54 protein-coding genes and 1 riboswitch (1 of these 55 running past the window's edge) are annotated in these 55582 nt (G+C 73.6%); of the genes, 36 read left to right on the top strand and 18 right to left on the bottom strand.

Translation table 11 applies throughout. The annotated features are described in order from the left end of the window. Positions 1-1463, top strand: partial view of a primosomal protein N' gene (locus ACH4K4_RS14915; RefSeq protein WP_398167517.1) — the 3' portion only. Its footprint begins 661 nt before the window's first position; 1463 of the gene's 2124 nt are visible here — the last part of the coding sequence; the start codon falls outside the window, past its left edge; it ends in the stop codon at positions 1461-1463. A gap of 99 nt (positions 1464-1562) precedes the next feature. Here the strand turns inward: ACH4K4_RS14915 and ACH4K4_RS14910 are convergent, their stop codons facing one another. Next, complete coding sequence (locus ACH4K4_RS14910; protein ID WP_398167516.1) at positions 1563-2105, bottom strand: hypothetical protein; 543 nt, start codon at positions 2103-2105, stop codon at positions 1563-1565. Between the two features lie 246 nt (positions 2106-2351). On the opposite strand from ACH4K4_RS14910, the gene fmt reads away from it, so the two are divergent. The 10 genes from fmt (at position 2352) to ACH4K4_RS14860 (ending at position 11588) form a co-directional block, all read left to right on the top strand. Then, positions 2352-3284, top strand: a complete 933-nt coding sequence (gene fmt, locus ACH4K4_RS14905; protein WP_398167515.1) for a methionyl-tRNA formyltransferase — start codon at positions 2352-2354, stop codon at positions 3282-3284. A gap of 109 nt (positions 3285-3393) precedes the next feature. Next, positions 3394-4824: an RsmB/NOP family class I SAM-dependent RNA methyltransferase gene (locus tag ACH4K4_RS14900; protein WP_398167514.1), complete on the top strand. Its 1431-nt coding sequence runs from the start codon at positions 3394-3396 to the stop codon at positions 4822-4824. A 259-nt stretch (positions 4825-5083) separates the two neighbouring features. Next, a complete protein-coding gene (locus ACH4K4_RS14895; RefSeq protein ID WP_398167513.1) occupies positions 5084-5533 on the top strand; it encodes an RICIN domain-containing protein in 450 nt (149 codons plus the stop codon). A 243-nt stretch (positions 5534-5776) separates the two neighbouring features. After that, complete coding sequence (rpe, locus tag ACH4K4_RS14890) at positions 5777-6460, top strand: ribulose-phosphate 3-epimerase (RefSeq protein ID WP_125048162.1); 684 nt, start codon at positions 5777-5779, stop codon at positions 6458-6460. Positions 6461-6697: 237 nt separating this feature from the next. Continuing rightward, positions 6698-7687 carry a sugar-binding transcriptional regulator gene (locus tag ACH4K4_RS14885; protein ID WP_398168009.1) on the top strand — a complete coding sequence of 330 codons (990 nt, stop codon included), beginning with the start codon at positions 6698-6700 and terminating at the stop codon, positions 7685-7687. Positions 7688-7775: 88 nt separating this feature from the next. Further along, on the top strand, positions 7776-8222 hold the full coding sequence (locus tag ACH4K4_RS14880; protein ID WP_398167511.1) for a ribonuclease domain-containing protein: 447 nt from the start codon (positions 7776-7778) through the stop codon (positions 8220-8222). Next, complete coding sequence (locus ACH4K4_RS14875; RefSeq protein WP_398167510.1) at positions 8219-8674, top strand: barstar family protein; 456 nt, start codon at positions 8219-8221, stop codon at positions 8672-8674. Before ACH4K4_RS14880 ends, ACH4K4_RS14875 begins: the two co-directional genes overlap by 4 nt. Next, the gene (locus ACH4K4_RS14870; RefSeq protein WP_398167509.1) at positions 8671-9096 is read left to right on the top strand and encodes a DUF2809 domain-containing protein; all 426 of its coding nucleotides are present in this window, start codon (positions 8671-8673) and stop codon (positions 9094-9096) included. The genes ACH4K4_RS14875 and ACH4K4_RS14870 overlap by 4 nt, the downstream gene beginning before the upstream one ends. Positions 9097-9183: 87 nt before the next feature. After that, entirely contained in the window at positions 9184-10524 is a 1341-nt protein-coding gene (locus ACH4K4_RS14865) for a hemolysin family protein (protein ID WP_398167508.1), read from the top strand. Next, positions 10521-11588, top strand: coding sequence for a hemolysin family protein (locus tag ACH4K4_RS14860; protein ID WP_398167507.1), 1068 nt, complete (start codon positions 10521-10523; stop codon positions 11586-11588). The genes ACH4K4_RS14865 and ACH4K4_RS14860 overlap by 4 nt, the downstream gene beginning before the upstream one ends. Here the strand turns inward: ACH4K4_RS14860 and ACH4K4_RS14855 are convergent. Both ACH4K4_RS14855 and ACH4K4_RS14850 read right to left on the bottom strand, forming a co-directional pair. Next, positions 11578-13152: an FMN-binding glutamate synthase family protein gene (locus tag ACH4K4_RS14855; protein ID WP_398168007.1), complete on the bottom strand. Its 1575-nt coding sequence runs from the start codon at positions 13150-13152 to the stop codon at positions 11578-11580. The two genes, ACH4K4_RS14860 and ACH4K4_RS14855, sit on opposite strands and share 11 nt — an antisense overlap. Positions 13153-13170: 18 nt before the next feature. Beyond that, positions 13171-14313: a PP2C family protein-serine/threonine phosphatase gene (locus ACH4K4_RS14850; RefSeq protein ID WP_398167506.1), complete on the bottom strand. Its 1143-nt coding sequence runs from the start codon at positions 14311-14313 to the stop codon at positions 13171-13173. A 483-nt stretch (positions 14314-14796) separates the two neighbouring features. Here ACH4K4_RS14850 and ACH4K4_RS14845 point away from each other — a divergent pair, with 483 nt between their 5' ends. The 3 genes from ACH4K4_RS14845 (at position 14797) to ACH4K4_RS14835 (ending at position 18539) form a co-directional block, all read left to right on the top strand. Continuing rightward, positions 14797-16236, top strand: a complete 1440-nt coding sequence (locus ACH4K4_RS14845) for a GuaB1 family IMP dehydrogenase-related protein (protein ID WP_398167505.1) — start codon at positions 14797-14799, stop codon at positions 16234-16236. Positions 16237-16594: 358 nt separating this feature from the next. Next, entirely contained in the window at positions 16595-18070 is a 1476-nt protein-coding gene (locus tag ACH4K4_RS14840; RefSeq protein WP_398167504.1) for an amino acid permease, read from the top strand. A 19-nt stretch (positions 18071-18089) separates the two neighbouring features. Beyond that, positions 18090-18539, top strand: coding sequence for an Lrp/AsnC family transcriptional regulator (locus ACH4K4_RS14835; RefSeq protein WP_398024918.1), 450 nt, complete (start codon positions 18090-18092; stop codon positions 18537-18539). 24 nt (positions 18540-18563) lie between these two features. Here ACH4K4_RS14835 and ACH4K4_RS14830 read toward each other — a convergent pair whose 3' ends face one another. Both ACH4K4_RS14830 and ACH4K4_RS14825 read right to left on the bottom strand, forming a co-directional pair. Then, positions 18564-19568 (bottom strand): YdcF family protein, encoded by a 1005-nt coding sequence (locus tag ACH4K4_RS14830; protein WP_398167502.1) that lies wholly within the window; start codon positions 19566-19568, stop codon positions 18564-18566. 22 nt (positions 19569-19590) lie between these two features. Beyond that, positions 19591-19761, bottom strand: a complete 171-nt coding sequence (locus tag ACH4K4_RS14825; protein ID WP_398167500.1) for a hypothetical protein — start codon at positions 19759-19761, stop codon at positions 19591-19593. 222 nt (positions 19762-19983) lie between these two features. Here ACH4K4_RS14825 and ACH4K4_RS14820 point away from each other — a divergent pair, with 222 nt between their 5' ends. Next, positions 19984-20781, top strand: a complete 798-nt coding sequence (locus tag ACH4K4_RS14820; RefSeq protein WP_398167498.1) for a carbon-nitrogen hydrolase family protein — start codon at positions 19984-19986, stop codon at positions 20779-20781. 111 nt (positions 20782-20892) lie between these two features. Further along, a complete protein-coding gene (locus ACH4K4_RS14815) occupies positions 20893-22578 on the top strand; it encodes a flavin monoamine oxidase family protein (protein ID WP_398167497.1) in 1686 nt (561 codons plus the stop codon). 53 nt (positions 22579-22631) lie between these two features. Here ACH4K4_RS14815 and ACH4K4_RS14810 read toward each other — a convergent pair whose 3' ends face one another. Beyond that, positions 22632-23330 carry a DUF5995 family protein gene (locus tag ACH4K4_RS14810; RefSeq protein ID WP_398167496.1) on the bottom strand — a complete coding sequence of 233 codons (699 nt, stop codon included), beginning with the start codon at positions 23328-23330 and terminating at the stop codon, positions 22632-22634. 218 nt (positions 23331-23548) lie between these two features. Between ACH4K4_RS14810 and ACH4K4_RS14805 the strand changes: the two genes are divergently transcribed. Beyond that, the gene (locus ACH4K4_RS14805) at positions 23549-24001 is read left to right on the top strand and encodes a phospholipase (RefSeq protein WP_398167494.1); all 453 of its coding nucleotides are present in this window, start codon (positions 23549-23551) and stop codon (positions 23999-24001) included. 10 nt (positions 24002-24011) lie between these two features. Here ACH4K4_RS14805 and ACH4K4_RS14800 read toward each other — a convergent pair whose 3' ends face one another. Further along, positions 24012-25430 carry a uracil-xanthine permease family protein gene (locus tag ACH4K4_RS14800; protein ID WP_398167493.1) on the bottom strand — a complete coding sequence of 473 codons (1419 nt, stop codon included), beginning with the start codon at positions 25428-25430 and terminating at the stop codon, positions 24012-24014. Between the two features lie 215 nt (positions 25431-25645). Here ACH4K4_RS14800 and ACH4K4_RS14795 point away from each other — a divergent pair, with 215 nt between their 5' ends. Further along, positions 25646-26116 (top strand): acyl-CoA thioesterase, encoded by a 471-nt coding sequence (locus ACH4K4_RS14795; RefSeq protein ID WP_398167492.1) that lies wholly within the window; start codon positions 25646-25648, stop codon positions 26114-26116. Between the two features lie 25 nt (positions 26117-26141). Here ACH4K4_RS14795 and ACH4K4_RS14790 read toward each other — a convergent pair whose 3' ends face one another. Next, positions 26142-27398, bottom strand: coding sequence for an MFS transporter (locus ACH4K4_RS14790; RefSeq protein WP_398167491.1), 1257 nt, complete (start codon positions 27396-27398; stop codon positions 26142-26144). A gap of 95 nt (positions 27399-27493) precedes the next feature. Here ACH4K4_RS14790 and ACH4K4_RS14785 point away from each other — a divergent pair, with 95 nt between their 5' ends. Then, on the top strand, positions 27494-28759 hold the full coding sequence (locus tag ACH4K4_RS14785; protein WP_398167490.1) for an ROK family transcriptional regulator: 1266 nt from the start codon (positions 27494-27496) through the stop codon (positions 28757-28759). A 4-nt stretch (positions 28760-28763) separates the two neighbouring features. Here ACH4K4_RS14785 and ACH4K4_RS14780 read toward each other — a convergent pair whose 3' ends face one another. After that, a complete protein-coding gene (locus ACH4K4_RS14780; RefSeq protein WP_398167489.1) occupies positions 28764-29546 on the bottom strand; it encodes an SDR family oxidoreductase in 783 nt (260 codons plus the stop codon). Between the two features lie 190 nt (positions 29547-29736). Beyond that, positions 29737-29867: riboswitch (FMN riboswitch) on the top strand. Between the two features lie 185 nt (positions 29868-30052). Between ACH4K4_RS14780 and ribD the strand changes: the two genes are divergently transcribed. The 11 genes from ribD (at position 30053) to ACH4K4_RS14725 (ending at position 39465) form a co-directional block, all read left to right on the top strand. Next, a complete protein-coding gene (gene ribD, locus ACH4K4_RS14775; RefSeq protein WP_398168005.1) occupies positions 30053-31147 on the top strand; it encodes a bifunctional diaminohydroxyphosphoribosylaminopyrimidine deaminase/5-amino-6-(5-phosphoribosylamino)uracil reductase RibD in 1095 nt (364 codons plus the stop codon). A 1-nt stretch (position 31148) separates the two neighbouring features. Beyond that, positions 31149-31784, top strand: a complete 636-nt coding sequence (locus ACH4K4_RS14770; RefSeq protein ID WP_398167488.1) for a riboflavin synthase — start codon at positions 31149-31151, stop codon at positions 31782-31784. After that, positions 31781-32434, top strand: coding sequence for a nicotinamide riboside transporter PnuC (locus ACH4K4_RS14765; protein ID WP_398167487.1), 654 nt, complete (start codon positions 31781-31783; stop codon positions 32432-32434). Before ACH4K4_RS14770 ends, ACH4K4_RS14765 begins: the two co-directional genes overlap by 4 nt. Beyond that, positions 32431-33732, top strand: a complete 1302-nt coding sequence (locus ACH4K4_RS14760; RefSeq protein WP_398167486.1) for a bifunctional 3,4-dihydroxy-2-butanone-4-phosphate synthase/GTP cyclohydrolase II — start codon at positions 32431-32433, stop codon at positions 33730-33732. Before ACH4K4_RS14765 ends, ACH4K4_RS14760 begins: the two co-directional genes overlap by 4 nt. 86 nt (positions 33733-33818) lie before the next feature. After that, positions 33819-34304 (top strand): 6,7-dimethyl-8-ribityllumazine synthase, encoded by a 486-nt coding sequence (gene ribH, locus ACH4K4_RS14755; protein ID WP_398167485.1) that lies wholly within the window; start codon positions 33819-33821, stop codon positions 34302-34304. 35 nt (positions 34305-34339) lie between these two features. Continuing rightward, entirely contained in the window at positions 34340-34612 is a 273-nt protein-coding gene (locus ACH4K4_RS14750) for a phosphoribosyl-ATP diphosphatase (protein WP_365848390.1), read from the top strand. A 77-nt stretch (positions 34613-34689) separates the two neighbouring features. Next, positions 34690-35538 (top strand): ATP phosphoribosyltransferase, encoded by an 849-nt coding sequence (hisG, locus tag ACH4K4_RS14745; protein ID WP_398167484.1) that lies wholly within the window; start codon positions 34690-34692, stop codon positions 35536-35538. Between the two features lie 85 nt (positions 35539-35623). Next, the gene (locus tag ACH4K4_RS14740) at positions 35624-36088 is read left to right on the top strand and encodes a PH domain-containing protein (RefSeq protein WP_398167483.1); all 465 of its coding nucleotides are present in this window, start codon (positions 35624-35626) and stop codon (positions 36086-36088) included. Between the two features lie 229 nt (positions 36089-36317). Next, positions 36318-37664 (top strand): hemolysin family protein, encoded by a 1347-nt coding sequence (locus ACH4K4_RS14735; protein ID WP_398167481.1) that lies wholly within the window; start codon positions 36318-36320, stop codon positions 37662-37664. After that, complete coding sequence (locus ACH4K4_RS14730) at positions 37661-38806, top strand: hemolysin family protein (protein WP_398167480.1); 1146 nt, start codon at positions 37661-37663, stop codon at positions 38804-38806. Before ACH4K4_RS14735 ends, ACH4K4_RS14730 begins: the two co-directional genes overlap by 4 nt. After that, complete coding sequence (locus ACH4K4_RS14725) at positions 38806-39465, top strand: TetR/AcrR family transcriptional regulator C-terminal domain-containing protein (RefSeq protein WP_398167478.1); 660 nt, start codon at positions 38806-38808, stop codon at positions 39463-39465. Before ACH4K4_RS14730 ends, ACH4K4_RS14725 begins: the two co-directional genes overlap by 1 nt. Before the next feature lie 34 nt (positions 39466-39499). On the opposite strand, the gene ACH4K4_RS14720 is transcribed toward ACH4K4_RS14725, so the two are convergent. The 3 genes from ACH4K4_RS14720 to ACH4K4_RS14710 form a co-directional block, all read right to left on the bottom strand. After that, positions 39500-41407, bottom strand: a complete 1908-nt coding sequence (locus tag ACH4K4_RS14720; protein ID WP_398167476.1) for an AAA family ATPase — start codon at positions 41405-41407, stop codon at positions 39500-39502. A 438-nt stretch (positions 41408-41845) separates the two neighbouring features. Beyond that, positions 41846-42454 (bottom strand): uridine kinase, encoded by a 609-nt coding sequence (locus ACH4K4_RS14715; RefSeq protein ID WP_398167475.1) that lies wholly within the window; start codon positions 42452-42454, stop codon positions 41846-41848. 110 nt (positions 42455-42564) lie between these two features. After that, a complete protein-coding gene (locus ACH4K4_RS14710; protein WP_398167473.1) occupies positions 42565-44112 on the bottom strand; it encodes a flavin-containing monooxygenase in 1548 nt (515 codons plus the stop codon). Positions 44113-44280: 168 nt separating this feature from the next. On the opposite strand from ACH4K4_RS14710, the gene ACH4K4_RS14705 reads away from it, so the two are divergent. Both ACH4K4_RS14705 and ACH4K4_RS14700 read left to right on the top strand, forming a co-directional pair. Next, positions 44281-45639 (top strand): peptidase C39 family protein, encoded by a 1359-nt coding sequence (locus ACH4K4_RS14705; protein ID WP_398167471.1) that lies wholly within the window; start codon positions 44281-44283, stop codon positions 45637-45639. Between the two features lie 106 nt (positions 45640-45745). Further along, the gene (locus ACH4K4_RS14700) at positions 45746-46264 is read left to right on the top strand and encodes a hypothetical protein (RefSeq protein ID WP_398167469.1); all 519 of its coding nucleotides are present in this window, start codon (positions 45746-45748) and stop codon (positions 46262-46264) included. 5 nt (positions 46265-46269) lie between these two features. Here ACH4K4_RS14700 and ACH4K4_RS14695 read toward each other — a convergent pair whose 3' ends face one another. The 5 genes from ACH4K4_RS14695 to ACH4K4_RS14675 form a co-directional block, all read right to left on the bottom strand. Further along, positions 46270-46965: an HAD family hydrolase gene (locus ACH4K4_RS14695; RefSeq protein WP_398167468.1), complete on the bottom strand. Its 696-nt coding sequence runs from the start codon at positions 46963-46965 to the stop codon at positions 46270-46272. A gap of 104 nt (positions 46966-47069) precedes the next feature. Next, positions 47070-47780, bottom strand: coding sequence for a phosphatase PAP2 family protein (locus ACH4K4_RS14690; protein ID WP_398167467.1), 711 nt, complete (start codon positions 47778-47780; stop codon positions 47070-47072). Between the two features lie 100 nt (positions 47781-47880). Further along, complete coding sequence (locus ACH4K4_RS14685) at positions 47881-48819, bottom strand: M56 family metallopeptidase (RefSeq protein ID WP_398167465.1); 939 nt, start codon at positions 48817-48819, stop codon at positions 47881-47883. Positions 48820-48948: 129 nt separating this feature from the next. Further along, positions 48949-49506 (bottom strand): DUF5134 domain-containing protein, encoded by a 558-nt coding sequence (locus ACH4K4_RS14680; protein ID WP_398167463.1) that lies wholly within the window; start codon positions 49504-49506, stop codon positions 48949-48951. A 165-nt stretch (positions 49507-49671) separates the two neighbouring features. Further along, positions 49672-50064 carry a VOC family protein gene (locus ACH4K4_RS14675; RefSeq protein ID WP_398167462.1) on the bottom strand — a complete coding sequence of 131 codons (393 nt, stop codon included), beginning with the start codon at positions 50062-50064 and terminating at the stop codon, positions 49672-49674. A gap of 131 nt (positions 50065-50195) precedes the next feature. Here ACH4K4_RS14675 and ACH4K4_RS14670 point away from each other — a divergent pair, with 131 nt between their 5' ends. Beyond that, a complete protein-coding gene (locus tag ACH4K4_RS14670) occupies positions 50196-50729 on the top strand; it encodes a GNAT family N-acetyltransferase (RefSeq protein ID WP_398167460.1) in 534 nt (177 codons plus the stop codon). Between the two features lie 59 nt (positions 50730-50788). Here ACH4K4_RS14670 and ACH4K4_RS14665 read toward each other — a convergent pair whose 3' ends face one another. Then, entirely contained in the window at positions 50789-51472 is a 684-nt protein-coding gene (locus tag ACH4K4_RS14665; RefSeq protein WP_398167459.1) for a glycerophosphodiester phosphodiesterase, read from the bottom strand. 684 nt (positions 51473-52156) lie between these two features. Between ACH4K4_RS14665 and ACH4K4_RS14660 the strand changes: the two genes are divergently transcribed. The 3 genes from ACH4K4_RS14660 to ACH4K4_RS14650 are packed head-to-tail and all read left to right on the top strand — an operon-like array spanning position 52157 to position 55430. Next, positions 52157-53554: a DUF6421 family protein gene (locus ACH4K4_RS14660; protein ID WP_398167457.1), complete on the top strand. Its 1398-nt coding sequence runs from the start codon at positions 52157-52159 to the stop codon at positions 53552-53554. Positions 53555-53601: 47 nt separating this feature from the next. Beyond that, the gene (locus ACH4K4_RS14655) at positions 53602-54363 is read left to right on the top strand and encodes an SDR family NAD(P)-dependent oxidoreductase (protein ID WP_398167456.1); all 762 of its coding nucleotides are present in this window, start codon (positions 53602-53604) and stop codon (positions 54361-54363) included. Next, positions 54360-55430, top strand: coding sequence for a threonine aldolase family protein (locus ACH4K4_RS14650; RefSeq protein WP_398167455.1), 1071 nt, complete (start codon positions 54360-54362; stop codon positions 55428-55430). Before ACH4K4_RS14655 ends, ACH4K4_RS14650 begins: the two co-directional genes overlap by 4 nt. Positions 55431-55582 lie beyond the last annotated feature (152 nt).

The following is a 55582-nucleotide window of genomic DNA, read 5'->3' as shown; positions in this document are numbered from 1 at the left end:
CGGTGGCCGCCGTGCTGGCGTCCGGGCGCGGGGCCCTGGCCGTACTGCCGGACGGGCGGGCCGCGGCGCGGGTGGACGCGGCGCTGCGGGAGATCGTCGGGGAGGGGCGGCATGTGGTGCTGAGTGCCGACGCCGGGCCCGAGGAGCGTTACCGGCGGTGGCTGGCGGTCAGCCGGGGCGCGGTGCGGGCGGTGATCGGGACGCGGGCGGCGATGTTCGCGCCGGTGCGGGATGTCGGGCTGGTTGCTATTTGGGATGACGGGGACGGTAGCCACAGTGATCCGCATGCGCCGCAGCCGCATGCGCGGGAAGTGTTGTTGCAGCGGGCGGTGAACGAGCAGGCCGGTTTTCTGCTGGGCGGGCTGAGCTGCACGGTCGAGGCGGCGCAGCTGGTGGAGACGGGCTGGGCGCGCCCGCTGGCGGCCGAGCGGGAGCAGGTGCGGGCCGCGGCGCCCCTGGTGCGTACGGTCGGCGACGCCGACGAGGCGCGGGACGCGGCCGCACGGGCGGCGCGGCTGCCGACGCTGGCGTGGCAGGTGGTGCGCGAGGGGCTCAAGCACGGGCCGGTGCTGGTGCAGGTGCCCCGGCGGGGGTATGTGCCGCGGCTGGCGTGTGAGCGGTGCCGGGAGCCCGCGCGGTGCCGGGCGTGCGCGGGCCCCCTGGAGGCGCGGGACGCGGGCGAGCTGCGGTGCGGCTGGTGCGGGCGCGAGGAGGGCGACTGGCGCTGCGGGGAGTGCGGGGGCGTACGGCTGCGGGCGCAGATCGTGGGCGCGCGGCGGACGGCGGAGGAGCTGGGGCGGGCGTTTCCGGCCGTGCCGGTGCGTACGTCGGGGCGTGATCATGTGCTGGACACGGTGCCCGGCGTTCCGTCCCTGGTGGTGAGTACGCCGGGGGCGGAGCCGGTCGCCGAGGGCGGTTACGCCGCCGCGTTGCTGCTGGACGGGTGGGCGCTGCTGAGCCGCCCTGACCTGCGGGCCGGGGAGGAGGCGCTGCGGCGCTGGCTGGAGGCCGCGTCGTTGGTACGGGGTCACGCCGAGGGCGGCACGGTCGCGGTCATCGCGGAGGCGACGCTGCGCCCGGTGCAGGCGCTGGTGCGCTGGGATCCGGTCGGGCACGCGGTACGGGAGCTGGCGGAGCGGGCCGAGCTGGGCTTCCCGCCGGTGTCCCGGATGGCGTCGGTGACCGGCCGCCCGGAGGACGTCGCGGAGCTGCTGGCGGCGGCCGAGCTTCCGGAGGGGGCGCAGGTGCTGGGGCCCGTACAGGTGCCGGTGCCCGATGCCGGCCGGCCGCGCCGCCCGGGGGATCCGCCGCCCGGCGAGGCGTGGGACAGGGCGCTGGTACGGGTACGGCCCGGCCAGGGCGCGGCGCTGGCGGCCGCCCTCAGGACGGCCCAGGCGGCGCGGTTGGTGAAGCGGGAGGGGGACGCGGTCCGGGTGCGGATCGACCCGCCCGACCTGGGGTGAGGGGAGCGGCGCAGCGATGGCGCGGGCCTGCCGCCCCGGGGGAAGGGCCGGGGCGGGGCGCGGCGTGCGGCCGCAGGCCAACCGTTGGCCGGCTGCAGGTCAGCCGTTGCGGGGGCCGGGGAAGGCGCCGGGGCGGGCCTCTTCCCTTGCGGGGACGGTGGACTGGCCCGGGAGGGTGCGCGCGGCGGGGACGGCCGGCGCGCTCGGCAGGCCGGGAGGTACGGCCATGCCCCGGGCGGCGGACGGCTCCGGTGTACGGACTGCCTCGCCGGTGTCGGCGCCGGGCTGGGCGGCGGTGCGGCGGGCGCCGTAACGGCGGTGCACGGCCTGCTTGGTGACGCCCAGGGCGGAACCCACCGCGTCCCAGGAGAAGCCCAGCGAACGGTCGAAGTCCACCGCGGCCGTGACGAGGGTCTCGACGCTGTCGCGCAGTTCCTGGGCGAGGCGGACGGTCGGGGCGGGGGCGCGCCCGTAGACGACGAAACCGGCCGACGGGCCGGTGCGCCGCGGCCGGTAGACGTTGCCGAGCTGAGCGGTCAGGGTACGCAGGGCGTCCACCTGTCGGCGGACCCGCTCGATGTCCCGTACCAGTAGGTGCAGGCTGGCGCGCGCCTGGGCGTCGTGGGTTGCGTGGTCGGCCATGAACAAGCCTCTCGAACCGGCGTTGGATGTGCATAGGAACGTGACAAGCAGGTGAAAACGAGCGGGCCGCGAGGGCGGCCCGAGTCGGTCAATGCTGCTTGACCAACGCGACAGCAGCGGCTCTGGTCACGGTATGGGGGCGTACGGGCTTCAACGCGGGGCGCGCGTCTGTTCGCACGCCCCCCGAAGGTGTGGCCCATAGACTGGTGCGCCGTTCCGCAGCGTGTGAGAGGTAGTACGCCACCCATGAGGCTCGTCTTCGCCGGCACCCCCGAGGTCGCCGTACCCGCCCTGGATGCCCTGATCGCCTCGGACCGGCACGAGGTCGTCGCGGTCGTCACCCGGCCGGACGCCCCCGCCGGACGCGGCCGCAGGCTGGTCGCCAGCCCGGTCGCCGAGCGGGCCGAGGAGGCCGGTATCGAGGTGCTCAAGCCCGCCAAGCCGCGCGACGAGGACTTCCTCGCCCGGCTGCGGGAGATCGCGCCGGACTGCTGCCCCGTGGTGGCCTACGGCGCGCTGCTGCCGAAGGCGGCCCTGGAGATCCCCGCACACGGCTGGGTCAACCTGCACTTCTCGCTGCTGCCCGCGTGGCGCGGCGCGGCCCCGGTGCAGCACGCGGTACTGGCGGGCGACGAGGTGACCGGCGCCTCCACCTTCCTCATCGAACAGGGGCTGGACTCCGGGCCCGTCTTCGGCGTGGTCACGGAGGAGGTACGGCCGGCCGACACCAGCGGCGACCTGCTGACCCGGCTGGCCCTCGCCGGCGCGGGGCTGCTGGCCGCCACGATGGACGGCATCGAGGACGGCACGCTCCAGCCGGTGCCGCAGCCGGCCGAGGGCGTCACCCTCGCGCCGAAGATCGAGGTCGAGGACGCCAAGGCGGACTGGGCCGCGCCCGCGCTGCGGGTGGACCGGGTCGTGCGCGGGTGCGCGCCCGCGCCCGGCGCCTGGACCCTCTTCAGGGGCGAACGGCTGAAGCTGATGGCGGTCGGGCTGGTCCCGGACCGTACGGACCTGGCGCCCGGCGAACTCGCCGTCACCAAGAAGGCGGTGTACGCGGGCACGGGCAGCCACGCGGTGGAACTGCTGTGGGTGCAGCCGCAGGGCAAGAAGCCGATGCGCGGCGCGGACTGGGCGCGCGGGGTGCGGATCGCCGACGGGGAGCGGCTGGGGGACTGAGGGCGGGCGGCGGGCCGCGATCGCCGGCCCGGCCCGGCCCGCCGCGCCCCCGCCGCCCCACGTACGCTTGGGGACGAATCCCATCTCGTAACTGCGGAGCACATTTCTCGTGAGTGGTCAGTCGCGTCGTCCCAGCAAGCCCTACCGCCGCCCCCGTAAGGACCCGGTGCGGATACTCGCCTTCGAGGCGCTGCGGGCCGTCGACGAACGGGACGCGTACGCGAACCTGGTGCTGCCGCCGCTGCTGCGCAAGGCGCGGGAGAACGGCGACTTCGACGCGCGGGACGCGGCGCTGGCCACCGAGCTGGTGTACGGCACGCTGCGGCGGCAGGGCACGTACGACGCGATCATCGCGCGGTGCGTGGACCGGCCGCTGCGGGAGGTGGACCCGCCGGTACTGGACGTGCTGACGCTCGGCGCGCACCAGCTGCTCGGCACCCGCATCCCGACGCACGCCGCCGTGAGCGCGAGCGTGGAGCTGGCCCGTGTGGTCCTGGGCGACGGGCGCGCCAAGTTCGTCAACGCGGTGCTGCGGAAGATCGCCGCGGACGACCTGGACGGGTGGCTGGAGCGGGTCGCGCCGGAGTACGACGACGATCCCGAGGAGCACCTGGGGATCGTGCACGCGCACCCGCGGTGGATCGTCTCCTCGCTCTGGGACGCGCTCGGCGGCGGGCGTGCCGGCATAGAGGACCTGTTGGAGGCCGACAACGAGCGGCCCGAGGTGACGCTCGTGGCCCGGCCGGGACGGTCCACCACCGGTGAACTGACCGAGGCCGTGGGGGAGGAGAGCGCCCTGCCGGGCCGCTGGTCCCCGTACGCGGTACGGCTCGCCGAGGGCGGCGAGCCCGGCGCCCTGGACGCGGTGCGCGAGGGCCGGGCCGGTGTCCAGGACGAGGGCAGCCAGCTCGTCGCGATCGCCCTGGCCAACGCGCCCGTCGAGGGCACCGACCGCACCTGGCTGGACGGCTGCGCGGGTCCGGGCGGCAAGGCCGCGCTGCTGGGCGCGCTCGCGGCACAGCGCGGGGCCCGGCTGCTCGCCTCCGAGAAGCAGCCGCACCGCGCGCGCCTGGTGGCCCGGTCGCTGGCGGGCAACCCGGGCCCGTACGAGGTCATCGCCGCCGACGGCACCCGCCCGCCGTGGCGGCCCGGCTCCTTCGACCGCGTGCTGATGGACGTGCCGTGCACCGGACTGGGCGCGCTGCGCCGCCGTCCTGAGGCGCGCTGGCGCCGCCGCCCGGAGGACCTGGGCGGCTTCGCGCCGCTCCAGCGCGAGCTGCTGCGCCAGGCGCTGCTGTCGGTACGCGTCGGCGGCGTCGTCGGCTACGCGACCTGCTCGCCGCACCCGGCCGAGACGCGCGCCGTCGTGGAGGACGTCCTCAAGGGACGGGCCGGCGCGGACGTGACGGCGGAGTGGATCGACGCCCGGCCCCTGATGGAGGGCGTCCCCGCGCTGGGCGACGGCCCGGACGTACAGCTGTGGCCGCACCTGCACGGCACGGACGCGATGTACCTGGCGCTGCTGCGGCGCACGGCGTGATGCCCGGCGTGCGTACCGGTGTCCCGCAAAGGGCGCTTTGCCTGACGTGATCATGCAGGGATAAGGTGCCGGTAACAACGGGGATCACGGCCGCAGAGGTGTCGGACAGGCACGCCACGACGCGTACGGACCAGGCGTCGGCACCGGCCTTGACCACACATGTGCCGACGGGGACCGAGTACCGGTCGTCACCCGACTGCCAGATGGGCAGTCACTGCTGCCGGGGTCGTCATTCGACCCTAAGAACGGGGAAAACACCATGAAGAAGCGCCTGATAGGCACGATCGCGGCCACCGCGGTTCTCGCACCGGCCCTGATGTTCAGCGCCTCGGGGCAGGCGTTCGCCGCCAGCAAGACGGTCACCTGGAAGAACAAGGGCAACGGCAAGTGCCTGGTGGCCAATGGCTTCTGGGTCGGCGTGGGGAGCTGCGGGGCCGCCGCGAAGTGGAAGGAGACCAAGCAGTCCGACGGAACCTTCGTCCTGAAGTCCGCGGACCACGACTTCTGCCTCGACAGCAAGAAGGACGGCACCGTCTACACCAACGTCTGCAACGGCGGCGCGAACCAGAAGTGGCGCGAGATCAAGGACTCCATGGGCTGGCGGCTGCAGAACAAGGCCACCAAGCTGACCCTCGGTTCCAAGACCAGCGCCGGCTCGCCCGTCTACGCGGGCTTCGACGGCGGCATCAAGCACCAGCGCTGGAGCTGATCCCCGAAGGCGCCCGGCGGGGGACATGACCGGTCCCCGGCACGGTGACGCGCCATCGGGATCACCGGCCGCCGGCCCTTCGTCCGCCTTGAGGCGGGCGGAGGGCCGGCGGCTTGTCGTCTCCCCTCGGACCGGGGCGACGGGTTCGTTCCCGTGCGCCCCGGCGGCCCCCGGCACCGCCTGCGACCTGCGGCCCGCCCCACCCGCTTCGGCGCCCGGGGCCGCGCAGGACATACTGGAGGCATGGCCTTGATCAACCCCAGCATCCTGTCCGCAGACTTCGCCCGGCTCGCCGAGGAGGCGAAGGCCGTCGAGGGCGCCGACTGGCTGCACGTCGACGTGATGGACAACCACTTCGTGCCGAACCTGACGCTGGGCGCCCCGGTCGTCGAGGCGCTGAGCAAGGCGACGGACACCCCGCTCGACCTGCACCTGATGATCGAGGACCCGGACCGCTGGGCGCCGCAGTACATCGAGGCCGGCGCCGGCTCCGTCACCTTCCACGCGGAGGCGGCGGCCGCGCCCGTACGCCTGGCGCGGGAGATCCGGGCCAAGGGCGCGCGGGCGTCGATGGCGCTCAAGCCGGCCACCCCGATCGAGCCGTACGAGGACCTGCTGCCCGAGCTGGACATGCTGCTGATCATGACCGTGGAGCCGGGCTTCGGCGGCCAGGCGTTCCTGGACATCATGCTGCCGAAGATCCGCCGGACCCGGGAGCTGATCTCCAAGCACGGCCTGGAGATGTGGCTCCAGGTGGACGGCGGCGTCTCGGCGTCCACGATCGAGCGGTGCGCGGAGGCCGGCGCGGACGTGTTCGTTGCGGGTTCGGCGGTGTACGGCGCGGACGACCCGGCCAAGGCGGTGCGTGAGCTGCGTGCGCAGGCCGAGTCCGCGACGGCCGCGGCGGGCTGGGGCTGCGCCCACTGACGCAGGGGCGCTCGCGGCAAGGGCCCGCGGGCGCCGGGCGCCGCACGGGGCGGGCCGGGACCGCGCGCACGGATCCCCGCCCGCCGGTGTTTCTTGGCGTTGCCGCAACCGAGCGTTCACGACGGCGGGAGCGGTGATGGTCCCCGACCACCTCGGGTTTCTGCAAGGATGAGCAAAGACTCGATCAGGTGCGCACAAGGGGAGAATCTCGTGGTTGCCAGCCGCCCGCAGTCCGCAATGGGCCCCGCCGAGCTGGTGCAGGCCGCGGCCATGGCCCGCCGCTTCTACCTGGAGGGGAAGTCCAAGATCCAGATCGCCGAGGAGTTCGGCGTCAGCCGCTTCAAGGTCGCCCGGGTGCTGGAGACGGCGCTGGAGCGTGACCTGGTCCGGATCGAGATCCGGGTCCCCGCGGAGCTGGACGCCGAACGGTCCGACGCGCTGCGGGCCCGCTACGGCCTGCGGCACGCGGTCGTGGTGGAGTCGCCCGCCGACGCCGCGGACGACGCGCCGGACCCGGAGAACCTCGGCGAGGTCGCAGCCGACCTCCTCGGCGAACTGGTCACCGAGGGCGACGTGCTCGGGCTGGCCTGGGGCCGGTCCACCATCCACATGGCGGCCGCGCTGCACCGCCTCCCGCCGTGCACGGTCGTGCAGCTGACCGGCGTGTACGACGCGGGCACCGCGGACCGCGGCTCGGTCGAGGCGGTGCGCAGGGCGGCCGACGTCTCCGGCGGCGAGGCGCACCCCATCTACGCGCCGATGCTGCTGCCCGACTCGGCGACCGCCGCAGCGCTGCGCGGCCAGACCGGCATCGCCCGCGCCTTCGAGTACTTCGACAAGGTCACCGTCGCCTGCGTCTCCATCGGCTCCTGGGCTCCGGGCATCTCCACCGTCTACGACATGCTCTCGGAGCAGGAGCGGGAGCACTACGCCTCGCTGGGGGCCGCCGCCGAGATGTCCGCGCACCTCTTCGACGCCGACGGCCGCCGCATCGGACGGGACCTGGGCGAGCGGTGCATCACGGTCGAGGCGGACCGGCTGCGGCGCATCCCCGAGGTCGTGGCCATCGCCGGCGGCCGCCAGAAGGCGGCGGCGATCGGCGCGGTGCTGCGCTCCGGGCTGGTGACCAGCCTGGTGACGGACACGGCCGCCGCCGACCACCTGCTGCTGGAGACCGGCCCTGGCCCGCGCCCCGCGCTGGAGCGGGCGGACCCCGACGGCGCCTGAGGCACCGGCAGGCACCGGCCGGACAGATAAGTGATCTTGTACGGGGTGCGGGCGCGCACCCTGTGCGGCGCTGTGACAGCATCGGCGCATGGTGATCCGCTCCGCTCCGCGCGCGGCCGTCGGCGTACTCGCTGCGCTGGTGGCCTGCCTTCTGCTGTCGTTGTCCGGCTGTTCCGGAGGCGGTGGCGGCAAGGGGAGCGCGAAGACCGCGCACGGGACGCCCTCGGCGAGCGCCACTACGCCGGACTGGGCCGAGGGCATGGCGACCGTACCGGTCGGCCGGCTGCCCGAGCAGGTGCGTGACACGCTGCGCCTGATCGACGCGCACGGCCCGTTCCCGTACCCGAAGGACGGCACGGTCTTCGGCAACCACGAGCGGCAGCTGCCCCGGCAGAAGCGGGGCTACTACCACGAGTACACCGTGCGCACCCCGGGCTCGAAGGACCGCGGCGCGCGGCGCATCGTCACCGGCGACCGCCACGAGACGTACTACACCGAAGACCACTACCGGACCTTCAAGGCGGTGCTCCGATGACGGCTCCCGTGCCCCGGCCGCTCGCGGCGGTGCTCGACGGCAGTACGCCCCCGGGGGTGGTGCCCTGGCCGCAGGACCGGCCCGTGGACGAAGCCCTGGACGCGGCACGCGCGGCCGGCTGGCACGGCGCGCTCCTCGACCTGCGGGGGGTCGCGGACAAGGCGGGCTTCATGGACCGCTGCGCACGGGCCCTGCGGCTGCCCGACTGGTTCGGACGCAACTGGGACGCGCTCGCTGACTGCCTGACCGACCTGTCGTGGTGCCCGGCGGACCGCGGCCGGGTGCTGGTGGTGAGCGGCTGGCAGCGGTACGCGGTCGCCGCGCCGGACGACTGGGGCACCGTGGAGGAGATCGTCGCGGACGCGGTGGCGTTCTGGCGCGACACGGACACCGGGCTGGTGGTCGTGCTGGCCAGCGGCCGGTCGCCGGAGGCAGGGAACGCGGCCGGGTGACGAAGGGGGACCGGCCGGGTACGGCGGGAACGCGCCTGGCGGCGTGCGGGGCGGCGGCCCTGGCGGTCGCCGCGGGGCTGGGCATCCGGGCCGGCGCCGCCCGCGCGGGGCTCGGCGGTGACGTCGCCAAGTACGCGGGCGACGCGCTGTACACCGTGCTCGTACAGACGCTGGTGGTGCTGGCCGCGCCCCGGGTCCGCCCGGCGACCGCGGCCGTGAGCGCGCTGGCGATCAGCTGGGTGGTGGAATTCGCGCAGCTCAGCGGCGTACCGGCGGAGCTTTCCCGGCGCAGCGTGGCGGCCCGGCTGGTGCTCGGCTCGACCTTCAACGCGCCGGACCTGTTCTGGTACGCGGTGGGCGCCGCGGGCGCCTGGGCCGTGCACGCGTGGGGGAGGGCGCGGCGCAGCCCGGCCCTGGCGTGAGCCGGGCCGGTGCGTCCGGCCGATCGGACCCGCGGGATGTTTCACCCGCCCGCCGCCGGGCACCGAGGTGCGGCGGGAGGTGAGGCGGTGGCCGAGGTACTGCTCCTGTCGGTGGCGTTGGCGCTCACCCTGGCCTGTGCCGTGTTCGTGGCCGCGGAGTTCTCGCTGACGACGGTCGAGCGCAGCGAGGTGGAGCGCGCGGCGGAGGCGGGGGAGCGCGGTGCCGACAGCGTGCTGGGCGCCGTGCGCGCGCTCGCGTTCCAGCTGTCCGGGGCCCAACTGGGCATCACCGTGACCTCGCTGGTCATCGGCATGCTCGCCGAACCCTCGCTGGCGGCGCTGCTGCGCGGCCCGCTGGCGGCGGCCGGGCTGCCGCGGTCGGTGCTTCCCGGTGTCGCGTCGGCCCTCGGGGTCGGCGTGTCCACGGTGGTGCTGATGGTCGTCGGCGAACTGGTGCCCAAGAACTGGGCGATTTCCCGGCCGCTGGCGGTGGCCCGGGTGGTGGCGGGCCCGCAGCGCGCCTTCAGCGCCGCCTTCGCGCCGTTCATCCGCCACCTGAACCACTCCGCCAACCGGCTGGTGCGGCTCCTCGGCCTGGAGCCGGCCGAGGAACTGGCCTCCTCCCGCGGCCCGGCCGAACTGATGTCGCTGGCCCGTTACTCGGCACAGGAAGGCGCGCTGCCGGCCGATTCGGCGGAGCTGTTCGTACGGACCCTGCACCTGGGCGAGCTGACCGCGCAGAACGTCATGACGCCGCGGGTCGCCGTACGGGCCCTGGAGGCGCGCGCCACGGCCGCCGACGCGGCCACGCTGACCCTGGCCACCGGGCTCTCCCGCTTCCCCGTCTACCGCGGCAGCCTGGACGAGGTCGTCGGCACCGTCCACATCAGGGACGTGCTCGCCCTCACCCCGCGGGAGCGGGCCGCCACCGGCGTCGCCGAGCTGGCGGCCGAGCCCGTGCTCGTACCGGAGACGCTGCCCGTCGACCGGCTGCTGGACCGGTTGCGCACGGTCCGCACGATGGCCGTGGTGGTCGACGAGTACGGCGGTACGGCCGGCATCGTCACCCTGGAGGACATCGTCGAGGAGATCGTCGGCGACGTACGGGACGAGCACGACCCGGAGGAGGGCCCGGACCTGCTGCGGACCGGGGCCCGGTGCTGGGAGGCGGACGGCGCGGTGCGCCTGGACGGGCTGGCCGGGATCGGCCTGGAGGTGCCCGAAGGGCCGTACGAGACGCTCGCCGGGCTGCTCGCGACCCGGCTGGGCCGGATCCCGGAGAACGGTGACGAGGTGCCGGTGGCGGGCTGGACGCTGACCGTGCTGAAGGTGCGGCGGCACCGCGCTGAGCGGGTACGGGTGGCCGCGCCGGACGGACCGCCGGCGACGGGGGCCCGGTCCGGCGGCGGTGGGAGGGAGCGGGCATGACCGCGATCCAGCTGACGGTCGCCGCGCTGACCCTGCTGAGCAACGCCTTCTTCGTCGGCGGCGAATTCGCGATGATCTCCGTGCGGCGCAGCCAGATCGACCCGCGCGCCAAGGCCGGGGACCGCCGGGCCGGCCGGGTGCTGTGGGGCCTGGAACACCTCTCCGACCTGCTCGCCACCGCCCAACTCGGCGTCACCGCCTCTTCACTGCTCCTCGGCGCGATGGCCGAACCCGCCATCGCGCACCTTGCCGAGCCGGTCTTCGACGCGGTGCACGTGCCGCACGGCCTCGTCCACCCGGTCGCGTTCGTGCTCGCGCTGACCCTCGCCACGTACCTGCACATGCTCGTCGGCGAGATGGTGCCCAAGAACATCGCCCTGGCCGCCCCGGAACGCACCGCGCTGCTGCTGGGGCCGCCGCTGGTGGCCCTCACCCGCGCGCTGCGCCCCGTCGTCGTCAGCATCAACGCGCTCGCCAACGCCCTGCTGCGGCTCGCCAGGACCGAGCCCAGGAACGAGGTCGCCGCCGCCTTCACGGACGAGGAACTCGCCCGCATCGTCCAGGAGTCCCGGCACGCCGGGCTGCTCTCCGACACCGGCGGCGAGCGGCTGCGCGACGCGCTGGAGCTGGGGCAGCGGCCCGTCGGCCGGCTCTTCGTACCGCTGCCGAAGATGGTCACCGTCGACCGGGACGTCACGCCCGACCAGCTCGAACGCGCCGCGACCGCCGCCGGGTTCTCCCGGCTGCCGGTCACCGGGCCGAACGGTACGGTGCTGGGCTACCTGCACGTCAAGGACACCCTCGGCGTCACCGACCGCGACCGGCCGTTCCCCCGCGGCGCGCTGCGCCCGGTGCCCCGGGTCCGCCGCGACACGCCGCTGGACGACACGCTGACCACGATGCGGGCGAGCGGCACGCAACTGGCCGCCGTCGCCGACGAGCAGGGCGTGGTGCTCGGCTTCGTCACCATGACCGACGTACTGGGGGAGCTGGTGGGGCCCGCCCCGGCCCGCCGGGACGGGCCCCGGCACGGCACCGGCGCCGGCCCGGACGTCACACCGTGAACCGGTCCGGGTCCGCCGCCGCCCAGTCCGCCGCCCAGTCCTCCGGCGGCTCGTCGAGCAGCTGCCCCGGCTCCAGCCAGCTGTACAGCTCGGCGTACGACCTGACCGTGTCGGGGCCGACGCGGCTGCGCAGCATGTGCGGGCGCAGCTCGCCCGGCTCCCGCACGCCCATCGCCGCCATGATCTGCAGGGCGCTGCGGACCGTCGCCCGCTGGTAGCGGTGCACGCGCTCCGACTTGTCGCCGACGACCAGCGCGCGGGTGCGCCGCGGGTCCTGCGTCGTGACGCCGACCGGGCAGCGGTTGGTGTGGCAGCGCTGCGCCTGGATGCAGCCGACCGCGAACATCATCGCGCGGGCCGCGTTCGTGTAGTCCGCGCCCTGCGCGATGCGCTTGACGATGTCGCTGCCGGTGGCGACCTTCCCGCTCGCGCCGATCTTGACGCGGTCCCGCAGACCGCTGCCGACCAGCGCGTTGTGCACCGTGATCAGACCCTCGGTCAGCGGGCTGCCCAGGTGGTCGGCGAACTCCAGCGGCGCCGCGCCGGTGCCGCCCTCCGCGCCGTCCACGATGACGAAGTCCGGGGTGACGCCCTCGGCCCGCATCGCCTTGCACACGGCCAGGAACTGCTGCCGGGAGCCGACGCACAGCTTGAACCCCACCGGTTTGCCGTCCGCCAGCTCGCGCATCCGGGCCAGGAAGCCGACCAGTTCGCGCGGCGTGCCGAACGCCCGGTGGTACGGCGGCGAGACGACCGTCTCGCCCTCCGGCACCTCGCGCACCCGGGCGATCTCGGCATTGACCTTGCCGCCGGGCAGCACGCCGCCGAGACCTGGCTTGGCGCCCTGCGACAGCTTCAGGGAGACGCACTTGACCTGGTCGTGCGCGGCCTTCTCGGCGAACTCGCGCGCGTCGAAGCCCCCGTCGCGGGTACGGCAGCCGAAGTAGCCGGTGCCGATCTCCCACACGAGGTCGCCGCCGTGCCGCAGGTGGTACTCCGACAGCCCGCCCTCGCCGGTGTCCTGCGCGAAACCGCCCAGCGCCGCGCCGCGGTTGAGGGCCAGGATCGCGTTGCCGGAGAGCGAACCGAAGCTCATCGCCGAGACGTTCAGCAGCGCCATGTCGTACGGCCGGGTGCAGTCGGGGCCGCCGACGCGCACGGACGGCGGCTCGTCCGGCACCGGCTTCGGCGCCATGGACGGGACCAGGAACTCGTACCCGCCGCCGTACATGTCCCGCTCGCTGCCGAACGGCGCCTCGTCCTCGGTTCCCTTGGCGCGCTCGTAGACGATGCTGCGCACGTCGCGGTCGTAGGGGCGGCCGTCGTAGTTGCGCTCGACGAAGTACTGCTGCATCTCGGGCCGCACGCTCTCCAGGAGATAGCGCAACCGGCCGATCAGCGGGTAGTTGCGCAGCACCGAGTGCCGGCGCTGGAAGGCGTCGTGCACTCCCAGGGCGGCGAGCGCCAGCACGGGGACGGCGGCCGCCCACCACCAGGGCGAGACGAGCAGGGCGAGCGCCGCCAGGACGGCGCCGAGCAGGGCGGGGACGAGGACAACCGACAGTCGCAGCACACCCACGAGTCAATCGGATACCGCGGCGGAACGGGAAGGGCGACATGCCTGGTCGTGGCCGCGGCCGGGCTGCTCGGCGCGGGTGCGGGCGGCGGTGGGCGGCGCGTGGCCGCGGTGCTGCCGGGGCAGGCTGGGCTCCAGCTCGACGAGGACCAGGGCCACGTCGTCGTCCTGGGCACCGTGGGTGTGCCGGCACATCGTCGCCAGCACCGTCTCGATCGCGTCGTTCAGATCCGGCATCGAGCAGGCCGGCAGCAGGCCGGCCAGGTCGAGCATCGTGCCGTCGGGGTCGCGGGCCTCGGCGAGGCCGTCGGTGTACAGCAGCAGCCGGTCCCCGGGAGCCAGCTCCACTTCCTGTACGCGCGGCACCGGGTGCAGCCCGATGGGTGTGGTCGGCTCGGCGGGGGTGAGCAGGACGGGCGGGCCAGCGGCGGGCAGGTGCAGCGGCGGGTGGTGGCCGCAGTTGGCCAGCCGGAGGCGGCCGGGGGAGATCTCGGCGATCACGGCGGTGATGAAGTCCTCCGGGCCGAGGTCGTCGATCAGCCGCCGGTCGGTCTCCTCGACCACCTCGGCGAGGTTGGCGCGGGTGTAGGCGCAGTCGCGGAAGTGCCCTATCGCGGCGGCGGACAGGCGGACCGCCTCCAGGCCCTTGCCGCGTACGTCGCCGATCAGCACCCGCAGCCCGCTCGGGGTGTCGGCGAAGGCGTACAGGTCGCCGCCGATCACGGCGCGCGGCGCCGCGGAGCGGTAGCGGGCACAGACCGAGGCACCGCTGACCCGGAAGGAGGTCGGCCGCAGGATGGCGCGCTGGGCGGCGGCCGCGACCCCGGCGAGCTGGCTGTCCAGGACGGCCTGCCGGTCGGAGGCCCAGGTCGCGTAGGCCGCGGCGGCGGCGAGCACGGTCAGGGCCAGCAGCTGGTCGGTCCGGCCGAGCGTCCGCTCGTGCCAGGGGACCGCCAGGCCGAGGAACAGGGCGGTGAACGAGACCGCCGCCGTACAGGCCCCTTCGAGTCTCGTCGCGGCCACCAGCGGACCGATCATCAGCAGCCCGGCCAGGCTGGCGCCGGGCCCCAGGGCCAGGTCGCAGGCGGCGATGGCGGCCGACGCCACGGCCGTGAGCAGCAGCAGGGCACCCTGTCGGACTCCGCGCATGTCCTCCCCTTCCCCCACGGTCGAGGCGGCGGTGCCCGGACGGCCGGGCGCCCCGCGCGACGCGGTTACTGTACGTATTGACCTGCGAAGTGATCGCCCGGACTCCCGGTGGCCCGGCGGCCGCCGCGGATCGACACCCGAGACGGCCTGTACACGGTTCTACCCACCCGTTGGCCAGCGAGAACCTATCGAGCGGTCATATGGTCGGATCGGCGTGGAACCGCAGGTATCCGGCCGTCCGGGCCGTCGAAGACCGGCCAGAACGGCTACGCAGAGTGATGAAACTGCGGACCGTGAGAGATCGTCCGGCGCCGCCCGCCGTCGCCCCGGCGCGGGCGCACGGGCGGGGCGCGGGGAACACCGGTTCGCCCCGGACCGCACTCATCAGGGATGATGTCCTAGGAGCCGCATCCTGACCGGTGCCGGTTCGGAAGCTGACTCCCCACCCGCCCGAGCTGTAAACCCGCAGGTGAGAGAGCCAGTATGAAGTTTCTGAACGATGCCAAGCCGCCGTACGACCTGACGTACGACGATGTGTTCATGGTGCCCGGCCGCTCCGCGGTGGGCTCCCGTCAGGGCGTGGACCTGTCCTCGCCGGACGGCACCGGCACGACCATCCCGCTGGTGGTCGCCAACATGACCGCGATCGCCGGCCGCCGGATGGCCGAGACGGTCGCCCGCCGCGGCGGCCTGGTCGTCATCCCGCAGGACATCCCGATCGAGGTCGTCACCGACGTCGTCACCTGGGTCAAGCGCCGCCACCTGGTGCTGGACACGCCGATCGTGCTGTCCCCGGTCGCCACCGTCGCCGACGCCCTGTCGCTGCTGCCCAAGCGGGCGCACGGCGCCGGGATCGTCGTCGAGGGCGGCCGCCCCGTCGGCATCGTCACCGAGCACGACCTGACCGGCGTGGACCGCTTCACCCAGGTCTCCGAGGTCATGTCCAAGGACCTGCTGGTCCTGGACGCGGACATCGACCCGCGCGAGGCGTTCAACCAGCTCGACGCGGCCAACCGCAAGCTGGCCCCGGCGGTCGACGCGGACGGCATGCTGGTCGGCATCCTGACCCGCAAGGGCGCGCTCCGCGCCACCCTGTACAAGCCCGCCACCGACGCCGAGGGCAAGCTGCGCGTCGCCGCCGCCGTGGGCATCAACGGCGACGTGGCCGGCAAGGCCAAGGCGCTGCTGGCGGCCGGTGTGGACACCCTCGTGGTGGACACCGCGCACGGCCACCAGGAGTCGATGATCAGCGCGGTCAAGGCCGTGCGGGCCCTGGACCCCCAGGTCCCGATCGTGGCCGGCAACATCGTCGCCGCCGCGGGGGTGCGCGACCTGATCGAGGCCGGCGCCGACATCATCAAGGTCGGCGTGGGCCCGGGCGCCATGTGCACCACCCGCATGATGACCGGCGTGGGCCGCCCGCAGTTCTCCGCCGTCCTGGAGTGCGCCGCCGAGGCGAAGAAGTACGGCAAGCACGTCTGGGCGGACGGCGGCGTGCGCCACCCGCGCGACGTGGCGATGGCGCTGGCCGCCGGCGCGTCCAACGTCATGATCGGCTCCTGGTTCGCCGGCACGTACGAGTCGCCCGGCGACCTCCAGCACACCGCCGAGGGCCGCCCGTACAAGGAGAGCTTCGGCATGGCCTCGGCGCGTGCGGTCCGCAACCGTACGAGTGAGGAATCCGCGTACGACCGGGCGCGCAAGGGCCTGTTCGAGGAGGGCATCTCCACCTCGCGGATGTTCGTCGACCCGGCGCGGCCCGGCGTCGAGGACCTGATCGACTCGATCATCGCGGGCGTCCGCAGCTCCTGCACGTACGCGGGCGCGGCCTCCCTGGAGGAGTTCGCCGAGAAGGCCGTCGTCGGCGTGCAGAGCGCCGCGGGCTACGCGGAGGGCAAGCCGCTGCACGCCAGCTGGAGCTGACCCGCCGCCCGTCGGGGCACCGCCCGTACGGCCCCGTACCGAAACGTTTCGGTACGGGGCCGTACACGTTCCCGGGCGCGGTGGGTGAGAACGACCAACCGGTGAGATTTGTCGTTTGTGCGCAATGAACGACTGTGTCCTGACCAGGTGCGCAACAAATGTTCACGGTTGCGCAAGGAACCTGCATTACGACAGCTCACACACGACCCGTACAGTCATGCGCTGTACGTGGAGTGGCGGGGACCGCCTGCTCGGCGGTCCCCCCTTCTTTGTCGCGGGTTGTTTCGGCGTACCCGCGCACGGGGACCGCTGTCGGTCGTCCGCCACCTTGACCGGCAGCGATGAAGGAGCCACCCCTGTGTTGGAGCACGGCGCAGCCCCGCCCTCGGCGGGCAGCGACCCCCGGCCCCCCTCTTCCTCCGGGGGCCTCGGCGCCCGGCTGACGCGGCGCAAGCCGGTCGAGCAGCTGGTGGCCGAGGGCGGCCAGGGCGAGGGCGGTACCCTCCGCCGCTCGCTGGGCATGTGGCAGCTGACCATGATCAGCATCGGGGCGACGCTGGGTACCGGCATCTTCGTGGTCCTCGGCGAGGCGGTGCCCAAGGCCGGCCCTGCCGTCATCATCTCGTTCGTCATCGCCGGCATCACGGCCCTGTTCTCCGCGCTGTCCTACGCGGAGCTGGCCGGCTCCATCCCGGTCTCCGGCTCCTCGTACTCCTACGCCTACGCGACCCTCGGCGAGCTGGTCGCCTGGGTCTGCGGCTGGTGCCTGATCCTGGAGTACGGCGTCTCCGTCGCGGCCGTCGCCGTCGGCTGGGGCGAGTACCTCAACGAGCTGCTGTCCGGCACGATCGGCGTCACCATCCCCGCCGCGCTGTCCGCGCCGCCGGGCGACGGCGGCATCTTCAACCTGCCGGCGCTGATCGTCGTCATGCTCGCCATGGTCTTCCTGCTGGGCGGCGCCAAGGAGAGTGCCCGCGCCAACACGATCATGGTGACCATCAAGATCATCGCGCTGCTGCTGTTCTGCGGCGTCGCCGTGCAGGGCATCTCCTCCGGCAACTACGCCAACTTCATGCCGCTGGGCATCGCCGGCGTCAGCGGCGCCGGCGCCACCCTCTTCTTCTCCTACATCGGCTTCGACGCCGCCTCCACCGCCGGTGAGGAGGCCAAGAACCCGCAGCGCGACCTGCCGCGCGCGATCATGCTCTCGCTGATCATCGTCACCGCGCTGTACTGCCTGGTCGCGGCGGTCGCCGTGGGTGCCAAGTCCTGGAAGGGCTTCGAGGGCTCGGAGGCCGCGCTCGCCGGCATCATGACGGAGGTCACCGGACAGAGTTTCTGGGCCGTGCTGCTGGCCGCGGGTGCCGTCATCGCCATCGCCAGCGTCGTCCTGACGGTGCTGTACGGGCAGACCCGCATCCTGTTCGCGATGTCCCGCGACGGCCTGGTGCCGAAGGTGTTCTCCAAGGTCCACGCGAAGTCCGGGGTCCCGCGCGCCAACACCGTGATCGTCTCGCTGTTCTGCGGCATCCTGGCCGCGGCCATTCCGCTCGCCCAGCTCGCCGACGCCACCAGCATCGGCACCCTCTTCGCCTTCGCGCTGGTCAACATCGCGGTGATCGTGCTCCGCTTCACCAAGCCGGACATGCCGCGCACCTTCCGTACGCCGCTGGCGCCGGTCTTCCCGGCGATCGGCTTCCTGCTGTGCCTGTACATGATGGGCAGCCTCGGCCCGGTCACCTGGGTGGTCTTCGGAATCTGGATGGCCGTCGGGCTCGTGGTCTACTTCGTCTACGGCATGCGCCGTTCCCGATTGGCCACCGCAGAGAAGTGATCCACCCGCAGTGCGACAGATGAACGAACTCGACCAACGCATCGTCCACGCCCTGGCAGCGGACGCCCGGCGCTCCTACGCCGACATCGGGGCGGAGGTCGGACTCTCCGCCCCGGCGGTCAAACGCCGGGTGGACCGGCTGCGCGCCGAGGGCGCCATCACCGGCTTCACCGTACGGGTGGACCCGGCGGCGCTCGGCTGGGAGACCGAGGGGTTCATCGAGTTGTTCTGCCGCCGCAACACCTCCCCCGAATCCATCCACCGCGGCCTGTCGCGCTACCCGGAAGTGGCGTCCGCCTCCACCGTCACCGGTGAGGCGGACGCCATCGTCCAGGTCTTCGCCTCCGACATGCGCCACTTCGAACGGGTGCTGGAACGCATCGCGGGGGAGCCGTTCGTGGAACGGACGAAGTCGGTGCTGGTCCTCTCGCCGCTGCTGCGGCGCTTCAGCTCGGGGTCACCGGGCTGAGCCCCTGCGGCCCGGCCGCGTCCGTCAGACGCTCCACCAGGCCAGCCCTCCGCACAGGAGGAGCAGGGCGCAGATGCCGAGGTTGACCGCCTTGTAGGAGAGGAAGACCGCGGCGAACTCGCGGATGGTGGCGCTGGGCCAGAAGTAGGCGGCGGTGGGGGCGCCGACCACCTGGCCGTTGACACCGGCCCGGCGGGCCAGGAGGGCGGCGCGCAGGACGTGGTAGTTGTTGGTCACGATGACGCAGCGGTAGCCCGGTACCGACGCCTCCATGATCTGCTTGCTGAACGCCAGGTTCTCCTCCGTCGTCCGGGACTTCTCCTCGCACAGGACGTGCTCCGCGGGGAAACCGCGCTCGACGAGGTAGGCGGCCATCGCCCGGGACTCGGGGAGCTGCTCGTCGGGGCCCTGGCCGCCGGAGGCGAGCAGCACCGGCGGGCGGCCGCGCCGCGCCTGGCGCTCGTACACCGCGCGTCCCCGCTCCAGCCGGCCGGCGAGCAGCGGCGGTACGCGCGTACCGCCGATCAGCCCGGAGCCGAGCACCACCACGAAGTCCGCGTTGCGGCGCACCCGCAGCCGCCCGTACAGGAACGCGTAGCCGACGAAGCACAGGAAGAGGAAGGCGACGTAGCTGACGACGAGCAGCGTCGTGCCGGCGACGACGAGCAGGCCGCGCGACCCGGCGCTCACGGCGGTGATCAGCAGCGCGACGACGCCGAAGATCCCCAGCCCGGCCAGCAGCGACAGCAGGTTCGCCAGGCTCCGGCCCTCCTTGCGGAGCATCGTGACGCCGTTGAGGATCAGGAAGACCCCCAGGACGAGGGTGCCCAGCGCGGGCAGCAGGAGGACCAGCACGGTCACCACGTCCGCCGCCACCGACGGGGACCGCTGGAGCTGTAGCAGCATGGCCGGCACGAGGAAGAAGACGGTGAGGCCCAGGTATACGGCGTTGCTGAAGCGGCGCCGGTCGCGCAGCACACCGAGGAGGAAGAGGGCGAAGAAGAGAGCCGGTAGGGCATACGCGAGCATGCGCACATCGTAGGCGGGCCGATCATATGCCCGGCGCCGCCTGCCTTTTGGCCCCACCGGCCACGTCGTCCGGCCGCTCCCACGGGACGACCGTGCAGCCGTAGCCGAGCCGGTCGTTGCGGCCCCGGTCGTGCACCCCGGTCAGCCGCGGGTCCTCGGCGCCCCGGCCGGCGGCGCTCGTCCCGTCGGCCATCGCTTTTCAAGGGCCCGCGCCACGTGCCGGAACGCGCGGCGCAACGAATCGCCGTACCGGCCGTACAACACGCAACGAATGTTCCATCGGCGCGCAATGGTGGTGCCTTGTACGGGGGGATCGGCGAACCGTACCGTCTAGGCGTCCGACTGATCCGGGCCGCCGCGGCGCCGAAGCGCCCGCCCGTCCGCCCGGCCGTCCGCACGTCTCCCGAGGGGTTCCATGTCGTCGTTGCGCACCGCCCTGCTCCAAAGTTCGGGACGGCCCGGCGACGTCGCGTACAACCTGAAGGCCGTCGAGGACTCGGCGCGCGAGGCGGCGGCGGGCGGTGCCGGGCTGCTGGTCTGCCCGGAGCTGTTCCTGACCGGCTACGCCATCGGCGAGGACCTGCACCGGCTCGCCGAGCCCGCCGACGGCCCGGCCGCCCGGACGATCGCCCGAATAGCCGCCGAGCACGGCATCGCGGTGCTCTACGGCTACCCCGAGCGCGACGGCGCGGAGGTCTACAACGCGGCCCAGCTGATCGGCCCCGGGGGGCGTAGACTGGTGAATTACCGCAAAACGCACCTTTTTGGCTGCTTCGAACGCGACTGGTTCACCCCGGGGGACGTCCCGGTCGTCCAGGCCGAGCTGGATGGTCTGCGGATCGGCCTGATGATCTGCTACGACGTGGAGTTCCCCGAGAACGTCCGCGCCCACGCGCTCGCCGGGACCGACCTGCTGCTGGTGCCCACCGCCCAGCTGCACCCCTTCCAGTTCGTCGCCGAGTCGCTCGTACCGGTACGGGCCTTCGAGAGCCAGCTCTACATCGCCTACGTCAACCGGGTCGGCCCGGAAGGCGAGTTCGAGTTCGTCGGCCTGAGCTGTCTGGCGGGTCCCGACGGCACCGTACGCGCCCGCGCCGGACGCGGCGAGGAGCTGGTGTTCGCCGACGTCGACGCGGGCCTGCTCCAGCGGTCGCGCGAGGACAACCCGTACCTCGCCGACCGGCGCCGCGGACTCTACGGCTCGCTCACCTGACCCCGGCACCGGCCTGAACCACCCCCACAGCGGCGCCACCGCGCCGCTCGCACGCCTGCCCGCGCGCCCCCACACCCCCCTCATGTACCTGCCTGCAAGGAGCCCGAACCGATGACCGTGCCCACCGCCGCCCACCACGCGGACGCCCAGCCGCCCATCACCATGTTCGGACCGGACTTCCCGTACGCGTACGACGACTTCCTCGCCCACCCGGCGGGCCTCGGCCAGGTGCCGGCGACCGAGCACGGCAAGGAGGTCGCCGTCATCGGCGGCGGCCTGTCCGGCATCGTCACCGCCTACGAGCTGATGAAGATGGGCCTCAAGCCCGTCGTCTACGAGGCGGACCAGATAGGCGGCCGGCTGCGCACCGTCGGCTTCGAGGGCTGCGACCCGGGGCTGACCGCGGAGATGGGCGCCATGCGCTTCCCGCCGTCCTCCACCGCCCTCCAGCACTACATCGACCTGGTGGGCCTGAAGACGAAGCCCTTCCCCAACCCGCTCGCGCCGGACACCCCCTCGACCGTCGTCGACCTCAAGGGCGAGTCGCACTACGCGCGCACCGTCGAGGACCTGCCCGAGGTCTACACCCAGGTCATGGAGGCCTGGAACGCCTGCCTGGAGGAGGGCGCGGACTTCTCCGACATGAACCGCGCCATCCGCGAGCGCGACGTGCCGCGCATCCGCGAGATCTGGGCGCGGCTGGTGGAGAAGCTGGACAACCAGACCTTCTACGGCTACCTCTGCGACTCCACCGCCTTCAAGTCCTTCCGGCACCGGGAGATCTTCGGCCAGGTCGGCTTCGGCACCGGCGGCTGGGACACCGACTTCCCCAACTCCATCCTGGAGATCCTGCGCGTCGTCTACACCGAGGCCGACGACCACCACCGCGGCATCGTCGGCGGCAGCCAGCAGCTGCCGCTGCGCCTGTGGGAGCGCGAGCCGGAGAAGATCGTCCACTGGGCGCCGGGCACCTCGCTGTCCTCGCTGCACGACGGCACGCCGCGCCCGGCGGTCACCCGGATGGACCGCACGGCGGGCAACCGCGTCACCGTCACCGACGCGAGCGGCGACATCCGCACGTACGAGGCGGCCGTGTTCACCGCGCAGTCCTGGATGCTGCTCTCCAAGATCGCCTGTGACGACGCGCTGTTCCCCATCGACCACTGGACGGCGATGGAGCGCACCCACTACATGGAGTCCTCCAAGCTGTTCGTCCCGGTCGACCGGCCGTTCTGGCTGGACAAGGACGAGGAGACCGGCCGGGACGTGATGAGCATGACGCTCACCGACCGGATGACCCGCGGCACCTACCTGCTGGACGACGGCCCCGACAAGCCGGCCGTCATCTGCCTCTCCTACACCTGGTGCGACGACAGCCTCAAGTGGCTGCCGCTGAACGCCAACGACCGCATGGAGGTCATGCTCAAGTCGCTCTCGGAGATCTATCCGAAGGTCGACATCAGGAAGCACATCATCGGCAACCCGGTGACCGTCTCCTGGGAGAACGAGCCGTACTTCATGGGCGCGTTCAAGGCCAACCTGCCGGGCCACTACCGCTACCAGCGGCGGCTGTTCACCCACTTCATGCAGGACCGGCTGCCCGAGGACAAGCGCGGCGTCTTCCTGGCCGGCGACGACATCTCCTGGACGGCCGGCTGGGCCGAGGGCGCCGTGCAGACCGCGCTGAACGCGGTGTGGGGCGTGATGACGCACTTCGGCGGCAGCACCGACGGGACCAACCCCGGCCCCGGCGACGTGTACGACGAGATCGCGCCGGTCGAGCTGCCGGAGGACTGAGAGCGGCGGCGGACGCGGAGGGGCCGCGTACGGCAGTCGTACGCGGCCCTTCGTCAGCCCAGCGGCGTCAGCAGGCAGCGGCCCACCAGGCCCACGCCCGAACCGAGCCGCTCGGCGAACTCCTGCGCCGTCTCGGGCAGGCCGCGCAGGCCCCACAGCCCCCGCGCCGCCGCCCACGCGCCGTCCCTGGCCATCTCCAGGCTCCAGGAACCGGCGAGGTGGGTGAGCGGATCGGCGATGTCCAGCAGGTCGGGCCCCGGCATCAGGCTCTCCCGGATGCGCTCCTCCATCCCGGCCAGGAGGTCGCCGACGCGCTCGAAGTCCGCTGCCAGGGCGGCCGGTTCGCACTCCAGGGCCCGGCAGGTGTCCACGACGGCCAGCGCCAGGTCGTGCCCGATGTGGGCGTTGATCCCCGCCAGCGCGAACTGCAGCGGCCGGACGCCCGGGTGGCGGCGCAGCTGGAACAGCGGGCGCCAGCAGGCCGGTACGGTCAGGCCGGCGCCGGCGGCGTCCACCGCGGCGAGGTAGCGCCGGGCGAACACCGCGTCCAGCTCGCCCGCGGCCGCCGGGTCCTGGAAGCCGCCCGCGCCGAGCCGCCGTACGACCTCCTCGGTGACCGAGAGGTACACCCGGTTGAACACCGCGATGCCGTCGGAGGGCGGGAGCGTGGCCTCCAGCGCGCGCAGCCGCGCCAGGACCGCGGCCACGGGAGCCGGCACCGCGGCGGCCGTGACGTGCCGAGTCGTCGTCATGGGCACAGCGTGACAGCCGGGCGCCCGCCGCAGCGCCGTCCGGCGGGCGGATGACCGGATCGGGGTAATTCCCGGCGCGCCCCTTGTCCGGGCGTACTCCCACCGGCGATCACTGTTCAACCGGAACTCCGCCGCCGGTCGCCCGGAGTGGCTATTTTCAGCCTTCGACGAAACGGCCCGTCCTGCCGAAGAGGCCGCTCCGCACCGGAGGTTGACGCATGCCCCGAAGACTTGCCGCCGCCCTGTCCGCCTCGGCCGTGGCCGTGACCGCGCTGTCGGCGGGCGCCGCTCCGGCGCAGGCCGCGCCCGCCGACAGGTCCCGGGTGCTGGCCGGCTGGACGCAGACCTCCGCGAGCAGCTACGGCAGCTGGCTCGCGGCCCGTGCCGACCAGGCGAAATGGGCGGCGTACGGATTCGACTGGACCACCGACCACTGCTCCAAGTCGCCCGACAACCCGTTCGGCTTTCCCTTCGGGACCTCCTGCGCGCGCCACGACTTCGGCTACCGCAACTACAAGAAGGCCGGGACGTTCGACACGAACAAGCCGCGGCTGGACAGCGCACTGTACGAGGACCTCAAGCGGGTCTGCGGGAAGTACACCGGCGCGAAGAAGACCTCGTGCGCCGCGCTCGCGTGGACCTACTACGAGGCGGTCAGGAAGCTGGGCTGAGGCGCGCGGGTCACGCCTTCGGCTCCTGCCCGCCCGGCCGTTCCGGGTGCTCCGGCGCGTCCGCGTCGTACGCGCTGGTGCCCTCGTCCAGCAGCGGTCCCTGCTGCTTCAGGTGCGCGGGCGCCAGCGCGCGCAGCACGTGGTAGCCGGAGAGCACCACGATCGTGCCGAGCGCGATGCCGCCCAGCTCGAAGTTCTCGCTGATCTTCAGGCTGACGCCGCCGATGCCGATGATGACGCCCGCGGCCACCGGCACCAGGTTCAGCGGATTGCGCAGGTCCACCTTGTTGTGCACCCAGATCTGCGCGCCGAGCAGGCCGATCATGCCGTACAGGATGACGGTGATGCCGCCCAGCACGCCGCCGGGGATCGCGGCCACCACCGCGCCGAACTTCGGGCACAGGCCGAAGAGCAGCGCGAAACCGGCCGCCGCCCAGTAGGCCGCGGTGGAGTAGACGCGGGTCGCCGCCATCACGCCGATGTTCTCGGAGTACGTGGTGTTGGGCGGGCCGCCGAGCGCGGTGGAGAGCACCGAGCCGACGCCGTCGGCGGAGATCGCGGTGCCCAGCTTGTCGTCGAGCGGGTCGCCGGTCATCTCGCCGACCGCCTTGACGTGCCCGGCGTTCTCGGCGACCAGCGCGATCACCACGGGCAGCGCGACCAGGATCGCGGACCACTGGAAGGCGGGCGCGTGGAAGGACGGCAGGCCGATCCACTCGGCCTTGCCGACGGCCGACAGGTCCAGGCGCCAGTGGTCGGTGACCTGCCCGGCGCCGTTGGCCGAGTGGATCTTGCCGAAGACCAGGTCGAGGACCCAGGAGATGCCGTACCCGAAGACCAGCCCGAGGAAGATCGCGATCCGGGACCAGAAACCGCGCAGGCAGACCACGGCCAGCCCGGTGAAGAGCATGGTCAGCAGCGCCACCCACTGGTCCTGCGGCCAGTACGTGCTCGCCGTCACCGGCGCCAGGTTGAAGCCGATGAGCATGACGACCGCGCCGGTGACCACCGGCGGCATCGCCGCGTGGATGATCCGCGCGCCGAACCGCTGGACGGCGACGCCGACCAGGAAGAGCGCGACGCCGACGACGAGGACCGCGCCGGTCACGGTGGCGCTGGTGCCGCCCTGCGCGCGGATCACGGCGGCGACACCGACGAAGGAGAGCGAGCAGCCGAGGTAGGACGGCACCCGGCCGCGGGTCGCCAGCAGGAAGATGACGGTCGAGACGCCCGACATCATGATGGCGAGGTTCGGGTCCAGGCCCATGAGGACCGGGGCGACGAAACTCGCGCCGAACATGGCCACCACGTGCTGCGCGCCGAGGCCGGCGGTGCGCGGCCAGGACAGCCGTTCGTCCGGTCTGACGACGGCTCCGGGGGCGGGGGTGCGCCCGTCGCCGTGCACGGTCCAGCGCACACCGAGGCCCATGAGTGCTCCACTTCTTCGCGTACGTCGCAGGGGGTCGGCCGGACTGAGGATTCCGGCCGGGACATGTTAAGTCGGCATAAGGCCGTCCGCGGCGCGCGGACGGCCTGTGGCACGGTGCCGCGCGCCCCCGCGGCCGGAGCATTCTAAGCAGCCGCTTACGATGGCTGGATTCATTCCTTGAACAGTCAACAGCACAGAACCAGGAGCACCAACCCGTGAGCGTCGAAGCCCTTGAGGCCGCCCCCGCCGTCCCCTACGGACAGCTGGTCCCCGTCACCGTGCACTTCGACGACCTCGACGCACTCGGCATGCTGCACAACTCGCGCTACCCGCTGCTGGCCGAGCGCGCCTGGGCCGAGTTCTGGCACGGCCGCGGCTTCGGCTTCGACGGCGACTGGGCGGCGGCCGGCGACATGTGCAACGTCATCAAGGAGATGAAGGTCTCCTACGAGCAGCCGGTCACCCGGCCCGGGTACTACGCCGCCCACCTGTGGGTCGAGAAGCTGGGCCGCACCTCCCTGACGTACGGCTTCCGGATCTGCTCCGCCGACGGCGAGCAGACCTACGCGCGCGGCCACCGCGTGCTGGTGCGCGTCGACCCGCGGGCGCTGCGGCCCGCGCCCTGGTCCGACCAGGCCCGTGAGATAGCGGCCGAGCTGCTGCGCCCGGAGGCGCGGTCCGCCTGAGCGGTCCGCTCGCGGGCGCCCGGGTTCAGGAGCGCTCCAGGCCGGCGGCCGGTACGCAGTCGCGCCCGGTGGCGCCGCGGCCCGGCACCCGCAGCACCCCGGCGCCCAGGACCAGTCCGCAGGCCAGCACCGTCACCAGGACGAACGAGCCGGTCAGCGAGGTGGCCTGGGCGATCGAGCCGATGGCGGACGGGGCGATCAGCCCCGAGGTGTACGTGATGGTGGCGACGCCCGCGATGGCCTGGCTGGGCGCCGGGCCGCTGCGCCCCGCCGCCGCGAACGCCAGCGGCACCACCACGGCGATGCCCAGCCCGATCAGCGCGAACCCCGCCAGCGCCATGGCCGGATGCCGGGCCGACACGATCAGGACGCCGCCGGCCGTCGCCAGCAGCCCGCTCGCCCGCACGGTGCGCACCGGCCCGAAGCGGGCCACCACCCGGTCGCCCGCCAGCCGGGCGACCGCCATGGTGCACGAGAAGGCCGTGGTCGAGGCGGCCGCCAGGCCCGCGTCGGTGCCCAGCGCGTCGCGCAGGTAGACCGCCGACCAGTCCAGGCTGGCGCCCTCCGCGAAGACCGCGCAGAACCCGACCGCGCCGATGACCAGCGCGGACTTCGGGGGCAGCGCGAAGCGCGGCGGCGGGTGTTCGCCGGGTGTGCTGCGCAGGTCCAGCACGCCCTGGCAGGCGATGGCGCCCAGGACGGTCGACACCACGGCGGCGACGGCCAGGTGGATCCTGGCGTCGGTGGCGGCGTGCGCGGCCGCGGTGCCGGCCGCCGAGCCGAGCAGGGCGCCCACGCTCCACATGCCGTGCAGGCCCGACATGATCGGCTTGCCGAGCCGGTCCTCGGTCTCCACGCCGAGCGCGTTCATCGCCACGTCCGCCATGCCCGAGGTGGCGCCGTACGCCAGCAGGGCGCCGCACAGCCCGTACAGGTTGGGGGAGAGGGCGGGCAGAGCGAGCGAGAGGGTCCACAGGGCGAGCAGCAGGCGCAGGGCGGTGCGGGCGCCGAGGCGGTGGCTGATCCGGCCGGCCAGCGGCATGGCGAGCGAGGCGCCGATCGCGGGGAAGGCGAGGGCGAGGCCGAGCTGTCCGGCGCCGAGGTGCGCGTGGTCCTGGATCCAGGGGACGCGGGTGGCGAAGCCGCCGGTCACCGAGCCGTGGACGAGGAAGACCGCGGCGACGGACCAGCGGGCGCGGCGCAGCCGGGCCGGGGTGAAGCGGGGTGCGGGAGGTGGTTGCGACGGTGGGGGAGCCGCGTCGGGGACGCCTGTGCCAGCCATGGCGTCAAATTATCAGGAAGCCTGCCTGATAATAAGAGGAGTTGCCGAGCCGTACCGTCGCGACCCCCGGACCAGGGGGCTGGAAGGATCCGGTCATGGAAGAGACGCGCGGAGCCGCCCCCGGCCGTACCGCCGCACCGACCACCGCGCGCGCCACCCCGCGCACCGCCTCACCGAGCACCGCGCGGGCCATCAACGACCGCCTGGCCCTGCAACTCCTCCTGACCCAGGGGCCGCTGACGGCGGGTGAGCTGAAGGCAGGCACGGGGCTGTCCCGGCCGACCGTCGCCGACCTCGTCGAACGCCTGAGGGCCGCCGGGCTGATCGCGGTGGTCGGCGAGTCCGGCGCCCGGCGGCGCGGGCCCAACGCCCGGCTGTACGCGATCGTCGCCGACCGGGCCCACCTCGCCGCGGTGGACCTGCGTACCCACGGCGCCACCGTCGCGGTCGCCGACCTGCTCGGCCGCGTGCTCGCCGAGGCCACCGTCCCGGTGGGCCCCGGCACGGCCCCCGACCGGGCGGCCGCCAACAACGTCGCCGTCCTGGAGAAGCTGCTCGGCGAGGCCGGCGCCGGACGGCCGCACGTCGTCGCCGTCGGCGCCCCGGGCCTGGTCGACCCGGCCACCGGCCGGTTCGGCGGCACCGAATGGGTGCCCGCCTGGCACGCCGCGCTGGTGACGGCGCTCGGCGACCGGCCCGCCGCGCCGGTCCTGCTGGAGAACGAGGTCAACCTCGCCGCCATCGCGGAACAGCGCGACGGCGCGGCGCGGGACCGCGGCACCTACGTCCTGCTCTGGCTCGGCCACGGCACCGGCGCCGCCGTCGTCCTGGACGGCCGGCTGCGCCGCGGCGCCTCGGGCGGCACCGGCGAGATCGGCTTCCTGCCCGTACCGGGCACCGGCGCGCTGCCCACGGCCGCGGGCTGCGACGGCGGCTTCCACTCGCTGGCGGGCTCCGCCGCGGTCTGCGCGCTCGCCGCCGAGCACGGCATCCGCGCGGACACGCCCGGCGCCGCCGGGCCGGACGGCGGCGCCGCGCCCGCCGCCGAGGCGCTGGTGCGCGCCGCCGTCCGCGCGGGCGGTGCCGGCGCCCCCTTCCTCGACGCGCTGGCCGCCCGTGTCGCGATCGGCGCGGCGGCCGTGTGCGCCGTACTGGACCCCGGCTGCGTCGTCCTCGGCGGCGAGACGGGCCGCGCGGGCGGCGACGCGCTGGCCGGGCGGGTCGCCGGGCATCTCGCGCGGATGTCGCCGCTGCGCACCGAGGTACGCGCGGGCGCGGTCGGCGGCCGGGCCGTCCTGCGCGGCGCGGTGCTCGCCGCCATGGACGCCGCGCAGCACGACCTGTTCGGGCCCGCCGCCTGAGCGCCTACCGCGCGGCCGCCGCCTTGCCGCCGCTCCGCTTCGCGAGGAAGTCGGCGTAGCGCGCCGTGCCGTCCGCGTGCCGCGGTGTCACGTTCTCGCCCCGCCGCAGCGCGCCGAACGTCTTGCCCGGCAGCCACAGCGGTACGAGCAACCGCCGCCGCCCGCCGGCGCGCAGCGTCTCCCGTACGAGGTCGCGGGCGGCGAGCACCTCGGGGCCGCCCATGTCCGCCACCCGGCCCGCCGGTTCGCCGGACGCCAGCTCGGCCAGCCGGTCGGCGACCTCGCGCACGTCGACCGGCTGGAGCCGGATTCCGGAGGGCACCGGCACCACGGGCAACCGTGCCCCGGCCTTGACCAGCCGCAGTACCAGGTCGTGGAACTGGGTGGTGCGCAGCACGGTCCAGCCGAGCCCGGACTCCGCGACCAGCCGCTCCACCTCGTGCTTCGTCCGGTAGTAGCCCAGCGGGACGCGGTCCACGCCGACGATGGAGATGTAGACCAGGTGCCGTACCCCGGCCGCCCGCGCCGCCTCGACGAGCTGCCCGGCCGCCTCGGTGTCGCCCTTCGGCGCCGAGGCGCAGTGCACGACCGTGTCGACGCCCGCCACCGCTTCGGCCAGCCCGGTGCCGTCGCGCAGGTCGACCGCGTACGAGGTCAGCCGCGGCCGTTCGGTGCCGGTGTGCGGGCGGCGGCTGAGGGTGCGTACGTCGTGGCCCGCTTCGAGCAGCCGGGGGACCAGGGCCCGGCCGAGCGTGCCCGTGCCGCCGGTCACCAGAATCGTCGTCATCGAGATCAGTCCTCGGGAGTAGGGGATGGAGGCCGTGCGCGCGTGTCCGGCGCGGTGGGTCACCGCCGGGACGGGGCGGCGGCCCGGAGTGTGACAGCGCGGGCGCGTTCTGTGAGGCAGCCCACAGCCCGCCGCCCGCCCGGCCGACGATCAGACGTGGCAGACTGAAGCCGTACTGAAATGACATACGCAGCGCACTCCGGGGTCGGTGAAAGTCCGAACCGGCGGTAATAGTCCGCGACCCGTCCGCCGCCAGCGGCCGGTTGAGCAGGTGGAATTCCTGCACCGACGGTTAAAGTCCGGATGGGAGGCAGTGCGCGGCGGGCGAGCATCGGTACGCCGCCGCCGGCGGTCGTCCTCGCGTTCATGGGGGCGGTCTCTCTTTCCGGCCTCGGTGTGTCGTCGTCCCGTTCCCGTTTTTCCTGTCGTCGTGACAGCCCCGGAGTCCGTGCCCTGAGAGGCAGGAGGACCCGGTGGCCACCCCAGACCCCGCGCGGACCGCGGCGATGCGCCGAGCCATCGAGCTTGCCGCCCGCGGCCTCGGGCACACCAGTCCCAATCCCGTCGTCGGCTGCGTCGTCACGGACGCCCGCGGAAACGTCGTGGGGGAGGGCTGGCACGAGCGGGCCGGCGGCCCGCACGCCGAGGTCAACGCGCTGCGCGCGGCCGGGGACCGGGCCCGCGGCGGCACCGCGTACATCACCCTGGAGCCCTGCAACCACACCGGCCGCACCGGCCCCTGTGCCCAGGCCCTCATCGACGCCGGAATCGCCCGCGTCCACTACGCCGTACCCGACCCGAACCCCGCCGCCACCGGCGGCTCCGCCACCCTGGCCGAGGCCGGGATCGAGGTGGAGGGCGGCCTGCTCGCCGACGAGGCCGCCGCGGGCAACGAGGCATGGCTGACCGCCGTACTGCGCCGCCGCCCCTTCGTCCTGTGGAAGTACGCCGCCACGCTCGACGGCCGGATCGCCGCCGCCGACGGCACCAGCCGCTGGATCACCTCCGCCGAGTCCCGCGCCGACGTCCACCGGCTGCGCGCCCGGGCCGACGCCGTCATCGTCGGCTCCGGCACCGCCCGCGCGGACGACCCGCACCTGGGCGCCCGGCTCGCGGGCCTGGCCGACGCCGAGGTCAGCCAGCCGCTGCGGGTCGTGATCGACACCGGCGCCGCCGTCGTCAAGCCCGGCGCCCGCGTCCTGGACGGCACCGCGCCCACCCTGATCGCGGTCGCCGACGACGCGGACGCCGGCCACCTCGAAGGGCTCGCCCCGATCGTCCGGCTGCCGCGCAGCACCACCGGCACCGGGCTGCACATCCCCGCCCTGCTCAAGGCCCTGTACGAGCGCGATGTGCGCTCCGTGCTCCTGGAAGGCGGCCCGACCCTGGCCGGGTCCTTCCTCGCCGCGCACGCCGTCGACAAGGTCGTCGGCTACCTCGCGCCCGTCCTGCTCGGCGCCGGCCCGGCCGCCCTCGGCGACGCCGGAATCGGCACGATCGCCGAAGCGTTGCGCCTCGATGTGACCGACACCGTCCGGCTCGGCCCCGACCTGCGTATCACCGCCACCCCGACCCGTCACGCCCCGAACGAGGAGAACTGACGTGTTCACCGGAATCGTCGAAGAACTGGGCGAGGTCGCCGCCGTCGAGAACCTCGGCGACAGCTCCCGGTTCACCCTGCGCGGCCCCCTGGTGACCGAGGGCGCCAAGCACGGCGACTCGATCGCCGTCAACGGTGTCTGCCTGACCGTCGTGGACACCCGGGACGGCACGTTCACCGCCGACGTGATGGCCGAAACGCTGCACCGCTCCAGCCTGGGCGCCCTGGCCGCCGGCTCGCGCGTCAACCTGGAACGCCCGATGGCCCTCGGCGGACGCCTCGGCGGCCACCTCGTCCAGGGCCACGTGGACGGCACCGGCACCATCGCCGCGCGCACCCCCGGCGAGAACTGGGAGATCGTCGAGATCACCCTGCCCGCCGGGCTCGCCCGCTACGTCGTGGAGAAGGGCTCCATCACCGTCGACGGCGTCAGCCTCACCGTCGTCGAGGCGGCGGACGACCACTTCACCGTCAGCCTGATCCCCACCACCCTCGGCCTGACCACCCTCGGGATCAAACAGCCCGGCGATCCGGTCAACCTGGAGGTCGACGTGCTCGCGAAGTACGTCGAACGGCTCCTCGGCCAGGGGCAGGGCACGACGACGGCCGCCGCGGCCGTGGAAGAGAGCCTGCGGTGAACGTCCTCGGCTGGCTGAACGGCGAGGCGTTCGCCGTCCTCGGCCAGCACGTCATCTGGTCCGACATGATCGGCAACACCGTCGGCCTGGCCGCCCTGGCCTTCGGCTGGCGCCGCTCCATCTGGACCTGGCCCGCCCAGTTCCTCTCCGGCCTCGTCCTGGTCTCCGCGTACGCCTACGCCCACCTCAGCGGCGGCGTCGGCAAGCAGCTCCTGGTCATCGGCGTGGCGCTGTGGGGCTGGCGGCAGTGGCAGCGCGGCCGGCAGCAGGCGCAGGACGGCTCCATCGCCGTCCGCTTCGCCACCTGGCGCGAGCGCGGCCTGCTCGCCGCCGGCACCGCCGCGGGCACCGTCGCCGTCGGCTCGCTGTTCGCCCTCGTGCCGCAGCTGTCCTGGAACCCCTGGCCCGACGCGTACATCTTCGTCGGCACCCTGGCGGCGATGGTCGCCCAGGCCCGCGGCCTGGTCGAGTTCTGGTTCGCCTGGCTGCTCGTCGACCTCGTCGGCGTCCCCCTCGCCTTCAGCAGCGGCCTGGCCTTCTCCGGCCTGGTCTACGTCGTCTACCTCGGCCTCGTCCTGTGGGGCCTGCGCGACTGGTGGCTGCGCTCCCGCACGAATCCGCAGCCCGTCCTGGAAGGAGCGGCGGCATGACCGCACTGCAGAGCTGGTACGACCCTGAGGAGACCGGGGGCCGCGAGCCCGTCCTGGTCCTGGACCCCGTCGAGCAGGCCATCGCCGACATCGCCGCCGGGCGCCCGGTCGTGGTCGTCGACGACGAGAACCGGGAGAACGAGGGCGACCTCGTCGTCGCCGCCGAACGGGCCACGCCGGAAATCCTCGCCTTCATGATGAGCGAGTGCCGCGGCCTGATCTGCGCCCCCATGGAGGGCGCCGAGCTGGACCGCCTCGCCCTGCCGCAGATGGTCGAGCACAACACCGAGTCGATGCGCACCGCGTTCACCGTCTCCGTCGACGCCACCGCGGCGCACGGCGTCAGCACCGGCATCTCGGCCGCCGACCGCGCCACCACCCTGCGCCTGCTCGCCTCCGGCGAGGCCGCCCCCGGCGACTTCGTGCGCCCGGGGCACGTCTTCCCGCTGCGCGCCCGCGAGGGCGGCGTGCTGGTGCGCAACGGCCACACCGAGGCGGGCGTCGACCTGGCCAGGCTGGCCGGGCTGCGCCCCGCCGCCGCCATCGTCGAGATCGCCGGCGAGGACGGCACGATGCTGCGGCTGCCCGAGCTGGTCCCGTTCGCCCGCAAGCACGGCCTGTCGATCATCTCCATCGAGGACCTGATCGCCTACCGCCTGAGCTCCGAGCCCACCGTGCGGCGCGAGGCGGAGACCCGGCTGCCGACCCGGCACGGCGAGTTCACCGCGTACGGCTACCGCTCCACCGTCGACGGCGTCGAGCACATCGCGCTGGTGGCGGGCGAGATCGGCGACGGCGAGGACGTCCTCGTGCGGGTCCACTCCGAGTGCCTGACCGGCGACATCTTCCACTCGCTGCGCTGCGACTGCGGCCCCCAGCTGGAGGAGTCGCTGCGGCGGGTCTCGGAGGCGGGCCGCGGCGTGGTGATCTACCTGCGCGGCCACGAGGGGCGCGGTATCGGCCTGATGTCCAAGCTGCGCGCCTACGAGCTCCAGGAGCGCGGCCGCGACACCCTGGACGCCAACCTGGAACTGGGCCTGCCCGCCGACGCCCGCGACTACGGCGCCGGCGCCCAGGTGCTGGCCGATCTCGGCGTACGGTCGCTGCGCCTGATGACCAACAACCCGGAGAAGACCGAGGCGCTGGTCCGGCACGGCCTCAAGGTCATCGGCCGGGAGCCGATGCCCGTACAGGCGGGCGAGCACAACCTGCGGTACCTGCGCACCAAGCGGGACCGGATGGGGCACGACCTGCCCTGGCTCGACGCGGAGCGCGCGTCGGCCTGCGGCAACCAGTAAGGACCGGTCGGTACCGGTAGGGCCACGGCCGGCTCCCCGGCCGCCCCACCCCGTACGTACACGAGCACGAGACCCCGAGGAGAACCGTGAGCGGCAAGGGCGCACCCGAACTGACCGTGAAGAACTGTGGCGACCTGCGGGTGGCCGTCATCGCGGCCCAGTGGCACGAGAAGGTGATGGACGGCCTCGTGGACGGCGCCCTGCGCGCCCTGTCCGAACTGGGCATCGACGAGCCGACGCTGCTGCGCGTGCCGGGCAGCTTCGAGCTGCCGGTGGTCGCCAAGGTCCTGGCGGGCCGCGGCTACGACGCGATCGTGGCGCTCGGCGTCGTTATCCGCGGCGGCACCCCGCACTTCGACTACGTGTGCCAGGGCGTCACCCAGGGCCTGACGCAGGTCAGCGTGGACACCGGGGTACCCATCGGGTTCGGCGTGCTGACCTGCGACACCGAGGAGCAGGCCCTGGACCGGGCCGGGATCTTCGGCTCCACCGAGGACAAGGGCCACGAGGCGGTGACCGCGGCCGTCGCCACCGCCGCGACGCTGCGCACCGTCGCCGAGCCCTGGCGCTGAGCGGAGCCGGGCGACCGCGTAGGGTGGGGCACATCATGTCCAAGAAGACGTTCGAGGAGCTCTTCGCCGAGCTCCAGCAGAAGGCCGCCACCGGCGACCCCGCCACCTCCCGCACCGCCGAACTGGTCCAGTCCGGCGTCCATGCGATCGGCAAGAAGGTCGTCGAAGAGGCCGCCGAGGTCTGGATGGCCGCGGAGTACGAGTCCGACGAGGCCGCCGCGGAGGAGATCTCCCAGCTCCTGTACCACCTTCAGGTGATGATGGTCGCCAAGGGCATCTCCCTGGACGACGTGTACGCCCATCTCTGAGCCGTCGCCCGGCCCCCCGTACGACCGCACCACCCCATTTCCCCTCCCCCCTCTCTCGCACAAAGGAAGTCGCTCTCATGCTGCGCATCGCCGTCCCGAACAAGGGTTCACTGTCCGAGCCTGCGTCGGCGATGCTCCATGAGGCCGGCTACCGCCAGCGCAAGGACCGCAGGGAACTGGTCCTGGTCGACGCGGAGAACGAGGTCGAGTTCTTCTTCCTGCGCCCGCGCGACATCGCGGTGTACGTCGGCTCCGGCAAGCTGGACATCGGCATCACCGGCCGCGACCTGCTGCTGGACTCCGGCGCGCAGGCCGAGGAGATCATGCAGCTCGGCTTCGCCGGCTCGACCTTCCGCTACGCCACCCGCCCCGGCACGGCCAAGGAGGTCACCGACTTCGGCGGCATGACGGTCGCCACCTCCTTCTCCGGGCTGGTCACCCAGCACCTCGCCGACAACGGCGTGAACGCCTCCGTCGTCCACCTGGACGGCGCCGTGGAGACCGCCATCCAGCTGGGCGTCGCCGAGATCATCGCCGACGTCGTGGAGACCGGCACCACCCTGCGCAACGCCGGGCTGGAGATCATCGGCGAGCCGATCCTGAAGTCCGAGGCGGTCGTCATCCGCGGCAAGGGCGCCCCCGGGGACGACCCGAAGGTCCGCCAGTTCCTGCGCCGCATGCAGGGCGTCCTGGTCGCCCGGCGCTACGTGATGATGGACTACGACATCCGCGTGGAGCACGTCGAGAAGGCCGTCGCCCTCACCCCGGGCCTGGAGTCGCCGACCGTCTCCCCGCTGCACCACGAGGGCTGGGTCGCGGTCCGCTCGATGGTCCCCTCCAAGGACGCCCAGCGCATCATGGACGAGCTGTACGAGCTGGGCGCCCGCGCCATCCTGACCACCGGCATCCACGCCTGCCGCCTCTGACCCGGCGATCCGGCCGCCGCCGACGGGCGGCGGCCACACCCGCCCCCGGCCCGCGCCGGCGGCCCGTACGAAAGAGCCCAGCGACGTGTCCGCGCCCGCATCCGCGCCCCTGCCCGCCCTCCCGGTGACCTTCCGGCCGGCCCGCACCCGGGCCGTCCTGTACGGCGTCGGCATCGCCCAGCTCGCCGTCCTGACGGTGATCGCCGTGCTGCTGCCGAAGCTGAGCGGCGGCGAGCGGACCAGCTTCGTGTTCACCGGGCTGATCGTGCTCGGCGTGCTCCTGCTGCTCGCCCGCCCCAAGGTGGTCGCCCGCCAGGAGGGCATCACGGTCGTCAACCTGACCACCAAGCGCGAGCTGGCCTGGGCCCAGGTGCTGCGCGTCAACCTCCGCCAGGGCGACCCGTGGGTCCACCTCGACCTCGCGGACGGCACCAGCCTCCCGGCGATGGGCATCCAGCCCGGCATCGCCCGCGACCAGGCCATCCGGGACGCCCGCACCCTGCATGCCCTCGCCGAGGAGCACGGCTCCGGCGGCCACTCGGACCGCTGAGAACCCGCGCGCCCGTCCAGGACACCGGCGCCGACCCTGCCCGCATCCCCGCCCTGCTGATTACCCTGGTGCCCAGGGCGCGCACCGCGCCCCGCCCCGTCAGCGGGCCACTGCGACCTGAGGAGTGACTCCCTCCAGCAATGGACGGATCGTCCGGTAGTACCTGCGCCGCCCCTCCACCGGAACCCCCGCATCCACGGGAGTTCCCCCGCTTCCCGGAGACGGCGGCATGACCGCCAGTCTGCTGCTGCTCGCGGCGGCACTCGTCCTGATCCTCGCCAACGGCTTCTTCGTCGCCGCCGAATTCGGCCTGGTGACCGTGGAGAAGGCCGAGGCCGAACGGGCCGCGCAGGAAGGCGACCGGCGCGCCCGCACCGTCGTCGGCGCCCTGCGCGAACTCTCCTTCCAGCTCTCCGGCACCCAGCTCGGCATCACCATCACCTCCCTGGTGGTCGGCATGCTCGCCGAGCCCGCCCTGGCCCACCTGCTGTCCGGGCCGCTGGCCGACACCGGGCTGCCGGCCGGCGCCGTGCCCGGTATCGCCGTCGTGATCGGCATGCTGCTGGCGTCCGCCGTGCAGATGGTCCTCGGTGAGCTGGTGCCCAAGAACTGGGCGGTGTCCAGGCCGCTCCGGGTCGCCCGCTTCGTCGCGGGCCCGCAGGGCGCCTTCTCCCGCTTCTTCCGCCCGGTGATCTCCCTGCTGAACACGGTCGCCAACCGCCTCGTACGGGCCCTGGGCGTGGAGCCCACCGACGAGCTGGCCTCCGCCCGCACACCCGGCGAACTGGTCTCGCTCGCCCGCCACTCGGCCCTGGCCGGGGCGATCGAGCAGGACACCGCCGACCTGTTCGTACGGACCCTCTCCCTCGGCGGGCTGACCGCCGAGAACGTGATGACCCCGCGGGTGCGGGTCAGCGCCCTGCAGGCGTCCGCGACCGCCGAGGACGTCCTCAACCTCACCCGCGCCACCGGCCTGTCCCGCTTCCCCGTCTACCACACCCGGCTCGACGAGGTCGTGGGCATGGTGCACCTCAAGGACGCCCTCGCGGTGCCCGAGCACGAGCGGCTGCGCACCCCGGCCGCCCGGATCGCCGTACCGCCGCTGCTGGTCCCCGCGACGCTGCCGGTGCAGCCGCTGCTGGAGCGGCTGCGCAGCGAACAGCCGATCGCCGTGGTGGTCGACGAGTACGGCGGCACGGCCGGTGTCGTCACCCTGGAGGACATCGTCGAGGAACTGGTCGGCGAGGTCCGCGACGAGCACGACCGGATCGACCTGCCCGAACTGGCCCAGGCACCGCCCGAGGACGGCCGGCCCGCCTGGGACGCCGACGGCGGCTGCCGGGTGGACACCCTGCTGCGGATCGGCCTGGACGCGCCCGACGGCCCGTACGAGACCGTGGCGGGCCTGCTGGCCCACATACTCGGGCGGGTCCCCGCCCCCGGCGACACCGCCGAGCTGGACGGCTGGCGGCTGCGGGTGCGGCTGGTCTCCCACCACCGCGCCGAACGGGTCCGGATCATACGGACCACGAGCGCGGCGGCGCCGGCCCCGCTGATGGCGGAGGTGTCCCGGTGAGTTTCCTGCAACTTCTCTTCGCCGCCTTCCTGGTCCTGGTCAACGGCTTCTTCGTGGGCGCCGAGTTCGCACTGGTCTCGGTGCGCCGCAGCCAGATCGAACCGCTGGCCACCGCGGGCTCCAAACGGGCCCGCAAGGTCCTGCACGGCCTGGAGAACCTGCCGCAGATGATGGCGGCGGCCCAGTTCGGCATCACCGTCTGCTCCCTGACGCTCGGCGCGGTCGCCGAACCGACCGTCGCCCGCCTTCTGGAACCCCTCTTCCACGCGGCGCACCTGCCCGAGCCGCTGATCCACCCGCTCGGCTACGTCATAGCCCTGGCCGCGGTGGTCTTCCTCCACCTGGTCATCGGCGAGATGGTCCCGAAGAACCTGGCGATGGCCGCGCCGGAGAAGACCGCGCTGTGGTTCAGCCCGGGCCTGGTCGCCTTCGCCCGGCTGTGCCGCCCGGTCACCGCCCTCCTCGGCGCCTGCGCGCGCGGCGTGCTGCGCCTGTTCCGCGTCGAGCCGAAGGACGAGGTCGAGGCGGTCTTCACCAGCGAGCAGCTCACCCACCTCGTCGAGGACTCCAAGCAGGCCGGCCTGCTGGCCCCCGCCGAGCAGGAGCGCCTGTCCGACGCGCTGGAACTGGGCAGCCGGCCGGTCACCGACGTCCTGCTGGACCCGGCCGGGCTGGTCACCGTCGATCCGGCCGTCACCCCGCGCCAGGTCGAGGAGCTGACCGTCAAGACCGGTTACTCCCGCTTCCCGGTGTCCGCGCCCGGTGGCGCTTACATGGGCTACCTGCACGTCAAGGACGTACTGGATCTGGAGGAGGGCGACCGCGCGGTACCGCAGCACATCTGGCACCCGATGGCGACGCTGCGTGCCGAACTCCCCTTGGACGACGCCCTGACCGCCATGCGCCGGGCCGCCTCCCACCTGGCCGCGGTGGCCGACGCGTCCGGCCGGGTGCTGGGCCTGGTCGCGCTGGAGGACGTACTGGAGAAGCTGGTGGGTGAGGTGCGCGACCCGGCACACCGCCAGGAGCTGCCGCGGCTCGCGCAGGTGGGCGGCCGGGCCGCCGAGGCGCCGGGCGACCGGGTCTCCGGCCCGCGCGGCGAACCGGACCCGGCCAGGGGAGGCCGGGCGCTGGCGGGCTGATGGCCAAGGGGCGGAAGCGGGCGCGCGGCGAGCGGGCGGGGCTCAGCCGCGGGCGGGTGCTGGACGCGGCGCTCGCGCTGGTCGACCGCGACGGGCTCGCCGCCCTCTCGATGCGCCGCCTCGGCGCCGAACTCGGCGTCGAGGCCATGACGCTGTACCACTACGTCCCGAACAAGGACGCGTTGCTGGACGGCCTGGTGGAGCGGGTGTTCGAGCAGGCGGCTCCGTTCGCCGCCGACTGCGGGCGCTGGCGGGCGGCGCTGGAGGAATACGCCGGCTCCCTCCGGCAGACCCTGCTGCGCCACCCCGGCGTCCTGCCGCTCGCGACGAGCCGCCCCGCCGTGCCGCCGCAGACCCTGGACGCGGTGGAACACGGCCTGCGGATGCTGCGCGACGCGGGCTTCCCGCTCGGCCGGGCGCTGGACGTGCTGACCTCGCTCACCGTGTTCGCCGTCGGGCACACCGCCGCCGAGGCCGCCACCGCGCGCGTGAACGAGCAGGGGGCGCCCGGCTCGGCCGCGTATCTCGCGCAGTTGGACACCGGCCGCTTCCCGCTGCTCGCGGAGGCCGGCCGGGGCGGCCACGGGGCCGACGGCGCGGCGCGCTTCCGCCACGCCGTCCGGGCCCTGCTGGCGGGCTTCGACGCCGCGCCGCGTTAGGAGCGTCCGCCCGGCCGGACGGACGCCCGGCGCGTCAGAGCGGCGGCGGGCTCTCCGGGCCCGGGCCGGTGGCCGGGCCGCGGCCGGACAGGACCTCGCCGTACGCCTGCATCAGGTCGGGCAGCCGCAGGGTGGCCAGGTCGTCCCGGTCCGGGGTGCAGGCCCAGGTGGACAGCCGCAGGTCACGGTAGGCGCAGCTCTTCTCGTACAGGGTGCGCAGGAAGCGGCCGTTGCCGAGTTCGTCGATCCAGCCCTGGTCGATGACGTGCGAGCTGATGCTGCGCAGTTCCTCCAGCGACTCCTCGTCCCAGTGGTCGCCGTTCTCGGCGGCCAGCACCTCTCCGATGGCCGTCAGCTCGGACGGCCGGTAGCTCGGGAAGTCGACGCGCGAGGTGAAGCGGGAGGACAGGCCGGGGTTGGCGGCCAGCAGCCGGTCCATGCCCTCCGGGTAGCCGGCGAGGATGACGACGAGGCGGTCGCGGTTGTCCTCGGCGCGCTTGAGGAGGACCTGCAGGGCCTCGTCGCCGTACGCGTCGCCCTTGCTGTACGCCGAGTTGGACAGGCTGTACGCCTCGTCGACGAACAGCACCCCGCCCAGCGCCGAGTCGATCAGCTCGTTCGCCTTCACGGCGGTCTGGCCGAGGAACTCGCCGACCAGGTCGGCGCGTTGCGCCTCGACGAGGTGGTCGCCGCCGAGCAGCCCGAGAGCGTAGAACACCCGGCCGAGTATCCGGGCCACGGTGGTCTTTCCGGTGCCGGAGGGGCCCGAGAACACGAAGTGTCGTTTCGGCGGCTGCACCGGCAGGCCCTGGCCCGCCCGCAGCCGGGCCATGCGCAACTGCGCGGACAGCGCCCGCACCTGACGCTTCACCGGTTCCAGCCCGACCATGCGTTCCAGTTCGGCCAGGGCCTTCTCCAGCAGCACCGGGTCGGGAGGCCCCGCGGGCAGCTGCTCGGTCCCGCACCGGCCCCCCGGCGCGGCCTTCTCCCGTACGGCCGGCCCGGTGTCCCCGGGCGAGCCGCCCGCCAGGTCGCCGTCCGGGCCCTCCGGCTCGGTCGCGGCCAGCAGCTCCCGCCCGTCCACCGGGTCGAGCGGGGACAGCGGATCGAGGTCGCCGCCCGCCTCCTGGCCGAAGCCGGCGGCGGAGACGGCCGCCAGGTCCGTGCCCTCCTCCAGGCCGTCGCCCTCGGCGATGGCCGCGAGCCGCGCCGAGGTGTCCATGAACGCCGGGTCGACCCGGTGCACCGAGCGGTACAGCGGCAGCGCGGCCGCGCTGCGGCCGGTGCCCTCGTGGGCGCGGGCGAGCCAGTACCGCAGCTCCTTGCGCTGCGGCTGCTCGCTGCGGCAGCGCATCAGGGCGGCCGACAGCAGCGGCTCGGCCTGCCCGTACATCTCCTGGCGCACCCGTGCCATGCCGCCGAACAGCCCGGACTCGATGCCGAGCAGCGGGTCGTCGAGCAGCGGTTCGGTGTGCCGTACGAGCTGGTCCCAGTCCTTGACGAGGTAGGCGCGGCAGGCGTGCAGGAAGCGCACCTGCGGGTCGGTGTCGACCGGCGGGCAGCCGGCCAACGCCTGGTCCAGCTCGCCGACATGGCGGCCGTCGAGCCAGTGCGAGGCGTGCGCCAGCAGCAGGTCGCGGCCGGTCTCCAGCACGGGCTGCACCCACCAGCCGAGCCAGTACCAGGAATTGAGTGTGCGCCGGTGCCGGGCGCGCTGTTCGCCGAAGCGGTCGCGGTGCCGGTGCATGCGCAGCAGCGCGGTCGAGGTGTCCGCACGCAGTGCGTGCAGGCCGAGCCATCCGTCGGCCATCGTCGGATCCATCCGCACCGCGGCCCGGAACTCCTCCTCGGCCTGCGGGTACGCGCCTACGGTGTAGGCGTCTACCGCGCGCAGCCAGGCGAGTTCGGCCGGGGCGTGTGTGCCCTGCGTGCCGAATTCCATCACGTCCCCCACAAAACGTCCCCCGTGGTGTGCCGCCGGGCGAGTGCCAGGCCGCAGCGTGTTCGAACCGCCGTGCTGTGGACGGGACTTGCTCGCCGTCCGGGCTCATCGCGTGCGTCCTTCGGTGGCACAGACTCGCATCGTACCTGCGGTATCGGTGCAGGCCGAAGAGGGCGGTACGAGGGAAGGCGAGGCTCCGCGGCGCGAAGAGTGCGGTGACATAGGGTGAGGGGGGTGGGTGCCGTGCGGCGCTCGATGAGCGCCCGGCACAGAACGAAGCCCCCGATCACGGGGGAACAACCGGGGGCTTCGCGTCTGCGGGCGGTCCGTCAGAACCGCACATTGAGAACGTAAGTCCTGTACGCCCCCCAGGTCAAGCCGAGTTGAGGCAGTCGGCGGTACCCGCACGGGGACGATCTGCGTACCGGCTGTGGTCCGTCACGTACGGTGATGATTCCGGGGCGCACCACCCGCACCGCCAGGCCCCGGCAGCACCTCGTAGCCCTCGCTCAGCGCGTGTACCAGCAGTCCGGCGTGCGGACGCGAGGGGTCCGCCGCGAAATGGGCGCGCTCCGCCGGAATCCAGTCATTCCAGAACGCGGAGAGGTCCGGACCGTCCCGGAGCCGTCCCCTGTCCCAGGAATGACCGGCCGTCAGTTCCATCCACAGCAGACACGCCAGGTACGGACGCAGGGCGCGGCGGCCCGCGCCGACGCCCTCCACGATGACGGCGTGCGCCGGTGCCAGCTCCCGGCGCGTGGTGAACTCCCTGCGCTCCCAGTCGTACACCCGGTACCGTGCGCGCTCCCCCCGGGACAGGGGCTCCAGCACCTCGGACCGGAACCGGTCGGTCCAGGCGAACAGCTCGTCGTGGGTGGCGATGTCGTCCAGATGGACGACCGGTGCGCCGCCGAGCGCCGCGGCCAGGCGCCGCGCGAAGGTGCTCTTGCCGGACCCGGCGTGCCCGTCCACCGCGATCAGCCGCACGGGACCACAGGACGGGGGCAGCGTGCGCAACCGGTCGGCGAGGCCGGCCAGGGCGGACACGGGTGACGCGGACCGCGCCGCCGGACGGGCCGGCCACGGCCGGATCGGTTCTTGACTCACGCTGCTGCCTGTCTGACGGGGCCGGGGACCGCGGCCAGCGTATCCAGCCCTCAGGCCCCGCGGCCCGGCCCCGGGCGCCGGGCGGCGTCCGGGGCGCGGCCGAACCGTACGCCCTGGTCGGCGACGGGCCCGCGGCGCATCCGGTACGCGTCGCGCGGGTAGTTCTGCGGCACCCGCCAGGGCGCGGCCGGCCCCTGCTTGGGCAGGGCGCCGAGGCCGCGCCGCACATAGCCGGACGTCAGGTCGAGCAGCGGCCCCAGCGGCAGGGAGCGGTCGGGGGAGCGCGGCGTGCAGACGGCGTAGCCGTGCGCGTCCATGTGGCGGAGCAGCCGGCACACGTACCGGGCGACGAGGTCGGCGCGCAGGGTCCAGGAGGCGTTGACGTACCCGATGGTGAACGCCAGGTTCGGCACGCCGGACAGCATCATGCCCTTGTAGGCGACGGTGTCGGCGAGGACGGTCTCCTCGCCGTCGACCAGCAGCCGGGCACCGCCGAAGGCGAGCAGGTTCAGCCCCGTGGCGGTCACGACGAGGTCCGCGTCGAGACGGCGGCCCGACGCCAGCCGCACGCCCGACGCCGTGAAGGTCTCGATGCGATCGGTCACGACCGAAGCGCGCCCCTCGCGCAGCGCCGCGAACAGATCGCCGTCCGGCACGAGGCAGAGCCGCTGGTCCCACGGGTCGTACGCCGGGGTGAAGTGCGTGCCGACGTCGTAGCCCGGCGGCAGCCTGCGGGTGACGCCCCTGCGCAGCAGCGACTTGGCGGCTTCCGGGGCACGGCGGCTGAGCTGGAAGAACGCGAGGCCCAGCAGCACGTTCTTCCAGCGGACGGCAGGGGCGGCCAGTTTCGGCGGCAAGGCCCGCAGCAGGCCCCGGGCGACCGGGTCCCGGGAGGGCAGGGAGAGCACATAGCCCGGCGAGCGCTGGAGCATGGTCACGTGCCCGGCCCGTTCGGCGAGCGCCGGCACCAGGGTGACCGCCGTCGCGCCGCTGCCGATCACCACGACGCGGCGACCGGTGTGGTCGAGGTCGGCGGGCCAGTGCTGCGGGTGCACGACCCGGCCCGCGAAGTCGCCGATGCCGGGGAAATCGGGGGTGTACGCCTCGTCGTAGCGGTAGTAGCCCGTGCACATGAAGAGGAACGAGCAGGTCAGCCGTACGGCCGAGGCGCCGGCGCGGGCTTCCACGGTCCACCGGGCCCGCGCGGACGACCACGACGCCTGTACCACCCGGTGGCCGAACCGGACGGCGCGGTCCACGCCGTGCTCCCGGGCCGTGGCGCGGATGTAGTCGCGGATGGCGGCACCGCCGGCGAGGGACTCGGCGCCCCGCCACGGCCGGAACGCGTACCCGAGCGTGTACATGTCCGAATCCGAACGCACGCCCGGGTAGCGGAACAGGTCCCAGGTCCCGCCGATGGCGTCCCGCCCCTCCAGGATCGCGAAGGTCCGGCCGGGGAAGGCGCGCCGCAGGTGGCAGGCGGCGCCGATGCCGGACAGGCCGGCCCCGACGATGACGACGTCGACGTGCTCCGCAGCGTCCACGAACCCGCCCCTCTCCCGCACGCGGGGCCGCGGTGGCGGCCCTTGCTGCCGCATCCTGCTGATCCCTGCCGCGACGCGCGGCGAACCGCTGGCCGAAGGGCGGGTCCAGGGGCAATAGTTGAGCCACGGCCGCCGGGCGGCCGTACCCGCCTGTCACCCCGCCCGTCCCGCCCCACCGCTCTCCTGGCTCATCCCATCGCATCCGACTGGGGGACCTCCACCATGAGCAGACCCACGCCCCGGCGTACCGTCCTGGCCGCCGCCCTCGCCGTCGTGGCGGGCGCGGCCACCCCGCTGGCGCACGCCGCCTCCCCTTCCGCACCGTCCGCCGCACCGAAGGCGAAGCGTCTCGTGGACTACCGAGCCTGGCACACCGCCGCCGACTTCAACCAGGGCACCGCGAACGGCACCCGCGTGGTGAACGGAGGACGCCCCGGGGTGGCGATCGGCACCCCGGCCGGCTCGGCCGACTACCGGGACCCGCACACCGGTACGACCGCCACCTGGGAGTACGCGGTCTGGACGTCCCCCGTCCGTACGCTCAAGGTGCCGTCCACGGAAGCCGTCGCCTCCTGGAACGCCCATACGCCGGCCGGCACCTGGATCGCCGTGGAACTGCGCGGCACGTACAGCGACGGCAGCACGACGCCCTGGTACGTGATGGGCCGCTGGGCCGCGGGGGACGGCGACATCCGCCGTACCTCCGTCGACGGCCAGAAGGACGGCAAGAGCAACATCTCCACCGACACCTTCGCGATCGACAACCCCGCGAGCGGCCTGCGGCTGAGCGCGTACGAACTGCGGGCCACGCTCTACCGCAGGCCCGGCACCACCCTCACGCCCACCGTCTGGCGCCTGGGCCTCATGGGGTCCGACGTGCCCGACCGCTTCGACGTGCCCGCCTCCAAGCCCGGCGCCGCGACCGGCCGCGAACTGACCGTGCCGCGCTACTCCCAGGAGACCCACAAGGGCCAGTACCCGGAGTACGACAACGGCGGCGAGGCCTGGTGCAGCCCCACCTCCTCCCAGATGATCATCGAGTACTGGGGCCGCAAACCCACCGCCGCCGACCTGGCCTGGGTCAACCCCGCCTACGCCGACCCCCAGGTCTGCCACGCCGCCCGCCACACCTACGACTACCAGTACGCCGGCTGCGGCAACTGGCCCTTCAACACCGCCTACGCGGCCACGTACCGGAACATGGAGAGCGCCGTCACCCGGCTCCGCACCCTCTCCGACGCCGAGACCCTGATCAGGGCGGGCATCCCCGTCATCACCTCCCAGTCCTTCACGGCGTCCGAACTGACCGGCGCGGGCTACGGCACGGCCGGCCACCTGATGACCGTCATCGGCTTCACCCGCACCGGCGACGTCGTCGCCAACGACCCCAACTCCCCGACCAACGCCGCCGTCCGCCGCGTCTACAAGCGCCGCGAATTCGAGAACATCTGGCTCCGGACGAAGCGCAAGAACGCCGAAGGCAAGGTCGTCAGCGGCACCGGCGGCATCTGCTACGTCTACTTCCCCACCGACATCTCCGCCGCGCAACGGGAGGCCCTGGACGCGGTGGGCATCCGCTGAACCGGCGCGCCCGGGGCCGTCCGCCGTCTACCGGTGCGAGGAATCCTGTGGCGCAATGGGATCAGTGGGGCCACCGGGGCGCCGCGCAGGGGAGTCGGGGGTACGTATGTCCGTCACGGTTTGTTCGCTGCTCTGGGACGCGGCGAAGCACGGGGCCGGGTCGCAGAAGATCTCGTACGACAGCGACGGGTACCACCTGGTGCGGTTCCCGTACGGGGCGGGGGACGAGTCCTACGACCCCTGGAAGATGCACGACCCGGCCAACGGGGGCGGCTCGCCGTCGGTGTTCCCCGATGCGCGGTCAGGACTGATCTGGCCGAGTCACGAGGGCTGGGGAGTGCTGTCCGCGATGGTGTTCTGGGACGCGGACGACCAGCCGAACGAGTACCGGGCCCGCTTCGTGCGCGACCCGCTCGGGCCCGGGTACGACTCGACGGCGACCACGGACACATGGAAGACCGGTGGCGGTCAGTACAAGACGTACTTCTGGCAGATCTTCGTGCACCCGGGCACGCCGCTCGGCCTGAAGATCTCCGCGCGCGGGCCCGGGGACGCCAAGGTGCCGACCGCGATCACGCACGCCCAGTTCAAGCTGGCCATTCACACGGACGTGCTGCGGCCGTAGGGCGGTCAGCCCGCCAAGGAGAGGGCGGGGCGCAGGCCGTCGGGGCGTTCGTGCACCGGGAGGTGGTCGACGGGCAGGTACGTGCAGCCGAGTGCGGTCGCGCCGCCGTCGGCCTCCCGGTCGTCGCCCACCATCAGGACGTCGGCGGGGTCCAGCCCCAGCTCCCCGCAGGCGATTTCGAACAGCCGCGGGTCCGGTTTCTGGATGCCGTGCTCGTACGACAGGACGTACCGGTCGACGAGGCGGTCGAGGCCGTGGGCGCGGAGCACCGGGCGCAGGTCCCAGCCGATGTTGCTGACCACGCCGACGCGCAGGCCGCGCCGCCGCAGTTCGCCGAGCACCTCGGCGGCGTCGGGGTACGGCGCCCACGCGGCGGGCGTCATGTGGCGCTCGTACAGCGCGTCGTACAGGGCGTCGTCGGGGAGCGGCACCTGCCGGGCCAGGCCGGTGTACAGCTCGCGGTGCCGGTCCGCGCTGCGGTCGCGGATGTCCCAGAGGGCGGCCAGGCCGGGGGGCAGGTGCGCCGGCGAGGAGCCGCCGGGCAGCGCGCCGGCGCGGCTCAGTTCCGCGGCGAGGCGGACGATCTCCTCCTCCGCCACCCGCGTGCCGGTCTCGTCCAGTACCGCACGCAACCAGGTCTCCGGCGACTCGATCCGCGCGAGCGTCCCGGAGAAGTCGAACAGCACACCCTTGATCGTCATGCCGCCATCCTGGCCCGCCGCACGGCCCGCCTCCAAGGGGGCGTCCGCGGCGCGTCCGGGAGCGCCGGGGCGCGGCTCGCGTGCCGACGGGCGCCGTACGGCTGTCAGCGGGGCCCGTGCCGACGCGGGTAGGTGATCGCCGCGGCCGCCACGAGGGCCGCGCCCAGGAGCCAGCCGCCGAGCACGTCGGTGGCCCAGTGGACCCCGAGGTAGACGCGGGTGAAGCCGACGCCCGCGACGGACACGGCGGTCAGGGACGCGGCGCACCACAGCCACCGCCGGCGCGTGCCGTACAGGCGCAGCAGCCACAGGGCGAGGCCGCCCGCGACCGCCGCCGTCATCGCGTGTCCGGAGGGGAAGGCCGCGTACTGCGCGGAGTCCACGGGGTCGGGCCACACCGGGCGGTGCCGTCCGACGACGGCTTTCAGCACCTGCTGGAGTGCCGTGCCCGCCACCGCCGTGCCGGCGACCCAGCAGCCCAACGCCCACCGCTTGCGCCGCAGGAGGGTGATGACCACGACGGCCAGCAGGGCCCGGAAGGTCCACGGGTCCCAGACCCAGTCCGAGAAGACCCTGTTGACCTGGGTCAGGCCGGGATCCGCTACGGCCGTGCGGTGCAGGGCCGTAGCGATGGCCCGGTCGAGGGCGAGCAGCGGGCTCCAGTGGACGGCGACGAGGGTGAGGAGGGCGAGGAAGGGGAGGGCGAGGAGGAAGGGGAGGGTGAGCGGTGGCCGGGGGCCGGGCCGGCCGGTGATGGTGCCTGCCGGGTCTGGTGGTCCGGTGGTGGGCGGGGAGGAGGGCGGGCTGGGTGCCATGGGTGCATCCTCGCCGAGGGGGCCGGGGCGGGGCCAGCGCCCCGGAGCGAACGCTTCCGCGCGCCCCGCGCCCGCACCCGTACACCGGGACGCCGGTACGTCAGTACGTCAGCGCGCTCAGCCCCGGCACGAAGGCCACCAGCAGCGGCACCGCCGGGACCAGGGCCGCGAACGCCGTCATCCGCAGCCGGCGGCCGGGCGTGAAGCGCGGCGCGGGCGCCAGCAGCCGGTCCACCCGGTGCGGGAGCTGCGTGCACTGGGCGGGGCACGGGCCGAACACCCCGCGGTCCTCGTTGAGTTCGACCAGCGCCAGGGCGATCGTCAGCCGTCCGAAGCGGCGCGAGGCCACGTCGTCGGCGGCCAGTTCCACCAGCCGGTGCACCTGGTCGCGGAACGCGGCGAAGACCGGGACCTGCGGGAAGCCGGCCGCGAGCGCCGAGGCGCAGTACAGGAGGACGTCGTGGCGGGCCCGCGCGTGCCCCTGCTCGTGTGCGATCAGCGCGTCCAGCTGACGGCCTTTGAGGCGGCGCAACGCCGAGGTGGTGACGACCAGTTGGGGTGCGGCGCCGTGCAGCCACCAGGCCTCGGGCCGGTCGCCCTCCAGGACGACGAGCCGGTCGCCGGCGCGCTCCTCGCCGGGCAGCAGCGGGGAGCGGCGCAGCAGGTCCGCTCGTCGCTGCCGGCGCCGGGCGCGGGCGCCGCGTACCTCGCGGGTGAGCATGACGGCCGTCCACGCGCCGCCGCACGCCAGTACCGCGGCCAGTACGCCGGACCAGGGGCCGTACGCCTTGAGCGCGTACGCCTCGACGACGACGCGCGGCGCGTGGCCGAAGAGGTGGCCGCGCACCGCTTCCCACGCGGCGGCGCCGCTGAGCGACATCGCGAGCACACAGCACAACAGGACGGCGGCGACCACGCACTGCCACACCCAGAGGGCGAGCACCGGTTCGCGGTCGGGCCAGTCGGCGCGGGCCATCAGGCGCGGCGCCATCGCCGCAGCCAGCGCGCCGAGCATCATCAGCGCGAGGGGGACCATCATGGGCGTCAGCCTATGAGCGGGCGGCTGCGCGTAGGTCCGATCCCGCCCGGAAGTGATGTATACCACCGACAGCCGAGGCGGGTGGTGCGCAACGGTGCTCGTGGGGGCAGCCGTCTTCGTGGCCGCCGGTCACAGGGTCAGCAGCATCGCGAACATGCCGATGCCCATCGTCACCCGGCACGCGCCCACCACCTCGGGCCACCCGGCCCGCGCCGGGTCGGCCGGGCCGGGGCCGGCCGCCGGGGGCCAGGCGCCCGCCGGTGCGAGCCGTACGCCGGCGGCGACGATGTAGACGGCGTAGTACGCCAGCAGCAGCCCGGTGAGCACCGGCAGCCCGCCCGGCCCCGCGGAGCCCAGGTGTCCCGCGTGCCCGCCGCCCACGGCCGGCATCGCGAGGGACATGTAGACCATCGCCGCCGCTCCCATCGCGTGGTGCGGGTGCCGCCGCCGCAGCGCCCACAGGCCCACCGCGCCGAAGACGGCCGCGAACGTCCACGGCGACCAGGACGGCTGCGCCACCGCCGAGGCGGGCAGCGCCATCACCGCCATGCCCAGCCCCATCAGCGCCTCGCCGCGCGCCTCCCGCCGCTGCGCGGCCGTACCGCGGCGCACGCTCGACAGGCAGTACGCGCCTGCCCCGGCACACAGCAGCACCAGCAGCCAGCCGACCCACGCCGGTCCGTGCACGGCGTACCTCCCCGAGAGCCCGTACCGGTACAGCCGCATGGTGCCCCGCCGAGGGCGCGCGGACCCCCGCCGCGCACCGGGAACCGGGAGCGCACGGACGCAAAAGGGGAGCATGCCCGGAGAGAGAGCCGGTGGGGCCCGGCGGGGCTCCTCCGGGCCCGGGGATCAGATACCGGGGCGGTAGCGCAGCGGGTGGTCCGCGGGTACCTCTGTCAGCACGATCCGGTGGCCGTCGGGGTCGGCGATCCACATCTCGATCAGGCCCCACGGTTCCCGCACCGGCGGGCGCAGCACCTCCACGCCGCGCGCTACCAGTTCCTTGTGCGCGGCGGCGGCATCGGCGACCTGGAGCCACAGTTGGAGCGTGGCCGTGGGGGGCTCTGGGGAGCGGCCGGAGACCTCCAGGAAGCCGCCGCCGAGGAAGAAGACCGTGCCGCGCTCCGGGCCCGTACCGAATTCGCGGTAGACCTCCAGGCCCAGCGCGCTGCCGTAGAACTCCCGCGACCGTTCCGGGTCGGACGGCCGCACCAGCACCCTGCTGCTCAGTACATGAACCATGCTGCGGACCCTACGCCGTCGGGCGGCGGTACCGGGGGGCTTGTTAGCCTCCGGTACGGGCGCACCGTCCGCCACGGCGTCCACGGCCCGTACCGCCGGGCCCAGTACTCCACCGGAGAGGATGCCCGCCCATGACGACCGCCGAGCTGACCTTCAGAGCCGCCACCGAGGCCGACGTCCCGGCGGTCGTCGAGCTGGTCGAGTCGGCCTACCGGGGCGACGCGAGCCGGGCCGGCTGGACCACCGAGGCGGACCTGCTGGAGGGGCAGCGCACCGATCCGGAGGGCGTCGCGGCCGTGGTGCGCCACGCGGACAGCCGGTTGCTGCTCGCCGAGAGCGTGGGGGAGACCGTCGCCTGCTGCCAGCTCGAACACCGCGGTGACCACGTGTACTTCGGCATGTTCGCGGTCCGGCCGAAGCTCCAGGGCGGCGGCTTCGGGAAGGTCGTCATGGCCGAGGCGGAGCGCACCGCCCGCGCCGAATGGGGCGCGGCCGAGATGCGGATGACCGTCATCCGGCAGCGTGCCGACCTGATCGCCTGGTACGAGCGCCGCGGTTACCGCCGCACCGGCCGGATGACGCCGTTCCCGTACGGCGACGAGCGGTTCGGCATCCCGCAGCGCGCGGACCTGGAGTTCGAGCTGCTGGTCAAGACGCTCGACTAGGACTCGGCCGGGAGCGGGCTCCGGGGCGCCCGGCCGCGGCACGGCCGGGCGGTCCCGCCTCAGGCCGTGAACCGCACCGCCCGCCGGATCTCGGGGAAGTCGGTCACCACGCCGTCCAGTCCCAGCCCGCGGCTCAGCCGGAGCTGGTCGTGGGTGTTGACGGTCCAGCCGACGACAGCCAGGCCCGCGGTGTGCGCCCGGTCCGTCAGCTCCAGGGTGAGCCGCCGGATGTCGAGGGAGAGCATCGCGGCGCCGACGGCCCGTGCCCGGTCCACCACCTCGGTGCCGTACTCCTCGGCGACCAGCGCGGTCCGTACGCCGGGCAGCAGCCTGGCGACGGTGGCCAGCGCCTCGTCGTGGAAGGAGATCACCTGGACCCGGCCGGTCAGGTCGCGGGCGCGCAGCACGTCCGCGAGCACCCGGGCGGCGGCCGCGTCCTTGATCTCCGCCTGGAGCGGCGCCCGCACCGCGTCCACGATCTCCTCGAACACCGGGACGCGTTCGCCGTCGCCCGCGTCCAGTTCGCGCAGCTCGGCCAGCGTGCGGTCGGCGACCGGGCCGGTGCCGTCGGTCGTGCGGTCCACGTCCGCGTCGTGCATCACCACGAGCGCGCCGTCCTTGCTCAGGTGCAGGTCCAGCTCGATGACGTCGAGACCCTCGCGTTCGGCGCGGACGAACGAGCGCAGGGTGTTCTCCGGCTCGACGCCCATCAACCCGCGGTGTCCGATGGTGAGAAAGGACAAGGCTGCCTCGTTTCTGTCGGGGGTGCTGACCGATGCGTGCCGACCGTGGTCCACGGCTGCTCGAAACGGCGCACAGCCTAACGGGGCACCGAAGAGGCGGATCCGATGTCGGACAGCCCTCTCACGTGGCCGGAACGGGGACTTGCCAGGCCGTGGCCGGGCCCGTCGGTGCCGCGGAATCCGGGGCGGTACGGGAGCTCGCGGACGCCGGCTCCCGGTGGGCGGGCGCGCGCCGGGGCCGTCCGTTCCATCCGTCCGGGGTGTCCGGAGGTGCATCGGCTCACTCGTACGTGGGCGAGTCCTCCGCGCACTGACGCGGCGGGCCGGGGAGCCGGTGTGGCATGGCCCCCGGAGGGCCCCGATGGACGGAACCGGTCAGCCGCGGCCCCGGGGTGCGAGGCGTGCCGTCCGCCGGGCGGACGGGATTCGACCGGATCCGGGCCCTGGCACGCGCGCTGCCGCCCGGCCCGCCCCGTTTGGTCCGGGCGCCTCGGGGCAAGCGCTGGAGGAAGCGCGGCGGACGCGAGTCAGGGTGAGAGAAACTGCTGCCTCCGCTTCGTCGGACAGGAAAAAAATCCGTGACCATGGGGGTTTGGCAGAACAATTTCCTCTGCTGCTCTTGAGAAGGCGAAGGTCTCCTGGTTACCGTGTCCGCACAACAGGATCTCCTGCCGGAGGGTAGTCATGACGGAAATTCTTTCGCCTGTGGATGCCCCAGGGGGCGCCGCGACCGCAGAGCGTGTGGTCGCGCACCCGGCGTGGCCGGTGCTCAAGGACGCCATCGAGACCATCCGCCCGTGGCAGTCCAAGGACGGCTCGGTCGACCTGGAGGCCGAGGGCGCCCCCGCCGCCGACATCGTCCGGCACGAGGTCGAGCGGGCCATCTCGGCCATCGAGGCGCTGGCGCCGCTGCTCCCGCACGACGCCGCCTACCACCAGGCGCTCGTGGCGGACCTGCGCGGCTGGGCCGACGGCGGCTTCGCGGTGCCGGACTTCCTCGACTCCCTGCTGGCCTTCCAGCCTGCGCGGCAGCGGTCCGACGGCCTCCAGCACCTGGTCGTCTTCCCCATGTACACGCAGAACGGCAACCCGGACCGCAACTTCGAGGCGGTCGTGCTGCGCATGGTCTGGCCCGACTGGCTGGCCGAGCTGGAGCGCACGCGCTACGACAACCCGCTGTTCTGCGGCATCGCCTTCGAGGACTTCACCGCCGGGTACGACACCAACTCCGCGGTCCTCTTCCCGGAGACCATCGCGGTGCGCGAGGCCCCCGAGCGCTTCACCTGGGGCGGCATCTTCTGCGACCGCGAGGCCGCCCGCTTCCGCCGGGTCAGCGAGGCCGCCGTGCGGACGCTGGGTGTCGAACTGCCCGCCGACATCCGGGAGATGCTCGCCGACCAGGACCGCTGCGAGCAGGCCTTCGTGCTCTGGGACATGGTCCACGACCGCACCCACAGCCACGGCGACCTGCCCTTCGACCCCTTCATGATCAAGCAGCGGCAGCCGTTCTGGATGTACGGCCTGGAGGAGCTGCGCTGCGACCTGACCGCCTTCAAGGAGGCCGTCAAGCTGGAGGCGGAGGGCTTCCGCCAGGCCCGCGACGTGCAGTACGCGGTGATCTTCGACCGGATGTTCCGCTTCCCCGTCACCGGCGACCGGGTGCGCAACTACGACGGTCTCGGCGGCCAGCTGCTCTTCGCCTACCTGCACCAGCACGACGTCGTACGCTGGACGGACAACACCCTGCACATCGACTGGGAGCGGGCCCCGCAGGTCACCAACCAGCTGTGCGGCGAGATCGAGAAGCTGTACCGGGACGGCATCGACCGGCCCAAGCTGGTCCACTGGTTCGCCGCCTACGACCTCGTCTCGACCTATCTCGCCCCGCACCCCGGCTCGGTCTGGGCGAAGGGACCGGACGCCCTCGACCTCGACAAGCCGCCGCGCAAGCTGGTCGACGACGTCCTGCCGGACGAATTTCCGCTCAGCATGTTCTACGAGGCCCTCGCCAAGAAACTGCGCGGCGTGATTGCCTCCACCAAGGGCATCACGGCCGAGCGTGACGTACCGGTGACGGTGTGAGGACCGGCGGCGCACCCGGCCGGCGGGAGCACGAGGAGACGAGGGACATGAGTACTGCGACGAACGGCCAGGGGCCACTGGAAGGCGCGGTCATCGCGGTGGCCGGCGCGGCGGGCCCCGCGGGGCGGGCCGCACTGCTGCGGCTGGCGGAGGCCGGCGCGACCGTCGTGGCGTCGGACGCGGACGCCGCGCGGCTGGCGGAGGCCGTGGACGCCGCCCGGTACGCACACGGCGGCGCCACCGTCACCGGCGACACCGTGGACCTGCTGGACCTGGCCGCGACCCGGGCCTGGGCGGCCCGTACGGAGAAGGAGTTCGGCCGGATCGACGGCCTGGTGCACCTGGTCGGCGGCTGGCGCGGCTCGGCGTCGTTCGCCGAGACCGACCTCGCCGACTGGGACCTGCTGGAGAAGCTGCTCATCCGCACGGTCCAGCACACCTCGCTCGCGTTCCACGAGGCACTGGAGCGCTCGGGGAACGGCCGCTTCCTGCTGATCAGCGCGGCGGGCGCGAGCAAGCCGACGGCCGGGAACGCCGCGTACGCCGCGTCCAAGGCGGCCGCCGAGGCGTGGACGCTGGCCCTCGGCGACGCCTTCCGCAAGGCGGGGGGAGAGGGCGGGCCCAAGGCCGCGGCTGCCATCCTGGTGGTCAAGGCGCTCGTCAACGACCAGATGCGCGCCGAACGCCCGAATGCCAAGTTCGCGGGCTTCACGGACGTCAAGGACCTGGCCCAGGCCATCAGCGGCGTCTGGGAGCGGCCCGCCCAGGAAGTGAATGGACAGCGTCTGTGGCTGACCCCCGAAGCGTGACCGAACGGCAGACCGACGCCCAGCGGCGCCACGACCTGACGGTGCGCGGCTTCGCCAGCGACAACTACGCCGGAGCCCACCCGGAGGTGCTGGCGGCCATCGCCCTCGCCAACGAGGGGCACCAGGTCGCCTACGGCGAGGACCAGTACACCGAGCACCTCCAGCGGGTGATCCGGAGCCACTTCGGGCAGACCGCCGAGGCGTTCCCGGTCTTCAACGGCACCGGCGCCAACGTCGTCGCCCTCCAGGCGATGACCGACCGCTGGGGCGCGGTGATCTGCGCCGAGAGCGCGCACATACACGTCGACGAGTGCGGCGCCCCGGAGCGGGTCGGCGGGCTGAAGCTGCTGACCGTACCGACCGAGGACGGCAAGCTCACGCCCGAGCTGATCGACCGCCAGGCGTACGGCTGGGACGACGAGCACCGCGCCATGCCGCAGGTCGTCTCGATCACCCAGAACACCGAGCTGGGCACGGTCTACACCCCCGACGAGGTGCGGGCCATCTGCGAGCACGCCCACGAGCGCGGCATGCTCGTGCACCTGGACGGGGCGCGGATCGCCAACGCGGCGGCGTCGCTGGACGTGCCCATGCGGGCGTTCACGAACGCGGTCGGCGTGGACGTGCTCTCCCTCGGGGGGACGAAGAACGGCGCGCTGTTCGGCGAGGCCGTGGTGGTGGTCAACCCGGACGCGGTGCGGGCGATGAAGCACGTACGCAAGATGTCCATGCAGCTGGCCTCGAAGATGCGCTTCATATCCGTGCAGTTCGAGGCGCTGCTCGCGCGCGACCTGTGGCTGCGCAACGCCCGGCACGCCAACAGCATGGCCCGGCGGCTGGCCGCCGGCGTCCGCGAGGTCGACGGCGTGGAGATCCTCTACCCCGTCCAGGCCAACGCCGTCTTCGCCCGGCTGCCGCACGACGTCACCGAGCGCCTCCAGAAGCGCTACCGCTTCTACTTCTGGGACGAGGCGGCGGGCGACGTCCGCTGGATGTGCTCCTTCGACACGACCGAGGAGGACGTGGACGGCCTGGTGGCCGCGCTGCGTGAGGAAATGGGCCGGTAGGTCGAACCGCTTGGGGTCAGCGGCCGTGGGGGGGGGGGGGGGGGGCGGGGGGGGGGGGGGGGGCCGGCCGGGGCCGCGGCCGCCCGGCCACCGCAGCGCACAGGCAACAGAGAGGGGGGGGGTTGAAGATACTTATAGGGTGGGGGGAAGCA

Source organism: Streptomyces sp. NPDC017529, from assembly GCF_044329785.1.
In the GTDB taxonomy this organism is placed as follows: Bacteria; Actinomycetota; Actinomycetes; order Streptomycetales; family Streptomycetaceae; genus Streptomyces.
This window is presented reverse-complemented; position numbering and strand designations above follow the sequence as displayed.

What these genes read in the sequence shown, in the direction of transcription:
- ACH4K4_RS14910 (WP_398167516.1), bottom strand. Translation starts at nt 2,105, where the DNA reads ATGGCCGACCACGCAACCCACGACGCCCAGGCGCGCGCCAGCCTGCAC.
- fmt (WP_398167515.1), top strand. Translation starts at nt 2,352, where the DNA reads ATGAGGCTCGTCTTCGCCGGCACCCCCGAGGTCGCCGTACCCGCCCTG.
- ACH4K4_RS14895 (WP_398167513.1), top strand. Translation starts at nt 5,084, where the DNA reads ATGAAGAAGCGCCTGATAGGCACGATCGCGGCCACCGCGGTTCTCGCA.
- rpe (WP_125048162.1), top strand. Translation starts at nt 5,777, where the DNA reads ATGGCCTTGATCAACCCCAGCATCCTGTCCGCAGACTTCGCCCGGCTC.
- ACH4K4_RS14885 (WP_398168009.1), top strand. Translation starts at nt 6,698, where the DNA reads ATGGGCCCCGCCGAGCTGGTGCAGGCCGCGGCCATGGCCCGCCGCTTC.
- ACH4K4_RS14880 (WP_398167511.1), top strand. Translation starts at nt 7,776, where the DNA reads ATGGTGATCCGCTCCGCTCCGCGCGCGGCCGTCGGCGTACTCGCTGCG.
- ACH4K4_RS14875 (WP_398167510.1), top strand. Translation starts at nt 8,219, where the DNA reads ATGACGGCTCCCGTGCCCCGGCCGCTCGCGGCGGTGCTCGACGGCAGT.
- ACH4K4_RS14860 (WP_398167507.1), top strand. Translation starts at nt 10,521, where the DNA reads ATGACCGCGATCCAGCTGACGGTCGCCGCGCTGACCCTGCTGAGCAAC.
- ACH4K4_RS14850 (WP_398167506.1), bottom strand. Translation starts at nt 14,313, where the DNA reads ATGCGCGGAGTCCGACAGGGTGCCCTGCTGCTGCTCACGGCCGTGGCG.
- ACH4K4_RS14845 (WP_398167505.1), top strand. Translation starts at nt 14,797, where the DNA reads ATGAAGTTTCTGAACGATGCCAAGCCGCCGTACGACCTGACGTACGAC.
- ACH4K4_RS14835 (WP_398024918.1), top strand. Translation starts at nt 18,090, where the DNA reads ATGAACGAACTCGACCAACGCATCGTCCACGCCCTGGCAGCGGACGCC.
- ACH4K4_RS14830 (WP_398167502.1), bottom strand. Translation starts at nt 19,568, where the DNA reads ATGCTCGCGTATGCCCTACCGGCTCTCTTCTTCGCCCTCTTCCTCCTC.
- ACH4K4_RS14825 (WP_398167500.1), bottom strand. Translation starts at nt 19,761, where the DNA reads ATGGCCGACGGGACGAGCGCCGCCGGCCGGGGCGCCGAGGACCCGCGG.
- ACH4K4_RS14820 (WP_398167498.1), top strand. Translation starts at nt 19,984, where the DNA reads ATGTCGTCGTTGCGCACCGCCCTGCTCCAAAGTTCGGGACGGCCCGGC.
- ACH4K4_RS14815 (WP_398167497.1), top strand. Translation starts at nt 20,893, where the DNA reads ATGACCGTGCCCACCGCCGCCCACCACGCGGACGCCCAGCCGCCCATC.
- ACH4K4_RS14810 (WP_398167496.1), bottom strand. Translation starts at nt 23,330, where the DNA reads ATGACGACGACTCGGCACGTCACGGCCGCCGCGGTGCCGGCTCCCGTG.
- ACH4K4_RS14805 (WP_398167494.1), top strand. Translation starts at nt 23,549, where the DNA reads ATGCCCCGAAGACTTGCCGCCGCCCTGTCCGCCTCGGCCGTGGCCGTG.
- ACH4K4_RS14800 (WP_398167493.1), bottom strand. Translation starts at nt 25,430, where the DNA reads ATGGGCCTCGGTGTGCGCTGGACCGTGCACGGCGACGGGCGCACCCCC.
- ACH4K4_RS14790 (WP_398167491.1), bottom strand. Translation starts at nt 27,398, where the DNA reads ATGGCTGGCACAGGCGTCCCCGACGCGGCTCCCCCACCGTCGCAACCA.
- ACH4K4_RS14785 (WP_398167490.1), top strand. Translation starts at nt 27,494, where the DNA reads ATGGAAGAGACGCGCGGAGCCGCCCCCGGCCGTACCGCCGCACCGACC.
- ACH4K4_RS14780 (WP_398167489.1), bottom strand. Translation starts at nt 29,546, where the DNA reads ATGACGACGATTCTGGTGACCGGCGGCACGGGCACGCTCGGCCGGGCC.
- ribD (WP_398168005.1), top strand. Translation starts at nt 30,053, where the DNA reads ATGCGCCGAGCCATCGAGCTTGCCGCCCGCGGCCTCGGGCACACCAGT.
- ACH4K4_RS14760 (WP_398167486.1), top strand. Translation starts at nt 32,431, where the DNA reads ATGACCGCACTGCAGAGCTGGTACGACCCTGAGGAGACCGGGGGCCGC.
- ACH4K4_RS14750 (WP_365848390.1), top strand. Translation starts at nt 34,340, where the DNA reads ATGTCCAAGAAGACGTTCGAGGAGCTCTTCGCCGAGCTCCAGCAGAAG.
- hisG (WP_398167484.1), top strand. Translation starts at nt 34,690, where the DNA reads ATGCTGCGCATCGCCGTCCCGAACAAGGGTTCACTGTCCGAGCCTGCG.
- ACH4K4_RS14735 (WP_398167481.1), top strand. Translation starts at nt 36,318, where the DNA reads ATGACCGCCAGTCTGCTGCTGCTCGCGGCGGCACTCGTCCTGATCCTC.
- ACH4K4_RS14725 (WP_398167478.1), top strand. Translation starts at nt 38,806, where the DNA reads ATGGCCAAGGGGCGGAAGCGGGCGCGCGGCGAGCGGGCGGGGCTCAGC.
- ACH4K4_RS14720 (WP_398167476.1), bottom strand. Translation starts at nt 41,407, where the DNA reads ATGGAATTCGGCACGCAGGGCACACACGCCCCGGCCGAACTCGCCTGG.
- ACH4K4_RS14710 (WP_398167473.1), bottom strand. Translation starts at nt 44,112, where the DNA reads ATGCGGCAGCAAGGGCCGCCACCGCGGCCCCGCGTGCGGGAGAGGGGC.
- ACH4K4_RS14705 (WP_398167471.1), top strand. Translation starts at nt 44,281, where the DNA reads ATGAGCAGACCCACGCCCCGGCGTACCGTCCTGGCCGCCGCCCTCGCC.
- ACH4K4_RS14700 (WP_398167469.1), top strand. Translation starts at nt 45,746, where the DNA reads ATGTCCGTCACGGTTTGTTCGCTGCTCTGGGACGCGGCGAAGCACGGG.
- ACH4K4_RS14695 (WP_398167468.1), bottom strand. Translation starts at nt 46,965, where the DNA reads ATGACGATCAAGGGTGTGCTGTTCGACTTCTCCGGGACGCTCGCGCGG.
- ACH4K4_RS14690 (WP_398167467.1), bottom strand. Translation starts at nt 47,780, where the DNA reads ATGGCACCCAGCCCGCCCTCCTCCCCGCCCACCACCGGACCACCAGAC.
- ACH4K4_RS14685 (WP_398167465.1), bottom strand. Translation starts at nt 48,819, where the DNA reads ATGATGGTCCCCCTCGCGCTGATGATGCTCGGCGCGCTGGCTGCGGCG.
- ACH4K4_RS14675 (WP_398167462.1), bottom strand. Translation starts at nt 50,064, where the DNA reads ATGGTTCATGTACTGAGCAGCAGGGTGCTGGTGCGGCCGTCCGACCCG.
- ACH4K4_RS14670 (WP_398167460.1), top strand. Translation starts at nt 50,196, where the DNA reads ATGACGACCGCCGAGCTGACCTTCAGAGCCGCCACCGAGGCCGACGTC.
- ACH4K4_RS14660 (WP_398167457.1), top strand. Translation starts at nt 52,157, where the DNA reads ATGACGGAAATTCTTTCGCCTGTGGATGCCCCAGGGGGCGCCGCGACC.
- ACH4K4_RS14655 (WP_398167456.1), top strand. Translation starts at nt 53,602, where the DNA reads ATGAGTACTGCGACGAACGGCCAGGGGCCACTGGAAGGCGCGGTCATC.